Genomic DNA, 56,788 nt, shown 5'->3' with positions numbered 1-56,788 from the left:
TCGGGAATGACTTTTACCTATTCAAAAAAGTTCATGATTCATGGCTTCATTGACTTCTTTGGATATCCATTAACCAACAATCTTGATACTCCCCCTCATGAAGCTCATGACTTGGAAGCAGCTTCACTTTTCGAAAACCGCACTTTTCATAGCATCTTAAAGCCCGCTCATTTCTTACTTGAGGATCCATCACCACCCTATCTGCACATTTATTCTCAAGTAAATAATCAACCATAGACGTAACAAGCAAGAAGCCCATCCCCTTGTTCCAATACATTACTTCTCCAATAAATTGATCCATTCCATAAACGACCCGATCCACATACCCATATTGACCTTTCATTTTTTTATCTAACTCATAAAATTGGATATATCCTATTTTCATCCCTCTATATACGACAAGGCATTGTGTCTTTTCATCACCAAAGGAAATAAATTCATTCTCAATCTTACTCCGATTAAAAGGCTGATCTCTTCCTTCATAATATTCAAGTACTCTAGGGTCTGAAAGCCATTTGGATAGTACATCATGATCTTCTTTCACTACTTTCCTTACTAGTAAATCACCATTTTCAAACAGCATGACACCCTCCTTCTATTATGTTCTCCCTACCATGACCCATATTAAGTGTCCACCAGCCCGCGTGATTACGTTATGAGGGATCTTAGCCTACAGGAAAAATTCACTGTGGATCTACCATTTGTATCTTCTCGATCAACGCTACGATGTCCTCATTGGAAACTGCCTTAATCCTCACTTGCTTTGTGGTTTTCATTACATCTTCCGTGACTTTTTTTATCTCATCCTTATCCACTTCTCCATTCAGCTTTTCATTCCACCGGGCGGGTACATTGTAGACATTCACTGTGCCATCTCCGTTACCACTATAAGTGACGGCTCCATCGACTAAGCGTGTACCTTCTAACTGAATCACATCCTCAGGATAAACAGCACTCTCTTCATGGTTAGGATTAATTAGGCTGCCAGCGGAAATCTTTTTCACATACATTTTGTCGATCTGTTGGTTGGGAGCTAGTTGATACCAAACTCTTGCCCACTCTATTTCATTAGATGTGTAAGGGTTCAGATCTACCTTTTCACCATCTGGTTGTTGATTAGAATTCTCGTCATTTGAGGGGTTAGCGTTTGATTCATCTTCACCGGTTTCTTCTGAAGATGCGCTCTCCGGTTGGTTTTTCGAAGTACCTTTTTCTTCGCTGGAATCTGTTTGATCACTTTCCTTTTCCGTTGACCCCGTCTCTGTGTGATGGTTGACACCAGACTCGTCTTCACCTGTAGTTAAAGTTGTTTCTTTGCCCTTTATGTCTTGACATCCAGCAGTCATGAAAACAATGAAGATTATAATTACATGGGAATAAATACGCTTTTTAGAATTCTTCACTCTGTCATCCCTTTCTTTTATTACCCCAAAAAACTTGCCTATATTTCCTAAGATATCTAACCTATGTAGATACGCCGTTCATTTGGTCTTATAGAATAAATACATTGGGTTTCACCAAAACGAGAGAGGGTCTTCTCTAATTTCATCCCTGTTTTTTCTAAAAGCCTGCAAGAATACACATTGGCCATCTGCGTTTCGGCCGTAATTTTTTGGAGATTCATCTCATTAAAAGCATAGCCTACGACTTCTTCCACAATTTCAGAACCATACCCTTTCCCCCACCAACGAGGCAGGAATTGATATGAAATCTCGATATTCTCCCCATCATGATGAGGATCAAGTGAAACTAACCCAATAAAATGATTGGTTCCTTTTTCACGTACCACCAAATAGAGAAACTTTTCATCTGAGGTCTGCATTCCTTCAAAGAGCGCAGCCATACTATCCTCATCACGTGGACCTCCTAGGTATTTTCTGACCACTGGATTTAAGTAAAGTTCCTTTACCTCTTCAAGATCTATGTTTTGAATCTCTTTCATAACTGTCCGATCTGTCAATAACAAGTCCATCTCCCCTTTGCAATCTTGTTTATTTTACTTCTATTGAAAAAGCGTAATGGCCACCCCCTTCCTTCCACTGAGCCGTAATATAATAGACATACACTCCTTTTTCGATGGGAGCCATTACTTCACTTCTCTTAAAATCAATTTCCCTCACATAACCCTCTTCTACCCATTGTTCTATTTTCATTTCTTGCGCAGGGGCTTGATCAAAACGCACGCTGATTTTTTGATTAGGAGCTACTCCGGTCGGTTCATATTGTTTTCCCATATCTATGGGATCTGTGAAAACTTTATCTACACATTCAGCTGATCGAGGTCCTTTCCAACAATAGGAACCTTCTGTTACAGGGACACTCATTCCAGCTGTTGTGACATTCGGAATGGGATGTTCTGGAGGTGTTAAAAAATAATAAAACACCCCAATGGCCAACGGCATGCATAATAGAAGACCCGATACTACTAAAATTTTTCTAATCCCCCATCCCTCCCACTTTTATAAGACGACCATAATATGGAAAAGTTACATTTCAAAAGTAAAAAATCGAATATTTATCCTGAATGACTATATCTTCTCCAAGCATAAAAAAGAAGCTAAAGATTCAAAGGAATTTTTCAGCTTCATTAGAGAAGGGGCTTCTTTTCGTTTGGCATTATCTCTTACGCTCACAACTTAGATCTTGCTGCTCTTAACTATTTACTGAATAATGCTTTTCTTGTTTTTGGCCCGACAATACCATCAGCTACTAACCCTTTCGACGTTTGATACTTCTTAACAGCTCTTAAGGTCTGTGGACCAAACATTCCATCAGCTTTTATGTTGAGTTTTCTCTGCAGAATGGCCACTGAATCTCCTTTGCTGCCATACCTTAATGTTTCATTAAAAAATTCATTTCCTGCAACTGCTTTATTAGCCCCAACTCCATATTTTTGCGCTAATGCTGTGAAAGATGAGGAGGAACTTGTAATATAAACTGGAATATTCTTATCCGCTCGATCATACAACCATATGACATCTTTGTTATACATACGAATACATCCACTGGATACGTAAGTTCCGATGGAAGACGGCTGATTGGTTCCGTGCACTCCATACATATTCCCAGAAGTATGTCCCCAGTCCCCCGGAACTTTTATCCCAAGCCATCTCGCGCCCAATGGATTCCTTGGATCACCACCGGGGATGCCTTCTTTATACCACGGCCTGTTTTTCACTTTATTAACGAGAGAGAATTTCCCTTCCGGAGTCAAACTTCTCGTTCTTCCTGTTGCTACAGGAAAAACTTTCTGAAGTTTACCATTTTCATAAAAAGCTAGTTGATTATTGCTTTTGTTAATAATAATGGCTTCCTTCTCAGCGGCATCTGCCGGCTTTACCATCAAACATGAACTCAATAACAACAACCCCAGCGTAAACACAAGTTTTTTTAGCAGCATGCTCTTTCCTCCATTAATTCCTTCATTTATATGGAAACATTATACTCTGGCAAATGAGGGAATGATTGTCGAAAACGGCTGTCGAAATAAAGAAATTTTCAAGTTTACGAAGGGACAGCCACCAGTAGGATTAGCGCGTGTCCACATAAAGACCAACTAACAATTATTTGTAATTTTATGGTAATATGAGCATAAGTTTTATGTTTAGTTTTAATGGATTACTATTCGGTTTTATGAGGAGGAAAATTTGTGATAAGAAGATTATTTCATTTAAATACGTTGTATATCCTCATGGCCATCATCGTAATCGGCATCCTGCTGATCCCGCGCATCATTGAAGGCTTCCATCTACAATCCAAAGGGATCAGCTATGTAACTAGTAACATTGAGGGTTATTATCATAAGACCTTCCCTTTGGAAGAAAAATATACGGTAGAAATTAATTTAAGTGATCTTGAGAGTAACGAAGGAAAAGTGCTCTTTGAGGATAGTGAAAATAAAATTTTTGTAACGAAAGTAACGCGCAGTGGTTCTACGTACGAAGTAACATTCAGATCAAGTGGAAGTTATGATGCGGATGGGGCGACATTAGTTTCCGGATTAGAACATGCACGGAATACTAAAGGTTTTACTCGTCATTTTAAAGCAGAAGCCGAAGCTGTGTATAATGACGAAACTTATGAGTTAACTCCTTCTGGCTCATCTGGATTTCATTACCGGAATGGGGACAAATTTGGGTTTTATTTATTTCCTCCAAACCAAATGGAAAAGATTCAATTAAAGAAAGAACCGATCATAAAAGTGACGATTAGTCATTTACAAGTGAATTTATGGGTGAAGAAGCCGGAATAAATCATTTGAATATAAAAAAGAGATTAGCTCAATGAGCCAATCTCCTCAATATCTTCCTATAGTTCCGCTTGTAATACAACTTCTCCTTCAGGAAGCTGGTTATTCGGTTTTGGTTCTTTGGTGATGGCGATCGCATCCCATGATTTCTGATTTTCTTCATCAATCCGGAAAGTCACCGCACCGTTACCTTCACCATCTGTCGTAAAAGCACCTGCTGGTTCAGGATTTTCACCTTCGATCAGCCATACTTGATAGACCTGGTCCCCTTCAAGTTGAGTCAATTCTTCCACTTGGACAAGTAGTTCAGAACCGATGTTACGATCAACAAGGGTCGCGACTCCAGATCCGGCTTCACCTGTTGATGCAAGCTGCGTCCGCTCGGTCGGTGTCATCGTATCTCCATTCTCACTTTCACGATCTTCGAGTTTAGATAAAGCGACTTGAAGGTCAGAAAGATTCGACTCCAGATCTTCATTTTGTGAAGATAGTTGTTGAAGCTGCAGGCCAGCGAAGATATTACCACCTACGGAGAGGAGTAGACCTGCTGCAAGCGCACCAGCCCAAACCTTCCACTTGTTCGGCTTTTTAGGAGAGAGGACCGGCGCCTGTTTTTCTTCCGTTTCATTTTTGTGTTCATTTTCTTCATCCTTGAACACATCATTTAAGACACGTTCCCTCATACCAGCCGGAGGTGTCGCTTCTTTCATATATGCAGGGATGCCTCCCATCAGGTTCTCCAATTCCTGCACTTCTGCCTGACAGTCGGGACACTCCCGTAAATGTTGTTCGAACTCTTCTCTCTCTTTTTCTGTTAGCTGTTCATTCAAGTAATCAAGAACATTCTCGCATTGTTTCTCATTCATCGGTGGTCCCCCCTTTCTCATCCAAATGCTCGCGCAATTTTTTCAATGCGAGCCGGACCCGGCCTTTGACTGTACCAAGGGGAATCTCACATTTTTCAGCGATTTCCCGTTGCGATAATCCCTGGAAATAAAAAAGGCAGATCATGCGTTGCTGTTCATCGGGTAGCGTGTCGATCGCTTTTCGCAATTGGTCACGTTCTTCTTTATCTGTCACGACCTCTTCGACACCAGGCATTTCCTCATTCATGGAATCTCTTTGATCCCACTCCACTTCCTGGGCTTTCTTTTTTCTGATCAAGTCGATGGAAGCATTCCTTGTGATGGTCAACAGCCAACTTGAAAACTTGCCGCGTTCTTTCACGTATTGACCTGCTCCTTTGCCTCTCCACAACTTAATGAAGACATCCTGCATCACTTCTTCTGCGGCTTGCTGATCCTTCATCATTCGATGAGCAAATGAATATAATAATTTCTCATATCGGTTGTAGAGGGTTTCGAGAGCCGTTTTGTCTTTATTACGGATTTGTTCGTATAACTCATAGTCCGTCGGTTTGCTCATTCAAATTCCCCTTTTTATGCCATTGTCTTCCTAGTATATCTTTTTAAAGGAGATTCTTCACGTTTCACAAAGCATACGAAAGGGAATAAATTCTGGATCACTATTTCCCTGATAGTTTTTGTTGACCGTTAATAAAAAACATGCGATAAAAAAGATACCGTTGAATTATCTTGAAAGTGAGGGATTTTGAATGAGTTCTACCAATAAACCTGTTGAAATCGACAAAGACGGTTCCTTCAAACGTCAAACCAACCGCTTCACTGCTTCTTTCGGTGAAGAACTTCCCGTAGAAGCAGGAAAATACCGTCTCCTTTGGTCTCCCGCTTGTCCATGGGCTCACCGAGCAGTCATAGTCCGGAAAATCCTTGGACTTGATACTTCAATCAGTCTTGGAACCGCAAGCCCTCTTCGCCCGCAGATCGACCGTGTGGATTGGGAATTTTCTTTGGATGAAAATGGCAAAGACCCTGAACTAGGCATTCAATATGTAAGTGAAGTCTATCTCAATGCAGATAACAACTATTCCGGACGACCGACTGTACCAGTGATAGTTGATATTGATGAGAAAAAAGCTGTCAACAATGACTATTTTAACTTGACCACAGATTTTGAAACCGCCTGGGCTTCTTTTCACAAAGAAGGTGCTCCTGATCTGTATCCTAAAGAATTGCGAGAAGATATTGATTATTGGAGCGAGGTCATTTTCCACGACATCAATAATGGCGTCTACAAATGCGGCTTCGCTCAATCCCAGGAAGCTTATGAACACGCGTATGACCAGCTTTTTGCACGCCTCGATAAGCTCGAGCAACATCTATCTAAAAACCGCTTCCTCCTGGGTGACTACATAACGGAGGCAGACGTACGCTTTTATACCACCCTTGCACGTTTTGATGTTGCTTATTACAATGGATTCAACACAAATCGAAATCTGATTCGTGAATTCCCGAGCCTTTGGGGGTATGCCCGCGACCTGTATCAGACAGAAGGATTTGGTGATACCACAGATTTTCATGCCATAAAGCAGCATTATCATCTATCGATCACCATCAACCCGAATCTCGCAGAAAAGAAAATTCTACCTAAAGGTCCTGACCTGTCTGTATGGGAGTCCCCTCATCATCGTAAAAAATTAAGCCAGACGAGAGATAAGTTTCGGTTTTAAAGGAGAACGACATGAACATTACGATTCGAAATGCGAAAGAAGAAGAATTACTTGAGATCCGAAAACTGAGAATGGTTGCTTACGAAGACCATATCGGTTCGATTCCGGACGAACATTGGAATGCACTGAAGAAGGCTGTCTCTTCTGAAGCTGACCAACAGCCAGGTGTAGATCTCATCGTGGCAGAAGTGAATGGGAACATTCTAGGAAGTGTCGCCCTCTTCCCGGCAAAGACAGACGCATATGAAGGGTATGTGGATGTACTGGATTATCCTGAAATCCGTGTACTTGCTGTCATCCCACAAGCGCGTGGGAAAGGAATCGCTTCCAGTTTAATAGAAGAATGCATCTTAAGAGCCAAAGCGAAAGGGTATTCTGAAATCGGCCTGCATACCGGTGATTTTATGAAAGACGCCATCGCCTTGTATGAGCGCAACGGATTCGAGCGGTTGCCCGAGCACGACTTCGAACCTGCTAATGACGGAATCATCGTGAAAGCTTTCCGACGATCCATATAGAAAGAGGAAAAAGGTCAACTCCATCCGGAGTGACCTTTTTTTCATTCATATCCTAAATAATTATAATGTTCTGTTGGTACTTCTTTTACGATATTTCCATCCCGATCCTTATAAATCTCGTATTCCCGATAAGCTTCCACTTTCGTTCCATCCACCATCTTCATACCCTCATGTACAAGTTCCAACTCCATGATCAGCTTCGAATCATCTTTCACATCTGCAGCCACAGCTTCGGTTTCATTCTTTTCCGTACTGACAGGGTAATGCAATGAATCCTCAGGTTTCATCTGGGGGGATTCCATATAACCGATAAAAGCAAAAACACCTAAGAGCAGTAAGAAAGGATAAAACTTCTTCATGATATCGCCTCCCTATAATTCTCTGTACAAGCATCCTATGCATCCGCCCATAAAAAAAGGAACCCTCCCGCATGGAAAGTTCCTTTTTCATATCGATTTATTAATAAAATCCACCGTGACCGTGATGATACCCACCATACCACGGATTATACCCGCCATGCCCTTGATGGTATCCATGTCCTGGCGCGTATGAACTGTGCCCATGTTCATAGCCATAACCCGGAGAGTACGTCCCTTGCCCATGGTGATATCCGTAGCCGGGGATGTACGTCCCATGGCCATGATGGTATCCATACCCTGGGACATAGGTGCCGTGACCGTGATGATAGACTCGCTCCAAATCAATCACCCCTTCCCTTAACTCTCATTAGCCTATGTGTAGGGGAAGATGTCGGTCTGGGCAATTTCCCCCTAAAAAAATTGACACGCTCTTTTATGCAAAGAGCGTGTCTACCCCTTTATTTCACTTCAACTTTTACATTGTCGATATAAATGTCATGGGCATCTGCAAATTGACCCATCAAGAATTTCAAAGATGTAACATCATCTTTAACCATCTCAAACTGAAACTCATAATGTTCCATGTCTTCATTTAGAGAAACTGTTTCACTGAGGTAACGTGTATAATTCGTGTTCTCGAGAGTAACCTCGATGTCTCTGGATAGGGTTGATTTAGCATCAAAAGATAATGTGTAGGCAGCCCCTTTGCTAAGGGAAAGACCTGGCTGCTCTGCTAAAACACTCCATGTTTCATTTCCTGCATTCTCGATAGCTATTTTGAGTTCTTCATCAACAACGTCAACATCTGCACTCGCATCAAAGTGAATATAACTTCCCCATGGTTCCATTCCTTGTGAAAAATCACCATTTTGGAAATTGATTGGAGCAACAATTACGGACGTTTGAATCATACGAATGTTATCTAACGTCACATCCCCATCTTCTCCACCTAGAAGAAACCTCAGCTGGCCGACTTCACCAGATAGCTCCTCAGGCAATTGGAACGTCAATGTATAACCCGTCATCTCTTTCGTCAGCGAAACAGCTTCTTCACTGAAGTACTGGACAGAACCATCTTCGTTGACCACTTCAACTTGAAGGCTTCTTGCTTCTGATGCATTCGCATCGAATTTCAATTCATATTCCTGATTTTCTGCAAGCGGAATGCCGCCTTGGGAGAAAAGAATGTTTCCTGGCTGCTGCCCTTCTTCTGCAACGGTGATTTCAGCTTTTCGAGAAGATTCCGGTACGACTACACTCGCATCCGCACCATTTTGCGAGGACAGTTCCCAATAATTGAGACGTGTCATATCCCCCTGGTCGAAGGTACCGTTATAAATAAGGTTGCCATCGCCCAACGCAGGCTTCGATGAGTCCTCACCGACTTGATCCGTAATATCCTCTACACGGACGTTGCCAATCCATACAGGCGCTGTTCCATTACTACCCATATTGAATTCCAGACGCGCAGCTAAATCTGTATCCTGATTGAACTTAAATGTGTACTCATAGGATTGTAGGTTCTCCGTCAATCCCATCGTTTTTTCACCAGAGTAATTCGGATAACCTCTTTCGGCTCCACCGGATACTTTTGTCATGATGTTCCGGGTTGTATTGGACTTCGCATCAAACGATACCTTGTACGTGTGTCCTTTTAGAACCGGAAGCTTCTGGATTTGTTGCAAAGACCATAGGGCATTTCCTGGGTTAATAATCTCAGTCTTTGCAAAATTTTCTCCTCCTAGTTCATCAATTGTTAGATTTCCTTCACCTTGGAATTCCGGGAGTTTAAGGAAATTCCAATAGGTTGAGTCGAGTGTTTTTTCTGGAGAATCCACCACATTTATTCCTTTTTCATAGTTCTGATCATAAATAAAGTTTCCGTCTTCTAATGGCTGTTTCGCATCTTCCGGCAATGTCTCTTCTTCTACGACAGGTTCAACGGGCTCTTTGTATTCTCTTCCAGTTAATTCATACACACGCACATAGTCTACTTCCATTGTGCCTGGAAATTCTGTCGTTTCATCTGGATCCCCGCCGTACCAGCCACCGACGGCAAGGTTCAAGATCATGTAGAACTCTTGATCAAATGGAGCAGGATATGCATACTTATCTCCTTGATTTTCACCTTTGCTGAACCAATCATTCAATGTTTGATATAGTTCTCCATCAACGTACCAGCGAATCTCACCTGGTTCCCACTCGACTGAATACGTATGGTAACCTGTGTAATCCTCGCCTTCTGGGAAGTGATACTCTTTTCCTGTGTACGTATTGTTCGGCCATTCTTCTCCATAGTGGATCGTTCCACCGATTTTACTCGTGTCTTTTCCGGCCGCTTCCATAATGTCGATTTCTCCAGAAGTCGGCCACGGTCCATATACATCATCCTCTGGCATCATCCAGAATGCCGGCCAGAATCCTTGACCCTCAGGAAGTTTCATTTTTGCTTCAAATTTTCCATATTTCTTACTGAAGAGACCTTTTGTTTTCAACTTTGCTGAGGTATAGTCATAGGTTCCAAACTCATCTGAAATCGGTTCTTCTTCCTTTTTAGCTTTGATGACTAACTGACCATCTTCGGTATAGGAGTTTTCGCTGGAATCTGTGTAATATTCTTTCTCATTGTTCCCCCAACCAGCAGCGACGCCCTCTCCATTCTCATCGACAATCCAGTTTCCGATATCATAACTCCATTTACTAGAATCAATTTCGTCTGATAAAAATTCATCGTTCCAAACGAGCGACCAATCGGAAGCTTTTTCATCAGCATCATATACGAGAACACGATTCAAATCTGAATTCACAGTGGAAACTTCATTCTGAATCCCTTCATCGATATAAACCGTTCCGTTTACAGTGACTTCGTTTAAAAGGATGTCCTTCCCACTAGCAACAACTAAATCTCCACTAATGGTAGATTCAGAGATTGTAACGCCTGATGCATTGATCCATGCATTCCCTTTGATATCCTGCCCTTCGAATTCTCCCGCTTCGTTATAGTAGGCGTTAACGAAACCATCCACCACCTGTAGGAGGTCTTTACGCTTCAGCGGTTTGTCTGAATGCTCCCATTGATCAAGTGGTTCTTCCAACTGGTTAGGGAGAAATTCGGTAAGAATATTCTTCGCTGCCCCTTGTTTAATGGCAGAGCGTAGATTGACAGGATCATTGGTTGCTTCTTGTGTTTTTTTGATGACTTCTTTCTCATCTACGCCGAATAGATGACTTAATACAACGGCATATTCTTGATAGCTCATGGATGCGCTTTCATTTTTCTTGTTATTCAGCCCTTCAAATAGACCTTCTTCATACCACTGGGTTCCTTCTTCTTGTTTCCCATCGGACTTTTTAGCATGAACGGGAGTGAAACTTCCTAAAACGATAAAAAGTACAATCAAACAATAAAAAATTTTCTTCAATCTGCTTCCTCCTTTAATTTTTGTGCTGTATGTAGTCAATCTCAGAAGTGTTGGTTCATCTAAACAAAGTGATTTTGTTCCTTGATCACCATTTACAGAAGACATATATGTTAAAAAAGAAAGGGAAACGAGTATCTTCCTATAATGAATAGAACGAAACCGGTTTCCCTTCAGGTCAAAAAATTTTATCTTTCAAACTTGTGGTTCTCTACGGTGTCTTTGTACCAGTAGTAACTATCTTTTCTAGTACGCTCGAACGTCTCGAAATTCACATGAATGATTCCAAATCTCTTCTCATATCCTTCCGCCCATTCAAAGTTGTCAAGAAGGGACCAGACGATATACCCGACGATCGGCACGCCTGCTTCCATTGCACGGTTCAAAGCGGTCAAGTGTTGTTTGAGGTAATCTACGCGCTCTTTGTCGTGCACTTTTCCATCTTCCTCTACGCCATGGTTATAGCAGGCGCCGTTTTCTGTAATGTAAATCGGAACATCCCCGTACGTCTGATGAAGGTCCGTAAGGGTTTTATAAAAACCTTCCGAATAGATCGGCCAATCGATATCGGTGCGGCGTTCATCAAGAGCGATTTCCTCGACTTGGAACAACCCTTCGTCTTCTTTATAGCGGCCGAGACTTCCTGTATAATAGTTGATTCCCATCATATCGATTGGCTGGGAGATGATTTCAAGGTCTCCTTCTTCGATGTTCAAGGTCGCGTTATGCTCAGCGAAAAGTTTCACCAGGGTTTCTGGATATGTACCTTTGAACACAGGATCCATAAACCATTCTTTCTGCCACATCATCCCACGTTTACATGCATCGATATCTTCTTGATTCGGACTGTAAGGCTCAAGCCAACCGACATTTGGTGCGTACCCGATTTCTCCATCCGGTACAAGGTCGCGGAACGACTGCACCGCTTTTCCGTGAGCGAGCATCAAGTGATGGGAAACATCTACCGCTGCTTGCAAACTCGTTTTTCCTGGTGCGTGGATGCCTAGATAGTTAGATAAGAAGGATGCACACCATGGTTCATTAATCGTCAACCACTTTTTCACCTGGCCGCCGAACTCCTCGAACATTGCATTCGCATAGGACAAGAACGCCTCTGTTGTTTCGCGGTTCTCCCATCCGCCTTTTTCCTGCAGTACTTGAGGAAGATCCCAGTGATAGAGCGTAATCATCGGCTCAATTCCGTTATCAATCAGCTCCTGAATCAAGTTGCGGTAGTACTCAACGCCTTCTGGGTTCAATTCGCCTGTCCCATCAGGGATGACGCGGGACCATGAAATCGAGAAGCGATACAAGTCGACACCGAGATCCTTCAAGTGCTGCACATCTTCTTTATACATATGGTAACTGTTACACGCGTGATCGCCATGATCCCCGTTCTTTACATTGCCAGGGGTGTGGGAGAACACGTCCCAAATCGATGCGGTGCGTCCTCCTTCCTTTGCGGCTCCTTCAATCTGGTAGGAAGCAGTCGCTGCGCCCCATTTTAATTTGTCAGGAAATTGAATCGTTGTCATTGCCTTTACCTCCAGTTAATCTTTAGGAGTCTAGCGTTCTTTGGTAGATGCTCGTGGGACCAGCTCTGGGTCCACTTTGACATCCTGGATGTCGTGATCGTCCTTGATCAAGTCTTCAAGCATATACGCCGCTAGTTTTCCTAGTTTTTGTTTGTCTTGCTTTACAGTCGTCAGTGGTGGATCACTGTACCGGCAAGCTTCAATATCATCGCAGCCAATCAATTGGATATCTTCAGGAACAGACAATCCTTCTTCCTTCATGGCTTTTAATGCGCCAAGGGCCATCATATCGGAAGCTGCGAAAACCGCTTCTGGAAGCCGGTCTCCTTTCAGAATTTCCTTCATTCCTTCATATCCACTCTCTTCGAAAAAGTCGCCGTAATAGATCCAGTCTTTGTTGATCGTAAGTCCGAATTGGTTCATGGCATCAATAAAGCCGATATTCCGGATACTTGATACGAGGGAATCTTGCTTTCCTCCGATGTAGGCGATGTTGCGGACTTTGTTCAAATAAAGATACTCGACGACTTTCGCACCGATTTTTGCGTTGTCTGTCATAATGTAGCTGGATCTCGGACCTTCCAGCTTCAAGTCAATCCCGATACAAGGAATCTCGCTTTTCGCAATGTCATGGACAGCCTCTTCAATTTCATCACCGGCGATGACCAGGCATCCATCAACATGGAAATGCTTACACCTTTCCAAGTACTTGCTTTCCCCTTTATAAAATTTTTCATTTGAGAATAACAGCAAGTCGTAACCTAAAGCCCCTACTGCTCTCTTGAATGAATTGACGACCTCATTGAAAAAGGGGTGAGTGAAATCAACATTGATCTTACCGGCATAAATCAAGCCGATCAGATTCGATTTTTTCGTAGCCAGAGATTTGGCTGAAAACGTCGGTTGATATTTTGTATCTTCGATAATCTTATAGACTTTCTTTCGCGTCGATTCACTGATGCCTCCATAATTGTTGATGATTTTAGAAACAGTGGCTGGAGAAACACCTGCCATTTTTGCGATGTCACGTATTGTTAAATCCATATCTTGTTCTCTCCTTAAAAGCTAGCCGCTCTGTGATTACCATCTATTGTATCAACAATTACGAGTGGATGGCATAGATTTACTTGATCGACCCTTCTGTGATGCTTGAAATGAACCAGCGGTTGAAAATCAAGAAGATGATGATCAATGGAACAGTTGCCCAGAATACGCCGGAAAGCAGCATACCGAAGTCAACACGGAACGCGTTGTTCAATGATGCGAGCGCTACTTGCAATGTGTAGGATGCCGGGTCACGTAAAACGGTGAACTGCCATAAGAATTCTCCCCATACAAGGGTGAATACGATGATTCCTAATGTTGCAAAGGCAGGCTTGATGATCGGAAGCACAATGCTCCGGAAAATCCTGAAGTTCGAACAACCATCAAGCTTCGCTGCTTCCATCAGTTCGTCCGGTACAGATTCACTGATGTATTGGCGCATTAAGAAGATGCCCAATGGATTAAGCAGGAACAGCACTCCTGCCCCAAGTAACGTATCCAACCATCCTAATTGGGAAACGAGATAGAACTGTGGAATCAATCCCAGCTGAGGAGGGATGACCATAGTCAATAAAATCAGGATGAAGAAAAAGTTTTTACCTGGGAACTCGAACTTCGCAAATGCGAATCCAGCCAAAGAGCTGATCAATAATACAGCGAGGGTTACTGTGGTACATAAAAGGATCGTATTCCACATCGCCTGAAAGAATGGAATCGTATCCAGGACTTTCATGAAGTTATTTACAAGTTGATCACCCGGCAAGAGTGTCGGAGGGATCGAGTTGTAAGCGGCACTAGGCTGAGTCGCCATAACAAACATCCAATAGAATGGAAAAATCGATAAAATGGAAGCGATCCATAAGATGATGTAAACGGGAAGCGTCCCTTTTTTCAATCCTTTAGACTTTCTCATTTCGTAAACGCCCTCCTTTTCTGCTTACGACCGACTCCAGAAGTCAACCACGTATTCAATGCTGCGGCACCGACGATGATGATGAGCAATAATACAGCTGTCGCTGATGCTGTACCAAACGAACCTAAGTTGAAGGCGTCACGATAAAGATACATAACAACAGTCATTGCTTCATCACGGTTGAAGGCGGATGAACCTAAGAATACCGCTGGTTCCGCGAATAATTGCAAGGCACCTACGGTAGACATGAAAACCGTCAGGATGATGAATGGTTTCAGCATTGGAATGGTAATGTGAAGGAATTGCTGAACCTTGCCAGCACCGTCGATGGTTGCTGCTTCATACAAATCTTTCGGAATACTTTGCAAACCTGCTAGATAGATGATCGTGTTGTAACCGACCCATCGCCAGAAAACCATCAAGGAAATCGCGATTTTCGCACCCCATTCGGACGTTTTCCAGCTGACAGGATCCACCCCGAATAGACCGATTACATAGTTAGCCAAAGCCGTCTCACTACTACTGAAAAACACACCGAATACTAACGCGACGGCTACCATGGACGTGATGTACGGCATAAAGATCGTCACACGGAAAAAGTTCGTGAAACGGATGACGGCCATGTTCAGGAAGTAGGCCAAAATAATTCCGACGATCAATTGTGGTGCTGTCCCCATTAAGCCGATGATGACGGTGTTATACAGGGATTTCCAAAACAAAGGATCCTGAAGGACGACAACAAAGTTGTTCAACCCTACAAAGTCCATTTCTCCGAGGCCATTCCAATCCTGGAAGGCCAATACGATACTGAAAACAGCTGGATAAAGACCTATGATTCCAAAAATGATGAAAAAAGGTGCAATATATAAATATCCAGACAGCATATCTTTTTTCTTTTCAGACATTTGGGTAGTGGATTTCTTTACTTTTGAAGCATGCTGACGTTTTTGTACATTCTCCACTCTATTCCCTCCTTTATGTAGGAGGGCTGGATGGAATCCATCCAGCCCTTAAACCTTTAGCGACTCACTAAACCTTCAATACGTTCAACGGCTGCTTCCCATTCTTCTTGAGGATCTGCGCCTTCTTGAACATTTCTAAGAGCTGTCAACACTTCATTGTTTACGGTTACATATTTCGGTCCTTTGTACACTTCAGGGATTTCTTTTGCCGCTTCTGCAAAGTAAGCAGCTGTGTTCTGTCCGCCGAAATACTCATCAGAGTTGTTCACGAATTCTTCCATTTCGTACACTTCTGGAGCAGATGGGAACAAACCACTTTCTACGAAGGACTCTAATTGATTTTCAGGAGAAAGCATCCATTTAGCGAATTTGTACGCTTCTTCACTATGTTTCGTTTCAGAAGGAATCGCTACATAAGAACCTCCCCAGTTTCCGGCAAAGTCTGTTGGAAGTGTCGTCACTCTCCACTTACCTGCGCCTTCTGGTGCGTTTTCTGTCATGTAACCTTTCAACCAAGCAGGAGCCATCTCAACAGCAAACCCACCTTGGTTCAAGGCATTCGCCCATTCCGGTGTCCACATTTCGAATGATCCTACAACACCTTGTTCGTGGAGGTCTACAGCGTAATCATAAGCTTCTTTTACCCCGTTATCTGCTTCACCGATCAATAGTTCACCATCACGGTTGAAGTAGCTGACTTCAAGAGCATCCATGTTTGCACGGAACGCCATTTCCATACTGTCTACCATTGGTTTTCCTGTTTTATCTAAAACGGTTGTCGCTGCTTCTTTAAATTGTTCAGGAGTTGAAATCATTTCACTGACTTTATCAGGATCTGTCGGTAGTCCCGCTTCTTCGAATACTTCTGTGTGGAAGTACATCGCTTTCGGTCCTATGTCTGTCGGTAAACCGAACAAGAAATCTCCTTCTCCATTTTCAGCCATCTTCCATTTCCAATCTAAGTATTGATCTTGTATTTCTTCGGCACCTAAGTCATACAAGTTTACAAAACGATCTTGCGCTTCACGGTAACGGTCCAGCTGATCGACCTCGATCATCGTCAAGTCCGGAGCGCCTGTGCCCGCTGAAATGGACGTGAACAAACTATCGTGGTGGTCGCCCAATTCAGAGTTTTTAATATTAATGGTTACGTCTGGATTTTCTTTTTCATATTCCTCTGCTAACGCCTCATAGTTCGTCGCACCAAAAACCCAGAAATCCAAAGTGACTTTGCCTTCGCCTGAAGCCGATTCTTCATCGCCACTGCTACACGCATAAAGAAACATCGATAAGACCAACAACATAACGACAGATAAATTCTTTTTCACTTTCACCATTCCTTTCGTATTCCTGCCTAATTTCTCTTCCCCCCACATCAACGAAACCGGTTTCGTTGATGTTTAAAAAAAATCAATCGATTTATTAGGTTAGCTTGATTATATCGACAAATGTATCCGTTTTCAATGGTTTTTTTAAATTTTTTCACAATTAATCGTGTTTTTTAGTAAACCGGTTTCCTTAAATTTCTTATGAAGGATTTATTTCGTTTATTACATGGAGCAGTTCCTTAGACGGATTTCTTGTCATAAACAGCATGAAAGCGGCTAGAAGGGGAATAGGGTTACTGTAAGCCAAAAACATTGAGGAGGAACGAAACATGTTATGGCTCTTACTATTGATTCCGATTGTATTGATTGGCCTATCCATCTACTTCGCCCGAAAAAGAAAAGCTCAGCCTCATGTCAATATGGCAAATGAAAACAAAGAAGCCTTTGAAGAAATGTATTACGACCAAGGAGCTGCCCAGAAATCAGCAGACCCTAAACATACGAAACCTTTTTAAAATCACAAAAAACGGAAGCCCTTCAGCTTCCGTTTTTTTAATGCTCATGAGAAGAATGTTGACCGTCACCGAGCAAAAAGCTTTCCAAGTCCTCAATATGGGCCGTGCGGAAAACAATCTCCTCCGTATCTAAAACGATAAATTGCGGTAACTCCTCGATATTCAATAGTTTCTTGTAATCATAGGGTTCATCTGGCACTCTTTTTAGGATGTTGAAGGAATAGAGCCTGTTCTCCCATACTTCAGGATCACTGAACCTCTGGTTGATTTCGTTTTGGAACGCTTCTCCAGAATCCTTTTCACTCTTAAAAGCGAGAACACTATAACGCCCTTCCACTTCTGAGGTTATCTCATCCATCAGCTTCTCTTTTTCAGAACTGCATCCTGCAAGAAGGACAAACATCCCAAACATAAAAATGAGAAACTTCCTCAACTTCTCTCCCCCTTATGACCTGAACGCTGTCGATCATCCTAAAATGATGAGACTCCTGATCTTCCGTAAGACCCTTTATTCTTGTGAAAATTCCGGGGAATAATGGACGGTTCCTGAAACCTTTTCTAACGCCCCTCTTTTCAACTCCAAGGCCATGAAAGCTTCATCAGGAACTTCGAAAGGGGCTGTTATTCCGTACTGGGAGGCTGGTTGAAAACCGAATTTGGAATAATATCCTGGATGTCCAAGGACAATGACAGATTCATAACCCAACTCCCTCGCTTTTTCCAAAGAGTGCTCCGTTAACGACTTGCCTATCCCTTGATTTTGATAAGAAGGAAGAACAGAAACTGGGGCGAGTGCCAAGGATTTCACAGACTCTTCTTCACCTATGCTTATCTTCGTTAACATGATGTGACCTAAGATTTCATACTTTTCCTCTGCCACAAGAGAAAGTTCAGGGATATAGGCATCAGAATCTCTCAACCGGCCAACGAGTTGATGTTCGGTTTGGTCACTCATTTCCGCGTTCTCAAATGCTTTTAAAATGACCAGTTCAATGGTTGGGAAGTCTTCTTTCTGTTCTGCTCTGATTTGCATGCTTTCACTCCTTCATTTCTTCACTCCATTGTTGATTCAATAGATGGTTGATCCCTACCGTCCGTTCGACATCCAGCACAAAGGCAATCCCTCTGCCCGGCTCATCGAGTCTTGCTCCTCGTTCAATCGCACGCAGGACTCCATCACACTTTTCTTTCACGATCAATGTCAGCACCACTTCTTTTTCGGGTTCAATTAATATATTAAAAAGTTTCGCTTTTTCATGTATACCTGTACCTCGTCCTGTGATGATGGTACCGCCCTCTGCCCCTGCCTCTTTAGAGGCGTCTACGACTTTTTCCGCATCCCCTTTATTGACGATTGTCACAATCAGATCATAGGATAATTTCTGCTTCTGCTTTTCCATCTGCATCACATCCTCACTTGCGTTTTGTTCTGGTTCAAGTCCCAGTCCGATCATATGATTGATGCCGCTGATATTTTTCGTATCGAGGACAAATCCTATGCCGTGCCTCGGTCGGTTCAATTTTGCTGCTTGGATGATAGCTTCCATGACCGATTCATAAATGGAATTGGAAACGAGGGTTAAGATAACTTCCCGCTCCCTTTCTACTGGTATGCCGAGAAAACGCTTCTTTTCATCCATTCTGAAACCTTTACCAAAAAAGGTCGTTCCCCCCTGGGCACCTGCAAGAGTCGATGCATGGACGACTTTTTTTGCTTTCTCTTTTTTAACGATCGTTACTATGAGCTTTTGTCCGGAGTTGTTCTTTGTCATACTGCTCCTGCTCCTTTCTCCTGTAGATCACGCCTAGGGTTAGGACGGAAATAATCGGGGCCAAAGCAACGAGAGCCACCATTCCAAAGCCGTCCAAAAGCGGATCACGTCCTTCTGTGACAGAGGCAATGCCTACGAATAGACTCAGTATAAAAGTAGCGGTCATCGGGCCTGTGGCTACTCCACCAGAGTCAAATGCGACCGAAGTGAATGTTTTATTTGAGAACCGAACGATAATCAAGGCGAACAGATAACCAGGGACAACAAAATACCATATCGGTATACCGATCAAAATGCGTACCATGGAAAGAGCGATCGAAAGACCGACGCCAAACGAAAGTGTATAGAGCAATAATTTCTGTGGGATATAGCCACCGGAGACTTTCTCAACCTGGTGTGTAAGCACACTGACCGCGGGCTCTGCATAAATGGCGACAAAGCCCAGGACAAAACCGATGGGTACAAGCAGCCAAGTGTTTTCAATGGTTCCCAGTTTCTCACCCATCATGCTGCCAACAGGTAAGAAGCCGATATGGACCCCCTGCAAAAATAGAGCGAGACCTGCATAAGTCAAAATGAAGCCAACCAGGATGTCCTGTAACTTTTCCCATGGCAGCTTAAGAAAAACAAGTTGAAAGAGAAGGAATAAGAAGAATAATGGAATGAGCGCTGTCGCAACATCAAACAGGACGTGCCAGAAGCCTTCGAAAATTTTGATGTTCACCCATAAATCACCCCTAAAAGGAGAACAGATAAAATCGGACCTATCGAAGCTAAGGCGACAAGACCAAACCCATCACCGGATGAGGATTTCCCACGCATGACAGCGGCCACACCGACACCGAGTGAAAGGATAAACGGCACCGTCAACGGGCCTGTGGTCACTCCGCCGGCATCAAAGGATATCGGGACGAAAACACTCGGTGTAAAGGCCGCCAGGAGAAAGACAATAGCATAACCCCCTGCAAGCAAGTAAACAATGTTGATACTGAAGATAATCCGGAACATGGCGAGGGCGACAAACACCCCTACCCCGATCGCAACGGAAAGGATAAGAATGTCCATAGGGATCTGTCCACCAGAGACCTGATCCACCTGAGAGGAAAGCACACGGACATCAGGTTCCGCTATGGTCACTACAAGACCTAAAAGAAATCCGAAAAAAACGATCAGCCAGATTCTCTTCGTTTTAGACAACGCAGAGCCGATCATTTCTCCAATCGGTAACAACCCGATATTGACTCCGAGCAAAAACAACACCAAGCCGGCCCCGACCATCCCTACGCCGATGAGAAATTGGAAGAACATGTCCAACGGAAGCCAGACTAAAGTGAATTGAAGGATGGTAATGACAATCGTGATGGGGAGTATGGAGAGGACGACTTCAAGAAACGTCTCTTTAATATTGTCCATCTAAAGCCTCCTAGGAAAGAGTTGAGGAGCTTGTATAAAGATGTTCCGTTTCTAAAAAGTTTTTCTGTATTCATTATATCATCAAAAGCCTGTAATCATGATCAAGATCATAGACTTACCTTTTTCTCACGACCCTCCGTTCAGCATAAGGGATACATGACCTGCAAACGAACACCGTTTCTCCTTCATCATCATCATACGACTTAGGGTCCACAGGCTTCTTCTTACAGATCACACAAGACTTTCGTGTAAACAAGGACTTCAAATGTTTGAGCAAAGTCATCCTCCTTCGCGGCGTTCATCCAAACTACATGGCAGGTGCACATAATCACGTCCCACTACGTTGAAAAAGATAGACAGCCCCACCGATGAAGATGATAAAGCACACAAATAGCAATGTTCCAATGACGAGATCGTTCCGCTCCACCGGTTTTCCTTTTTCAAGAAAAGAATCCGCTCCTGCTTCCCCTTCACTCACGTAGGTATAGGGAGCTTCCCGTTCCGCTCTTCTAAATACGCCCTCTCGTTCCTCAACGGCAATTACTTGTGTGGCAGGATGGTCGACGATTTTATAATAGGCCGTCCCTTTTTCAAAAACATTCGAAAAATTCCCTTCATACTGGTGCATATCCGAATAAGCGGTCACTTCTCCAATCTTCTCTTCCACTTGCACTTCTACCGTCTCTTCTTCAACAACATAAATGAAACCGTCATAGACGACAAAAGGGTAGGCCCATGAAGTGGCTGTAACCGTTGTAGATAAATAGAAAAACGGGAAAAGTAAACAACAGAGAGTAATCAACATTTGCCGCATCGTCTCCCTCCTTTCGAAAATAGACGTCTGAACATGGAATAAGTTTCAAACAGATTATTTTGAGACACGAAATATAGCTGATATGATAAGTGATGTCATACGAAGGAAAGGGTTATATTGCCCACTTATTATAAAGTGAAATAGAAAAGAGGTTATCCTATGTCTGTACAAGGTTTAGCAAATACAAAATTCTCGGTCCTCGACCTTGCCCCTGTAATTGAGGGAGGAACACCGGCGGATTCTTTCCGAAATACGGTGGATCTTGCTCAACATGTTGAAAAGTGGGGATTCACAAGGTACTGGATGGCTGAACACCATAACATGCCTTTTATCGCGAGTTCCGCAACATCCGTCGCCATCAGTCATGTGCTGCACAATACGAACTCCATCCGTGTCGGTTCAGGCGGAGTGATGCTTCCGAATCACGCTCCACTCATTGTCGCAGAACAATTCGGCACCCTTGAAACTCTGTTTCCCGGACGTGTGGATTTAGGCCTTGGACGTGCCCCAGGAACAGACGGAATGACAGCTCGGGCTTTACGGAGAAACTTAGACTCTGATCCCAATGAGTTTCCCGCGATGTTAGATGAATTACGGGGCTATTTTGCCGGAGATCATCATATTCGCGCGATTCCAGGAGAAGGCCTGGACATTCCGGTTTGGCTGCTCGGCTCTAGTGGATTCAGCGCACAACTTGCAGGCCAACTCGGACTGCCGTTTTCTTTTGCCAGCCACTTTTCACCGAACAACACGCGCGGCGCCTTGAACTTGTATCGTTCTAGTTTCCAGCCTTCTGAAGTACTTGATGAACCTTACGTCATGGTAGGCGTCAATGTCATTGCCGCAGATACGGATGAAGAAGCAGAAAGATTGGCTACGTCCCTGCAGCAACAATTCTTGAATCTTGTAAGAAATACGAATCATCTGCTCCAGCCACCGGTTGATAACATGGATGAAGTGTGGACAGCACAAGAAAAGGCTGCACTAAGACAACAACTTGGCGCATCGATTATAGGAAGTAAAGAGACAGTGAGAGAACAATTAAAGAAATTCCAGGCAGAAACCGAAGCTGACGAAATGATGGTCATTTCACAAATCTACGACCACAGCGCGCGTTTGCGCTCCTATGAAATTATTTCTGAGATAATAAATGAATGATTGAGAAAGCATTCATTATAGAAAAGAAGTCCCTCTGCGAGCCAGAGGGACTTCCCTTTTATATGACATATGTATAAAAAAGATAGATAAAGACGCCTGTAGCGGTAAGAAAATGAAGAATCGAATAGGCTCCTTTACGCTTTTGGATTTCAACCATTCCTGTAACAAACATCAAAAAACCTAACATCAATAACATGACCGGCAAAACCCGAAAATCCTCTGTCCATAAACCATAGCCGCTCAAACTTAATACAAGCAATCCAAAAATAAATCGTATGATTGTTAACTTACGCAGACGTGACCGAGTATCATCCCACCTCCCCTTTTCACTTCAACCTCCCATAAACCCTACAAGAAACAGAGCGAGCACGGCACTCAACAATATTGAAACAGCCCAATCCCACCTTCTCGTAGTCTTGAACAAAATATTGAAGACAGAACTAATCGTTAAACAAACGAAAAATGTAAAGAGCACCATAGAAATGCTGTACATCATATCCCCCCTATTTTATAAGCGATTGAAAATAATATTCCGCGTCATTCAACGCATGACTCAATTCAATGGAAATTGTAAACAATATGTAAATCGGAACACACAAAGCTGCGATGATGACCGGTAAAGATTCCTTAACCACATGACTGCGCTTATTGAATAGGTAAAGGGTGAGAGTTGAGACGATGATAAAAAACACGCCCGTAATCCAGAGAGTAGACAAATGACTGTTTGCATTTTCTACACCTGTCCGGAATGATTGAAGACGATCTTCATTTTCTTCTGTTTCTATCACGGTCTGTATATTGTCTTTTCCTTCAATCAACCATGTGTATGTATTTTCCGCTTTGGTAACTTGATAATAATAACCGACTGCCCCTTCCTCGCTTGTAACAAACGGACTGGAAGCTTGAACCGTTACACTTAAAAAAAGAAGCACGAAAAAGAATATGAGGATGTCCCTATTCATTCAGCACCTCTGTTAACAAGCGAATGCCTTCCAAAACTTTTGTATGATCCCATTCGTTTTTATTTTTCCTCGCATGAAGTAAAACGGGTCGAACCGATTCCACCGAGCGTCCGAATTCATACATCCAGTCGTAACGGGGCACCATCCATAAATGGAAGTGGTGGGTCGTGTCTTCGTTATAGAAATAATACACATTCTCAATCCCTAAAACTTTCCTTTGCGCTTTTCTTATCTTCGTTATGAACGTGATATAATCCCGTTGTTCTTGTTCCGTCAACTCATCAAGGCCTTTGATATGCCGTTTAGATGCTACGATGACTAACCCTCTGATTGGATAAGCCACATCCTGGTGTGCGTGGAAATGCTCTGTTTCCGCAATGACTCCCCCTTCAGGTTCGACTTCTCCACTGGTTAAGGCACAACTGAGACAGTCCACTTCCACCGTGTCACCATTCGATAATATTATCGTACGCATGTCATTCCCCCTTTTCACTTTTCCGTTTATATTATATAAGCTCCCTATTCTTGAAGACTCCGTTTCGAGGCTTTTGTTGAGTGGATGGGGGCTGCGGGGATAGCTCACTTTCCGCGGGAGCGCAAGGAGCACATACCGCTCATCCTTAAAGGAAGTCTTGACTAGTTGAAATCATAAAAGAGAATTCCTGGCCATGGATACGGGGTCAGGGAAACGACGATTTGCGGTGTTTTGAATCCGTTTGTAAAAAAACACACACGTTCGTTTCTCCATTCGCTTTTCATGCGGACGTTTCCCAGACCCTGTTCCTACGCCTTATTCGTGCAGGATCTATGGTTAAAAAGACTCTATAACGGCGTGAGTGGGCTAGGCTTCCTTACAGAACTCGGCAGGTTACTATTAGAGGGATTTCAAGAACCTCATAGGGTAAAGGGGCGGAGGGAAACGGTGAGACTCCTGTGGGAAGTGCGTGGTAGATGAGACCCCGCAGAGCGTTAGCTCGAGGAGGCTCATCACTCGCCCACGGAAAGCGAACCTTTTCCCGGAGCCCCTAAACTCTCACAAAAGTCTCGAAATCAAGTCTTCAACAATCCTGCCATATCCAATATTAATTGAAATCGGAAATAAGACCGATCAACCTTCCGAGCCCTTTCAATAACCAGACGACCATTCGGATGGGGAAAATGATCAGCTCAGGTAACCAAAGCAATAGTTCAAACAAAAAATCAAAAATACTGGATTTATCAGCATTTTGTCTGCGTCGTTTCAATACTTCTCTCTTGCTTTTCAACCATTGTCTCAAACGGGTCACCTCCCCATTATCCCTACGATTCTTATTAATGGAAGGTTTCATGAAAGAAAAAATTTCCTCGTTTTACCTCTCTTCATTATATACAAACTATGCCCATAAGAGGAGGTAGATGTTGATGGGAAAACGAACGTCACAAATGAACGCAGCGAAAACGAACAATAAAACACCGAAAGAAAGCCTGCCGATTGAAGAAGAAGTCGGCCACCGCACCAATAAGAATCGTCCCAAGCAAGGACCTGGAGCGAATGAATAAAACAGTAAAATCCTGAGGAGTATTCCTCAGGATTTTATTTGATCTATTATGAATACCATTTATGCCACATATGGTCATTCGCACCGCGGACGAAACAGTCAATCCGGTTTCTTCCCCATGATACAGCAGCTGGCGAAGAGCGCACGCCCCCTCTTGGGGCACCAAGGTTCTCCCAGTTTCTCCATTGTCTACCGTCCCACCATTTATGCCATAGCTGATTATTGTCCCCACGCACAAAACAATCCAGACGATTTTGTGCCCAGGAGGAAACACCAGGAGCACCATCAAATCCACCTCTTGGTGACCCCAAATCTTCCCACTCACTCCAGCGTGTTCCGTTCCACCACTTGTGCCACATGACATCATTTCTTCCCCGGACAAAACAATCAATTCGATTCGGCCCCCAGGATACAGCTGTCGGAGAACTCCGGACGCCTCCTCTTGGCGCACCGAGGTTTTCCCATTGTCTCCACCTGGAACCATCCCACCATTTATGCCACAGGTTGTTATCGTCTCCCTGAACGAAACAGTCAAGGCGATTCCTCTCCCAGGAGGATACAGCTGGTGATCCATCAAATCCAGGAGGTGGCGAACCGAGATCTTCCCATTCTCTCCATCTTGAACCGTCCCACCATTTGTGCCACATCCGTTCATTCGTACCTCTTACAAAACAATCAATTCGATTCGGCCCCCAGGATACAGCCCCGGGCGAGCTTCTTACTCCTCCACGAGGGGCACCTAAGTCTTCCCACTCCTGCCATCTTGAGCCATTCCACCATTTATGCCACAGACGGTTATCACTGCCTCTGACAAAGCAATCCAACCGATTTGCCTGCCATGATGAAACAGTCGGCGACCCTCTAAAACCTCTTAGAGGTGATCCGAGGTCTTCCCACCTCTTCCAACTGTCCCTCTGAGGATTGAATGACCTATTTACCTGATAAGGATAAGCTTGGTAAGCCGGCTGCCCATAATAGCCCTGTTGATAAGGAGTGTATGGATACAGGGCATTACCTTCCATAGGGTAACCCCTATATCCATAAGAATCCGGCGGCCCCCCATAACCATAATAATAAGGTCCGTATGGATACATGATGCTGTCATCCCCCCTTCATGCTGTCCTATCAATTTTATGCTGAAAAAAGAAAAACATGAAAAGGTTTAGACGCTCATTCCATCGTGGCGATCCTTGCATAGATCTCGCTCAAATTCGTAAACCCTTCTTTCTTTAATTCTTTTATGCAAAACATCCATAATTCAGCGGTCGCCAAACTATCATAAAGCGCATGGTGACGTCTCTTTATATCAATCCCATAATGCTCGCAACATTCATCTAGCGTCGTCAGCCCTTGCTGTTTATGAAGAATCTTCGTCAAAAAGGCTGTATCGACGATTCTATGCTGGAACCTTTTTCTCAAGGCGATCCATGTGGCATGATTCATGAATTGCTTTTCATGATTGGCATGGTGAGCGACAAGCAAGTCCGCCTTCACATAATTATAAAAGCTCTTCAAAGCATCGCGAAGGGGAGGTGCGTCTTCGATCATTTCCCTTGTAATTCCAGTCAAGGATGCAATCTCTTGAGATGGCGTAGCATCTGTACCGACCAAAGTATAAAAGGTGTGGCTATCGACAATTTGTTCTCCTTTCACTTTCACAGCCCCTATGGATAAAATCTGGTCGCCGTTGTATGGGTAAAAGCCGGTCGTTTCCAAATCGAAAACCGTAATACTCAAATCATCAAAAGGAAGGTCAAGAGTATTCTCGTTCTTCATCTCTCTCTCCAGGTTCCTTAAGTACGCCATATTGGATGGATCATTTTGATTCAATGAAGAAAGCCCACCACCGATTTTCCCGGACAGATCTTTAACAAATTGTACAAAAGGGTTCATGTTCGACCCTCTTTAATGATGTTTTTCGCCATTTGATATAGTTTTTGAGCGCTTTTGACCTGCTTTTTCAATTGCTGTTTTTCTTCTTTTGATAACTGTTCCACTTTGATTACGTGGACCTGCTGATAATTTTCAGCTTCTTTTTTCAGCTTCAACCTTTGCTGAAGGAATTGTCGAAAACCATTTTCATATTCAGAAAGAGAGGGATATAGGGAACGCAGCGCTTCAAATCTTGATAACGTTGAAGAATTGGTGACATGTTGAAAAAGGGACAGGATCCTCAAAGCATTAATATATGGAAAATAGACTGTCTGTTTTAGATTGAAATGACCTTTTTTCTCTCCACTGTAATCCGGCAGCAGCTGCCCGAAAACTCCCACACCCTTTTTTACGTAATTGACATTATCCATCAACCTTGTCAAAAGCCCTGGTTCTTCATCAATCACCGCAAAAGAAGTCTCTTTGACTTTTAGCAACAGTTCTGACTCCCCTACCAACACTCTAGAATCAAAGAAAATAAGAAAATGCCGGAGGGACTGCCAGTCTGCTTCCCTCAACCATTCGGAGATCTGCAGGACGAATACGTCTACGGGTTGGCACCATAGAGGATTCGAAGCCATCACATTCCCCTCACACCGTTCATAACCGACGATGGCCATTCCTTCTCTGATTTCTTCTCCCAGCGATAAATAATAATCCTGATGTTTCTCGTCCCCATCAAACAGAATCCCATGATCTTGATCACTCCATAGCGACTGCTCATATCTTCCTGCACTCCCCATCAGAAAAAATGCAAAAGGAGCAGGAGGCTCCCCCTGCTCACGTTCAACTTTTTCTTTTGCCAGATGGAAAGTATGGTGGATCAATTGATCGTGAAAAGCATTCAACTGCAAATGATCATCACATACAGATTCAATCATCTCTTCTCGCCATACTCTGATTTCTTCATATGTTTTAAACATCCATTCCATCCTTTATGATTACGTCTTTACGCTCCTGATTTTGTCTTTTGTGGAGGCGTCAAATTTTCAGGGTATCCATAACCGCCGTGTTCACTTAAGTCAAGACCCATGATTTCTTCCTCTTCTGATACACGAAGACCACCCATTGCTTTATCCATAATTTTCAGAATGATGAATGAAACGATGAACGCATACAACCCACTACTTACAACTCCGAGCGTCTGCACCCATAGCTGCTCAAATCCACCACCGTAAAACAGGCCGGGACGACCCACAGAGGCAAGCTCTGGGGTTGCGAACAACCCATTGGACAACGTTCCCCATACACCCACGACACCGTGGACGGAGAGAGCAAAAATCGGATCATCAATTTTCCTTTTATCAAAGAAACGCATGCTGAAGAATACAATTCCACCACCGATCAGGCCAATCAAAACGGCTGCCCAAGGTTCAACGAAAGCGCAAGAAGCTGTAATCGCAACAAGACCGGCAAGGGCACCATTCAACGTTGTCGGTACATCTGCTTTTCCAGTCACTGCCCAAACCATCAGCATCGCACCGATGGCACCAGCACCTGCTGCCAATTGGGTGTTAAGGGCTACATAACCAAAGAACGCATCCGCTACCCCGAACGTACTTCCTGCATTAAATCCGAACCAGCCGACCCATAAGAGGAGGACACCTAATGCTGTAAACACCTGGTTATGGCCGGCAATTTCATTAGAAGAACCATCTTTGTTGTATTTTCCAATCCGAGGTTTCAAAATGATCGTTGCCGCTAAAGCCGCCATGGCACCCGTCAAGTGGACAACCGTTGAACCGGCAAAGTCCTGTTTTCCATGTTCACCTAACCAGCCGCCGCCCCAGATCCAGTGAGCAATAACAGGATAAACGAGTACAGAGAATAAAATAGCGAAAATAACGTAGGCGACCAGTTTTGCCCTCTCAGCAAAACCACCAAAAGCAATCGTCATCGCAATGGCTGCAAACGCCAACTGAAAAAGGAAATCTGTGGAACCAGCTAAGCCTTCCCCCATCGTTGTTGCATCCCCGAAAAAGAAATTAGAAAAGCCAATAAATCCATTTCCTTCACCATAAATCAGTCCGTATCCTAATGCCCAGAATACCACAGAAACAATGCCTACAGTAAAAACCGTCTTTCCTGCAATATGGCCGGCGTTTTTCATACGTGTCGACCCTGCTTCAAGCAGTATAAAGCCCCCTTGCATCAATAGAACCAGGATTGTACAGACGATGATCCAAAGATTGTTCATCAAAAAAGTAGCATCCATTCTCTTAACTCCCCTTATGTTAGATTTTATAACATCTTATGTTATTAAGAATTGTATCAAAGTCACAATATTTACACAACTATAAATGTCAGGTTTCTTAACATAAGGTATGATCAAAGATTCTTAAGTTGCTAAAAACCCCTTCACCTTAGTCTTTTTAAAGACAAAAAAAGATCCCAAAAGTTTGGGATCAGGGATCAATCTACACCGTTGACTCCATGCAGAAGGTTGTATTTCGTATGTTTTTGAAGCAATTCCGAGACAGTTACGAATTGATAGCCTTCTTCTTTCAGTTTAGGGAGAATCTGCTTTAATGCTTCAACCGTCTGTGAACGATCGCCTCCAAAATCGTGAAAAAGGACAATATCCCCATTCCTCGTATTGTTCAATACGGTTTTTACAATATTATGGACGCCGGGGCTTTTCCAGTCTCTCGTATCTTGATGCCAGGACCACATGACCACCATATACCCTTCTTCATTAGCCGTATTGACAATAATGTCGTTATAGACGCCTCCAGGTGGACGAAACAGCCTCGGCGGGGCACCTGTCAAACTTTCAAGAACTTCTGATGTGTTGTCCATTTCATGGATCAGCTCTTCTTTTGTTATTCCTGTAAAGTCCGGGTGATGAAAACTGTGGTTGGCAAGCTCGTGACCACTTTTCACCATCGACTTGATGATCGACGGATTCTCCTGAGCCCTTGATCCAACTACAAAAAAGGTAGCTTTCGCGTTATGCTCCTGTAAAATGTCCAAAATTTCCGGCGTGTACTCTGAACTTGGACCATCATCAAAAGTGATGGCTATATACTTTGATGAAATGGGTACATCCCAAATCGCCGTCCCTTGTTCTTCATAATAATTCCGAGGGTGGTTCTTAGCGTAAACGCTTACAATATTCATATGGAAAATACATAGACCAATCAAAAGATATAGGGTGAATGTTTTCAAATGAAACACCCCTTTCCTTTTTTCATTAGTTTGCGGGTAAAAAGCTCTCTTATCCCAGCTAAAAAACGGAAAGTGCCTCCACACAATACAAAAACCAGTCCCCTGTAGGAACTGGTTTTAGATTTCATTATTTTTCCGGTTTCAATATCGTCCGTTGCAATGGAACTCCACCAATGGGTACATTCCTTTCAAAGAAGACGTACGGTTTTTCGTCCACGATAAAAGTGTGATTACCTTCATAACGAACAGTGTGTCCTCTTTCACTCAATTCTTTTTCAATTGCCTGGACATATTCCTGATGATCGATATACCTCTCATCAAAATCAATTTGTATATGGCCTTTCCGGTAACCCATCAACCAATTAAACAGAACGAACAATCCAATACCGGCAGCTCCAATAAATATATATACCCATAACATATCATCACCCCTGTCACCTACAAGTACGAGCAGGCTTCAAGGTAAGTTTCAGAAAAATAAAAAAGACCAGTTCCACTGATCTTTTTTCGTGAGGGAATGTTGTTCACCCCCAAGCGCTCATGCCACCTTTAACGTTGGTGATTTTATCAAACCCTTGCTTTTTCAATACTTTCGCTGCGTTCATACTTCTCATCCCGCTTTGACATATTAAAACGATCTCTTTATTGCGGTCCAATTCGCCAGATCGCTTCGCAATATCAGAGAGAGGTACATTTTTAAATGGCTTTTTATGATTCGCTCGATATTCACCAGGCGTACGGACATCAATCCATTGCACATTTTTCTCTTTCAGACGCTTCTGTGTTTCCTGGACGGTTATATTTTGAACACCTTTTACTGGTAAAAGCTTTTTAATTATGAACCAACCGAGTAACAATCCGATTCCCCATGGGAGGATAGCTTCCATTTGTTTCACCCCTTATTTTTCAATCATACATGGCATCGCCCGACATTCCTGGTGTTTAGCCGGGATGGTATAACCAATTACTTCATACCCTTTTCTCTTCAGCAGTCTCGCTGCCAAATTCTTTTCAACTTCATCTGAACAAACCAAAACAATCGGACGCTGTGGTATATCTTGATGATGTCTTTCTAAATAAGCCAGTGGCAGACAAACAGCATGTTCCATTTTATCATGAGATGATGTTTGATAATCCCTCGTATCAACGGGAACGACCATGCCATCATTTTTTGCAGTTATTTCGGACATGTTCATTTTTTTCACGTGAGAGACCGGGAGATATCGGTGAAGAAGAAAAAGCCCCGCTCCTACGACTAACGTTACAATCATTACAAATGACATGATGTTCCTCCTTTATGTCTTGAACTAAAAACATTTTATACCCTATGAGGTATTTATGTCAACAATTAAACTTCTGGTTTCCAATGAACATTTAAGCAGAATTTGAGTCTTTTTTCCAGAATAAGGGCTTATCCGTAAGTGTCCAGCTGTTGGATCCGAATGTGGCACCACATCCCAATTTTCCTCACACGTTTATGCAGCTAGGAGCATTTTATTAATTCCAAAACAAAAAAGCCTAAAGCGTCGGCTTTAGGCTAATTGAACCTTCTTTAATTGACCATTCGATTCTGGTCTTTCCAAAACTTCTTCCGAATGACGACTTTCTGAATCTTTCCAGACGCTGTCTTCGGTAATTCTTCGATAAAAGTAACGCTTTTTGGTGCTTTGAAGTGAGCCAGTTTCTCACGGCAAAACAGGATCACTTCTTCTTCTGAGAGAGTTTCTCCTTCTTTCACTACCACTACCGCATGGGGTACCTCTCCCCACTTTTCATCTGGAACAGCAACGACAGCCGCTTCAAGTATGGATGGGTGTTCATATAAGGTCGCTTCCACTTCAATGGAAGATATGTTTTCTCCTCCGCTGATGATTACATCTTTCTTGCGGTCGACAATTTCAATATTCCCTCCGTCATCAACCACTGCCATATCTCCCGTATAAAGCCATCCATCTCTTATAGCTTCATGGGTCGCTTCGACATTTTTATAATACCCTTCCATCACATTGTTTGATTTTGTTACGATTTCCCCAATAGATGTTCCATCGCTCGGAACTTCTTCTCCCAACTCATCCACGACCTTCACCTGGCTGCCGATCATGCTGTAACCAGCTTTCGCTTTCAAGCGATAACGCTCTTCCGCTGGTCGATCCACATCCATCGACCGAAGTTCCGATGTAGTAATCAGTGGTGAGATTTCTGTCATGCCGTACACCTGGACGAATTTCCATTTCAAGTCTTCTTCCACTTTACGGACAAATGCCGGCGGAGGGGCTGAACCTGCAATCACGACTCTTACCTCATGGTCAATGGATGGCTGCTTCTCTTCGTACGCCCCAATGACCATGTTTAACACGGTCGGCGCCATATGTAGCACGGACACTTTGTGTTTTTCTACTTTTTCTACGATTAATTGTGGATCTGTTTTGCGAAGCATCACTTGTGTAGCACCGTTCGCCGTATAATAAAAAGGAGATCCCCATCCGTTCACATGAAACATTGGCAGGACATGGAGGAGAGTATCCTGATCCGAAACCCTTAAGTGATGCATGGATGATAAAGCATGGAGGTAATTGGACCGATGACTTAACAATACCCCTTTAGGATTTCCCGTCGTTCCGCTCGTATAAAGTAAAGAAGCAATATCTGTCTCCTCTATCGCCACCCGTTCAAAACGATCGGGTGAAAACTGGGACAGCCATGACTCATACCCTTCCTTGGATGGATCTCCATGGACAATCACTTTCTCTATAGAAGGAAGGTCCTGCACAACCTCTTGCACTAACGGCAGGAGAGTATGATCGACGAGAAGCACTTTACTTTCACTGTGCTCTAAAATGAAACGGTAGTCCGCCGGCTTCAACCTAGTATTCAACGGGGTCATTACAGCCCCCAACTGAAAGACACCGTAGAATCCTTCAAGCATTTCCGTCGAATTCGGAGCAAGATAAGCCACCTTGTCCCCTTTCTTCACACCTAAAGATTCAAGCCCTCTTGATAACTGGTTAACCCGAGCGTTCAACTCGCGGTAAGTCAGTGTCCAATCCTCATCAATGATCGCCGGTTTCTCTCCATACAACTGTACCGCCCTGTCCAGAAACTCTGTCAAAATCAATGGAACATGCATCGGATACCCTCTCCCTTTATAAAAATTATTAAGCGCTTACATATTATTCTAATTGCAAACCTGTACTATATCAATAGAAGCCTGGATATTGTGTACACAAACAGATGATTTTTATCGCAAAAGAAAAAACTGCCGTTCAGCAGTTTTTCACATCATCACCTTATCTTCATTAACAACATCAATTTCAAATCCAAGATCCTCGATCATTCGATGGTCTTCCGTACTCTCCTGACCATCCGTCGTCAAGTAATCACCGATGAAAATAGAATTTGCAGGATACAAGCTTAATGGCTGAAGGCTTCTTAAATTCACTTCACGACCTCCGGAGACACGTATTTCTTTCGTTGGGTTGATGAAACGGAACAAGCAAAGGACTTTCAAGCAATAGGAAGGTGAGAGTTCATCCGTCCCCTCTAAAGCTGTTCCATCAATGGCATGTAAAAAGTTCACCGGAATGGAGTCTGCATCAAGAGTTTTCAAAGCACGTGCCATATCGATCACGTCCCGCTTCGTCTCTTTCATCCCTACGATGACTCCGGAGCAAGGCGAAATGCCAGCCTCTTTCGCATGATTCACTGTCCCTACCCGGTCATGATATGTATGACTTGTAGTTATTTCATCATGATGATTTTCTGAAGTATTGATATTATGATTGTAGCGGTCCACACCCGCGTCTTTCAATTGCTCCGCCTGTTCAGCTTTCAATAAACCCAGACACGCACAAACTCTCATATCATAGGCTTCTTTGATTTCTTTTACTGCAGATGTGACGATATCAAGTTCACGTTTTGATGGACCTCGACCACTTGCCACGATACAGTAAGTCCCCGACCCCATTTTAGAGGCTTTTTCAGCTCCTTTTACGATGGTGTCCTTGTCCATCATCCGGTATTTTTGAATGGGGGCACTCGAATCTCTGGACTGCGAACAATACCCACAGTTCTCCGGGCAGAAGCCGGACTTCGTATTGACGATCATATTCAGTTTCACTTTGTTGCCATAATGTGCCTTTCTTACTTGGTAAGCTTGGTGTAATAAGTTTAGAAGTTCATCGTCTGGACAATTCAACACTTCAAACGCTTCCTGATCTGTAATTTCTTCTCCATTCAACGATTTTTCCACTAGATGACTCCACATACAGATTCCCCTTTCTGATGTCTCACTTAGTTAACCTATAAAATAAATGGTTAACATTTAGATTCAGAATACCATAACCCATCAGAAAAATCACGATTCAATTTTGCTATAAATGTTCCATATAAGCTCCCTATTCTTTAAGACTCAGTTTCGAGGTGTTTCGGGGTTCGTTGTTGGGATTGAGCGTCAGGGGCGGCTGGGAAGCTACTCGCTTTCCTGTGGGGGAGTGGCGAGCTTCCTCAGGCTATCGCCTTGCGGGATCTCGCCTATCTCCTTTCTCCCCCGGGAGTCTCGCAGCTTCCCAACCACCCCATCCCGTGCAGGAGAGAAACGAACCCCTATACCAAAATGGGCCGTCTTCCATACACACTAAGAAACAGGCGAAAAGCGCTATATATCAAGACTTCACGCTCGTAATGACCGCTAGGGGGGAGTTTTATGTGACCAATTCTTTTGAACATACAAGCAGAGTTTCCGAGAAGTGGTTTCGAGACACTCACATGATAAAGGGGCGGAGGGGAATGGTGAGTCTCCTACTTTAAGTGTGCAGGCGCCTCGATCAGCGGCGTATGGACTGGACTGAGCTGGCGGAGATAAAGGAAACACGAAGAACGGAGTGATTCGATGTTGACTTATCGTACAGAAGCGAGGGAAGTCTCACTAGCCGCTAGGCGCCGGAACTGGATATCTAAGAGGCAAAAAAGTGCTTGGTGAGACCCCACAGGACGCAGTCCGAGGAGGCTCACCGCGCTCCCACGGAAAGCGAGTCATTCCCCGCAGCCCCATCCACTTACACAAAAGTCTCGAAACTGAGTCTTACACAATCCTGCCAGATAGTTGAATAACACTTTACAGGGACGTATGTAAAGAGCTGTCATGCAGCTCTTATGATTCCTCAAACCGTGCAAGGCCACGACGGAAGGCTGCGAGGTGGTTCAATGATGCATTCCTTAACTGTGTAAAAACAGTTCTCACATCCTCTGGCAAATCATACAATAAAAACTTTTCATACATGGATATGTTTTCAATTTCCCCCTGAACACCAGCTGCATACGCCGCTTTTACACTGTCAGGAGTGCTTACATACTGACTCGCGTCATCGGATGGTATAGGGATTTGATATCTTGTGAAAAGTGTATTCAGGGCAGAAATGTGGCGTTTCTCCGCTTCCTGAATTCGGACGAATGTCTGGATATCGCCAAATTCCCGCCTAATATCTTCATAACGGGCTTGGGCAAGATATTCATCCTGGATGGCATACGTCAACATATCTGCGAAGGTTAATGAAGAAGCGCTCAAGGCACCTGCCGCCCCATAATCCTGTTGCCTTACCTGAAAATGATCCCTTTGAGGGAATGAAAGAAAATACAGAAACCAAACGGCATGGTTCTGTTCATCAGCCCCCGCCTGGCGAAACGTTTCTTTGATGGAAAGATCCTGTGCTTTCCGCTCGATTTCATAATAAAAGTCTGTTGTCTTTTGTTCATCGACAAACGCTGCTTCTATCCCATCCATGTATTGATCGGGGCACGGTTCAGTGATTTTCGGGGATGGTTGTTTTCCTGTCAGTTGCTTATAAATATTGCTGAAGGCCTCATAGTGACGGATTTCATCCTGACGAACCTCATAAATCTGCTGTCTTGCCTGCTGTGTAGGGGCTAAATCGGCCAATTTATTGTAGCAGGCAATCGCACTGTACTCGCCGTTAATCGCTTTTTCCACATCTTTTACTAGTGATTGGTCATTTTGGATGCGAAAGTAACCATCATATCCATAAGGGTTGAATGTATATCCATACTGATTCCGATACAATGAATCCAACCTCCTTTTAGAAGTCATCAACCTATCCTATGAAAAATGGGCGGTTTTGTGTGCAAATCGAATGTTTTGTATCTTTTATCGATCTTGATTTATAATTACTTCAATACTTGAGGTTCAATACTTTAGAACTAACCAGAGGTTCACATATGAGTATTTATGATTATTAGCCAGCAAAAAAAGCGTGATGAAGACTTTCTCTTCATCACGCTTCTGCGGTAGATCCTATGCCATGGAGAGTCAAAATAATTTGCTGATCAGCTTTTAATAAAATCCTTCTGACGAAGATGGAGCATTAGCTAGAAGAGGCTGTGGTTGTTTCCCTACATTCCGGTCTCCTGTTGTCAACAGGGCTTTGCGTTCAAAGGCACCAGGATACTCGACGACCCAGCCTTCAGCATCAATGACTAGTGCGGTCTCATAATCCCTGCAGCGGTATTGAAAGATCCTATAACCGTCGTTATCTCCCAAATACGTGTACACTTGAAGCAGTGGAAATACTTCTTTCCTTAATACATCGACAAAAACCATTTTGAACGTCCGTCGTTCTCCTATATGCCAGGTCACACGATTGATCGGCAAGGTGTTGGAAAAAGGCGTGATGGTCAAATCGACGTTCGTCGCCCCATCCAGATTCTCATCGTACCTCCCATTGACCCACCACTTATCCTGTTTTTCCGCCTGGACGACAAAGGGCTCGGTCTCTTGTTCTTGATAAATCTTCACTTTTTTAGTCTTCCAATCAAGTCCGAGCTTCAAATCATAAGTAAGATGATGTGGCACTCCCTGATCCACAAGCAATACCGTCCCTCGTACCTCCATATGATTGGTTAACTTTTTCAACGTTAAATGTTCCGCTCCAGCGGACTCCAGATGATCCCAAATCACACGTTGCTCCATATGCTTCCCTCCTAAATGGATTTTGTGACAGACCCTTTCATCCGAATAACTTTCCCATCAAGATCAGGACCGATTGTTTTCATCCCTGCCTTCTCATAAAATTGGCGTGCTCGATGGTTATCAGGTGCAACACGCAAATGAAATTCCTCAAGGTTACGTTTTTTAAAAAAATCGATCGCGTAGTTGTGAAGTGCTTTCCCCATTCCTTTCCCACGCTCTGAAGGGATCAGGTAAAACAAGTGAATGTATCCGATTTTCCGTCCCTTATACTTTTTCACCGATAACTCCAGCTGACCAATGACTCCTCCGTCTACCTGTGCCATAACGAAACCATCAGGGTATTGCTCTACTTTTTCAAGCACATAGAACAAGTATGCATTTGCGTCAAAGCCTGAGGTGTTACCGAAGCTCACCATAAACGAATCTTTACGGAAATCAATGATACACTGCCGGTCTTTTTTTAAGTCAATCGTTCGGAACTGAACCATCTTGCACCCTCCATTTCTTCACTCGAGCATCGTAGAAGTATGGCGGGATGAATGAACGTAATATCACGGAATGATCTCGCTACAACGTTCCCAATTTCCTCCTCTCCTTATGGAAAAGACCACCGGCTCAAAACCTTTTCAACGGCAGCATTTCTCGTTGTTTGTTCAAGTGCTTGTGGAAGCTGTTTGGCGTTCTGTTATAGCTGCGATTTGTATAGGTTGCTCTTATCATTGGTTATCTTTTTCTTCAAAGGGAAATCCATCTCGCTCCTCCTTCTCTTAAAATTCGCTACCTGAATTGAAATTCCTTCCTTTTTTTACATAGAGAAGGATGGCAGACAAATACTAAGTTAATCATGTTGCATTCGTTTCGGAAATATATTCGTAGTAGGAGGTGAAAAGGATATGTTTTCATCCAAATGGCGCCTGCTGAAAAAAGACTTGAAGGCCGCGTTGAAAGCAACCCCAGCCCCGTTGACGACGCAGGAAGAAACGCTCGTGAAGGAAATAAGGAGGATCACTCAGGAGAAAAATCGAAACAATGTCACACGTACGATGGCGTATCTTCACTTTTTTGAAAAGCATCCTGAAATTCATTGGGCACTGCTTGCCCACCTCGTCTCTAGAAACGCGGGCTGGAACATGACTGATCTGAAGGGTGAATATCTACCAAAGTTGTTGACAGGAAAAGAAGGGAGAGACTTTTTCGTTTTCTTAGAACGAGGAAATTGGCTCATCTTTCAGGATGCTTACCCCCAGCTATTGCTATATGATGCCAGTTTGAAGCATGGCCGGCCTCTCTATCACCTATTAGATGCGTTGAACGTATCCAAATTCATGAAGCCTTTTTGGGAACGTTTTTGGAAAAGCGGAAATAGTGAAGAACTGACGAAAGCGCTGATCGTCAATGAACAGCATTATATCGAAAATCGTGTGGTAAGAAACCACCTTTACATGGCGACTGTTATGGACAAAGTGATGTTCAAACTTCAAGATATGCTTTCAATGAATCATATCCTCTTCCCTTATATGACTCCGATCCAGCAGAAGATCAAACTCGTCGGTGGAACCGTTCACCACTTTTCTGCCGTAGATGAACGCATTCTCCTCGGAAGATCTCTTTACGAGCTTCTTTATGGTGTGCGGTCACGCTTGGATCAAATCGTCCAATGGTGCTCAGCTAATAAACACACAGGCTCGCGTAAGGATTACTGGCCGCAACTATTTAATGATGTCAATGAAACACCACCGGGTCATGTCCATGAAATGACTATGAGCCCATGCAAACGAAAGCAGAACGGGCCCAAAATTTACAGTCCCAGACTGGAGATTGTGTGGGAGGACTGGGTCCATGCAGAAGCGGAGACAGGGGATTGGTTCAAGAGTGTAAACATATTGGACTTGATGAAGAAGAATGCAAAGGAATTCAGCGGAGACATTGAACCTGTGTATTGCCGGACGTTGGAAGAAATCGAGTTCGCCTCTCAAACAAAGCATACATTTTTTCACAAAACAGAAGGACGATCCGCAGACCGTCCTTAACTATGTAACTGGTTTCTTTGATCTCATTGAACGGCTCCATCCATAGTTTCCACGGTCATAGGTGATGATTTCTGCATGCCGGGCAAGCTCTGGCTGGACATAAAGCCAGTCCAGGGAAATAGAACTGAACCCTGCTTCTAAAACGACAGTCACCGGCCCTTCTCCCTCGGAAATGACATGTGTATCACTGGTTTCCGTATGGACCATCATTCCTGGAGGGGACACTTTGCTTTTTCATTCATAACCACATTCCAAAACCGGCAATGGAAACACTAAGACTGCAATCAAACCACGAATTCCTTTTTTCATCCGATCTCCTATTGTCTTGGCGCAAATAACATGACACAAACACCGATCATACAGATCCCTGCACCAATCCAGTCATATAGATCGGGCGTTTTCCGATCCACACCCCATCCCCACATCACGGATAAAATGATGAACACACCACCATAGGCGGCGTATACACGGCCAAAAGATGGGAAGCTTTGAAACGTAGCAATCACCCCGTATAAGGCAAGCGCGAATCCTCCCGCGATTCCCCAGGAAAGCGGCTTACCTTCACGGATGGCGAGCCAGATCAAATACCCTCCTCCGATTTCAGCCACTCCTGCAAATAGAAATAATATGAATGCTTGAATCATTACAATCACTCCTGTAAAAAAACTATATCTATAATTTACAGGAGAAACATCTATCTGTCACAAACTACTAAATCGACATCAAACTCTATAAGCAGGACTTAACTCGCTCCAGACATCCAATCGGTTTCCGTTTACATCCTCAAATACAAAATTCAAACCAGGGTGGCCCCTGTTTTCGATTTCACCCACCTCAACCCCTTTATCTTTTAACTTTTTATGTAAAGCCCTCAACGCCTCTTTTCCATACACTTCAAATGTGATGGCAAAACGCTCGCTTCCGTCCTCATCTAAAAAGTTTGATGTTTGTTCCGGCGATGATTTTACTAAGAAAATACTGATGCCTGCTAAGTCTACGATGGCTTTCTGGTTATCTTGATAATTGATGTCAGCTCCAAGCTTTTCTTCATACCAGACTGCGGATTTATCCACTTCTTGGACAGGTAAATAAATCGTCCCTACTCGGATTAATGAATGGTTCATGCTACGTCCTCCTATCGAATATATGTATTCAACCAAACCTTTGAAACTCCTTCCTTCACAATAAGTTTCTTGTGATATAAATGCTCCCTATTGTGGAAGACTCAGTTTCGAGACTTTTGTTGAGTCGATGGGGCTGCGGGGAATAGCTCGCTTTCCGCGGGAGCGCGGTGAGCCTCCTCGGACTGCGTCCTGCGGGGTCTCACCAAGCACTTTTTCACCGCAGGAGTCTCGCCATTCCCCTCCGCCCCTTTGCCATACTAGTGTCTCGAAACTACTTCCATAATAAGATGCTTTCATGCACATGGAAATTGGAAGGGGGATCAACGACCGAGGTAGCTATTCTGCATACGGAAAGCTTGTTATAGAGCGTTTTCTGCCTATACCAACAGGATAGTGAAAGACAGCCCCTCTCGGTAAAAGGGTTCGTTTCTCACATGTATCGAATGGGGTGGTTGGGAAGCTGCGAGACTCCCGTGGGAGAAAGGAGATAGATGAGATCCCGCAGGACGTAGTCCGAGGAAGCTCACCACTCCCCCACAGGAAAGCGAGTGGCTTCCCAACCACCCCTTACGCTCATCCCAAGCAACGAACCCCGGAACATCTCGAAACTGAGTCTTCAAGAATCCTGCATATTCTTTAATAACTCAAGAATAAAAAACAGGGCATGCGTTTAGTCATAACGCTGACCCGTTCTGTCATTTTCCTCTTGCTCTTCCTTGTCTTCTTCATGAAAAGGAGTTTCTGTTTGCCCGCTCACATAATCGAACGGTGTATAGGAATTATCGGGGTACTGTTTTTTTCAAACATCCGGTAGGCGGTGCGCAAAACCACGAAGATGATCAAGAAGGAAAACAACACCGTAATAATTGTTGAAACCATAAACCGCTCCTTATAGCTTTAATTTAACGGCTCTTGTGGCAATCATTGTTTTAATATGGTGGTCGATGGTTCTTTCACCACCGAAATCATCTTCATAGATTCCTGCAATGACAAAGCCAGCATCCGTCTGGCCTTGCAGTTGGTCTTCCAGTGTGTGGCCGAACTCGAGCGTTTCGCCTTCAATCACTTCTTCCTCTTCAAGCGCAGAGTAAGGAATCGTATGAGCCACTTCCAACTTACCTTCGTCCTCTTTTTCTGCATCAAACAAGTAAAGAACAGGATTCATAAAGCCTGAAATGAGCGTTCCTTTATTTTTCAAAACACGTGCCGCTTCCTTCCAGACCGGGCGTACATTTTCGATGAATACGTTAGCGACAGGGTGGACGATGAGATCGAACGTTTCATCTGCGAATACGGATAAGTCAGTCATCTCACCTTTAACGGTTTTCAAATCGAGTCCTTCTTGGTCAGCTACCCTTTCGTCTTGTTGAAGCTGTTTTTCCGATAAATCAAAAACGGTGACCTCGGCACCTGTGGCAGCGAGGACAGGTCCTTGTTGACCACCTCCAGATGCAAGGCAGAGAACCTTCACTCCTTTTAACGATTCAGGAAACCAGTTTCTCGGCACCTGGCGATCGGCGGTCACACCGATCGTCCACTCGCCGCTACGAGCTTTTTCGATAGTTTCATGCGTGATGCTTTGGGTGTAACGTACCCCGTCTTCCACTTTTTTGTCCCATGCTTTACTGTTATGTTCGGTCGTTTGGCTCATCTTTTTCTTCCTCTCTTCTTTTAAACAATAAGGTTTTTCCATCTTTGAATAACGGTCGATCAAGCTGGATGATTCTTGGTGTGCATGCGGTTTCCATATTGGTGCTTCAGCTCGTCTAAAAGAGATGCTGCATCCTCATCGGATAAGTTTTCTAAGTAAATGTTCTCTTCCTCACCTTTGTCTGATTTTATGGATATGACATCATCCATTTGCTGGATACGCTTTATTTCTTCATCTGCCAGACGAGCATTCGGATCAGCGATTCCAATCCGGATGTCGAGGATATCATCCTCCACGCGCACATAGTCACGCTCAGGCATTTTGTAATAATGAAGCATTTGACACAAACCTATTAAAAAAACCACACCTGATCCGAAAACGATAAACGGCTCGATCCGGCCGTGCAAATAAAGAGAAAGTACTGCCGGTAATAAACTTACAATTATGTTAAACAAGGAACCTCTCGCTTTTTTCCTCCATAATTCCGTGTTGCTATATTTATAATTCAAGACATCACCCTCTTAAACCTCTGGCTGCGAGACTGATCTGTCGTATGCAGCGTTGAAATGATTGCTTTAAGGTTAGAAACCGACCTTTCTCCTCGTATTCTTCCAACATGACCCGGATGAGCGGAAAACCATAGATTTTTCGGTTCCTTCGTTCATCAGATATTTTCAACCCCATTCTTTTATGCTTCTGGATTTTGCTGAACTCTTTTGAATAGCACTTTATCTTCTCTGTTTTTTGTCCCTTGAGAAGAAAAAACAAATCTTTCAACAAACCCTCACTCCTTATGCAAGACTTCCTCATCAGCTAAGTGGATCACCAACGGTTGGACAAATAGGACGATCACTAAAAGAAAGACAGCGAAAAACAAGGCAGACGTCAGCCGCATTTGGAACGTTTCTATTAAAAACATAAACACAAAAAATGCCGTAAGCGCTAATATCCCTGAACGATGATAGGCTCGTTTCGTAGAATAATGTTCCGCTCCGCAATGTGGACATTGTTTCTTACCGGTGACTTTCATCGATGAAAGCAGTGCTTTTCCAAATGTCCAACTGCGTCCGCATGTCTTACACCTCACTCTCTTCACTCTCCTTTAATGCTTCCACTTCTTTTTCCAAACGCCGAATCCGCTCCGTTTCACCTGTGGATCGAATGTTACGGACGAGCGCAAGAACACAACCGGTTACAGCGAGCGCTATCCCTAAGGTTCCAATGAAGAATACTAGGAAAAAATCGATCATTTTGTTCCCTCCTGCCTTTCTATACGGTCAATGTGGTGCGAATGTTTCAATTTTTCCGAAAAATATCATTATATAGATCCCTAACCAAAAGGAATAACGCCCGATGTGGAACGAATACTGACCGAACGAGTGCAATAGTGCTCTAACGAGAGGGTGCAACGCCCTAACTCTAATCCATAACGACTTTACTCAATAAATTCTCATAAAAAATAAGCACCCTGTAGCGGGGTGCTTATTTTTTGAAGGATTTCCAGTCGAGCTCACTTTCATTCAGCAGTTCCTCAAAGCTTTTGTTCGCTTCTGCTCGCTTGCGCTCTTCGATTCGGCGCTGCTTTTCCTGTTCTTCACGTTCAACGGCCTGCTGCTTCAGCTCCGTCTTTTTGGATTTCAGCTTTGATAAAACATCAGCATTCAGCTGGTCTCCGAGAGATCCGGGTTGCGTCTTTTTCTTACTCATACGGTCGCTCCTTCTTTCACGTCTTTGATCGGGATGATCGGATTCAGGATGCCGTCCGGGCTGGAAAGGCGGAACGTGCCTCTCATAAAGTCGAGCTTCATATCCTTTTTGAAAAAGGTCGCCTGCTGATCATCAATAATGACGGCATAATCATCATTTTCTACTTTTCGATCGGTAGAGCGCTCTTCTTTCTCCAGACGAATGGTTGGCAGTCCATTCACGCCGCAGCCACATCCTTCTGTGTCATAAAAAAGTCGGATGAGCGGACGCTCAGGATCCTGGATTTGTTCTAGCTGCTGCTTCGCTTCTTCGGTGATGCGTAGTTTCATCGTTCATCCCTCCTGTTTCTTCTATTGTAAAAAAACCACGCTTCCGAGGCAACGGTTCTGTTTTATTCTGCGTAGTGTCCGCCGACAAGACGACTACGGTGGCGGGCGGTCCCTGCATTTGTCCAGGATACTGCGCGAAGAAGCATATCCTGCCCGTAGCGCTCACGAATCTCATCCATCACATAGCCGAGGTCTCTTTTTTTATCGCGGCCGTCATCAAACAAGTCGAGTTGGACATTGGCATCTTCCGTAATGTTTCCGAGGGTGACGGAGATGCGGCGGACGACTCCGCCGTTAAAAAAGCGGTGGAACAGGGTGAGGCAGGCATGGTAAATGTCCATCGTAATGCTCGTCGGATGCTCAATGGATACAGAGCGGTGAAATCCACCCGCCCCTTCGCTTTTACTGTAGCCGATCCCGAGGGAAATCGTTCTTCCTGCATGGCCTTTTTTCCGGGCACGCCGGGCGACTTCTTCACACATTTCGAGGATGACGTACTTCACCTCTTCCGGATCTTGGTAATCACGAAGGAGAATCTGACTTTTCCCATAGCTCACCTGACCGTGAATGATCGGAGCACCGGGATCGGACAAATCGATGCCGTTCGCATGGTAGTACAGCTGGTTTCCCATCACGCCGAACGTTTTTTCAAGGCGATCGAGCGGGAATTTCGCCAGTTGCCCGACAGACCAGATGCCCATGCGATTCAGACGGTGTTCAAGCCTTGGGCCAATCCCCCACATTTCCGACAAGGGTGCGACCGGCCACAACTTCTCTTGAAAGTCATCATACGTCCAGCGAGCGATGCCTTTCTTTTTTGCCTCAAGGTCGAGGCATAGTTTGGAAAGCAGCATGTTCGGCCCGATGCCGATCGCCGCATCCAGATGGAATGTTTCTTTTAATTCATCGACAATCATTTGTGCCGTTTCTTCCGGCACACCGAACTTCCCTTTGTTATCTCCCACTTCTAAGAAGCTTTCATCGACGCTGTACGTATGGATCTTTTCTTTCGGGACGAATTTGTGAAAAAGGTTCGTCACTTGAGTGGACACCTCTAAGTACTTCCTCATTTGCGCGGAGACGATGACGATTTCCGGCGCGGAAGGGATTTCGAACAGGCGGCTTCCTGTACGGATGCCGTATTTCTTTTTCATCGCCGGAGTCGCAGCCAATACGACACTCCCTTTCCGGTTCATATCCGCAACGACGGCAAGCGGGACCGTGAGCGGATCAAGTCCGCGGTCAATCGCCGCACAACTCGCATAGAAACTTTTCATATCCACACACAAAATCCCCCTGTCCGGATACCTTCCATAATCAATGCTCGGATGCCCCATGTCGTCTCCACCTCCTTTACCTAGTATATCCTCATTATGCGAATATATGTTCGCTTTTGCAAGTACCAATTCCTGCTACCATTTCCTGTCTGACCAGGTCTTACAAATATTGGTGTACCAAGTCATACATATTTTTCCATCCAACCCCATACAAAAACCTCTCCCTTGAAAGGAAGAGGTTTTTGTATGGGGTGAATCATTTTTTGTTGAATTGTCTTTGCATGAGTTTTTCCATCGCGACTGGTGCGAGAGAGTAGACTTTGCTTCCGGAGTCCATCCATGAAGGCATATTGATCTCACGCTGTTTCGTAAATAAATGGTGGACGACCGTCCTTGCTACACGGTTTGGATCAAGCATGATCTTATCGACCGACTTCTCATACTTCCCGCTCGGGTCCGCCTGTTGAAAGAAATTCGTCCTCACAGGTCCGAGATTGACGGAAGTGACATAGATGCCTAAAGGCTCTACTTCCATCCTTAACGCATTCGTGAAACCTATAACCGCATGCTTAGTTGCTGCATAAACGGCAGATTTCGGTGTGGCGATTTTGCCTGCCTGTGATGCTATGTTGATGATATGGCCTTCTCCATGCTGCACCAAATGTGGCAGCAACTGATGCGTGGCGCGAAACAGTGACTTCACGTTCACAGACAGCATACGCTCGATATCCTGCCAATTCGATTCGGCCACAGGATCGAACACGGCGATTCCTGCATTGTTAATCAGCCCGTCGATGGATCCATGTTCATAACAAATCCGGTCAATCGTATCTTTCCACTCTGCATCATTCGATAAATCCGCAGGGTACCATGGACTTTTGACGCCAAAGGCTCCTTCAATCTTTTCTGCAATGATTTCCAATTTGTGTGCGGTCCGCGCCACAAGGATCGGGGTCCCGCCTTCCTGCGCGACGTGGATCGCGAGAAATTCGCCAATTCCACTCGAGGCTCCTGTGATAAGTACTTTTTTTCCTTTTACTCGTTCATTCATTCGATCACCTATTTGCTTGATAGAATTTCTCTCCGTCTACGTAAGAAACCTTAAGCTTTCCAACGCTTTCTAAGTAGTCCAGCTGTCCGATTGTTTCAGACATCGTCAAACCGAATTGATTCTCGATGTGTTTCGGAAAGAGACGCTTGCATACGTCATATGCACGTAATGGCCCCTCGCTAAACATTCGAAATACCTTTTCCGCTCGCTGTTCCTGCTTTTTTAACCGTTCCTGAATCAGTTCGTGCGCACGATCGAAGATGTCTCCATGCCCCGGGTAGACGTTACCAATCTCCCACTTTAACAACTTTTCCATAGAATCTCGGTAGTCAAGCAAAGGTCTTGGACGAACCTCTCCCTTTGTGTGAGGCGGCTCAAGTAAAGGGTTCGAAGAAATATGGGAGAGCAGGTGATCTCCACCAATCAACGCCCCGTCCCCTTCTCTATAAAAAGATAAATGGCTTTGGGCATGGCCGGGTGTTTCGATTGTCACCCATTCTTCATGACCCGGTAACCGGTCACCTTCTGTCAATTCGTGGGTAAGCTTTCCTTCCGACGTCCATTTCAATGTCTTCCTCAATCCCTTTAACAATGGAAAAAAGCGCTCAGGCACTCCAGATTCCTTGTACATGCCTTTGAAAAATTCTTCATAATGAGAGAAGTATTCTTCTTCCCGCTCAAGCCAAGGCTTCAAATTCGGGTGGCCGGCGATGGTATTCACGTTCGGCAGTCGTTCAACAAGCCCCATATGATCCGGATGGTGATGGGTCAAAATCACCTGTTCAATATCTTCCGGCTGGTATCCCGCTTCCTTTAACTGTTCAACTAACGCTTTCCAACACTCTTCTGTCTTCACGCCTGCATCGATCAGGGACAACCGGTCACCTTTTATCAAATAAACATGAACATCCCCGACCGCATAAGGGGTAGGCAATGTGAATTGTGTAATGGTATCCTTCAATGTTTTCATACACTTCCTCCATACTGAATGATCATTCACTTTTCTATATTGTAGCATGATTGCCATAGATTTTCCTCCTATGCGACAAAGATTACGGACGTCACATTATTCATAATTGTTTTTCTAGTGGGACTTTTTCCAAAAGACTTCAAATAAAAATTACTTTTCATTATACTTTAACGCGTCATTGTAAATTTAAAAGAAATGTAAAGGTCAATAAGGAGGAAGATCATGGAACAACAAGAAAAGAAAGGGTTGACAATGCGCATTCTCGACTGGATTGAGCGCGTCGGGAACAAATTGCCTCACCCTGTCACATTGTTCGCAATATTTGCACTCATGGTTGTCGTCGCTTCCTGGATCTTCTCCACGATGAATGTGGAAGTCGAAGACCCAGCGACCGGCGAAACGTTACAAGTCGTCAACTTGCTTTCCAGTGACGGCATTCAATACATGTTTGAAAGCATGGTAGAAAACTTCGTAGGCTTCGCGCCGCTCGGTACGGTTCTTGTTACGATGCTTGGTATCGGAATTGCCGAACGCTCAGGACTGATCAGTGCGATGCTTCGTGGACTTGTTACATCCGTACCGCGTTCACTGATGACAGCAGCGCTCGTGTTCGGTGGTATTATGTCCAGTATGGCTGCTGATGCCGGTTACGTTGTTTTGACACCACTTGGAGCGGTCCTATTTGCCGGTCTTGGGCGTCACCCACTTGCAGGTCTTGCTGCGGCATTCGCGGGTGTCTCCGCTGGTTTCAGTGCTAACTTGCTCCTCACATCGTTGGATCCATTGCTTGGTGACTTGACCATTCAAGCGGCAGCGACCATTGATCCTGCCTATGCGGATACGATTCTTTATACGATGAACTATTACTTCATGATTGTATCTGTTTTCGTCCTTACGATTGTCGGTACACTCGTAACAGACAAAATCGTCGAGCCGCGTCTTGGAGATTACAAAGGTGGCGTGAAAGAAGAAGTCAACTACCTTTCTCCACTTGAGAAAAAAGGGATGATTGGTGCTCTGATCGCGTTTATCGTGACCATCGGGCTGCTATCCCTGCTCGTTGTACCATCCTGGGGACCATTGCGTAACCCTGATGATTTCTTAGCATCTCCATTTTTCCATAGCTTAGTGCCTGTCATTCTGATTATGTTCTTTGTCCCTGGTTATGTTTACGGGAAGATCACGAACGAAATTAAGAATGATAAAGACGTAGCCAATCAAATGTCCGACACGATGGCAAGCATGGGAATTTACATTGTTCTTGCCTTCACGGCTGGTCAATTCGTTGCCTACTTCAACCATACGAATCTTGGAAAAGTCATTGCTGTCAGCGGTGCAGAATTCCTAGATTCCATCGGTTTCACAGGCATCGGACTTATTATTGCTTTTATGTTCGTAGCTGGTATCATCAACCTGTTCATCGGAAGCTCGTCAGCGAAATGGGCGATTATGGCTCCCGTATTCGTACCGTTGATGATGCAGCTCGGTTACTCTCCTGAGCTTACAACGCTCGCTTACCGGATTGCCGACTCTACAACGAACATCATTTCACCATTAATGCCATACTTTGCGATCGTCATTGCGTTTGCACAAAAGTATGATAAGAAGGTCGGTATTGGTACATTGATTTCTACCATGCTTCCTTATTCCATTGCATTCTTTGTCATTTGGACATTGATGCTGTTGATTTGGATGCTGACCGGCTTGCCAATCGGTCCTGGAGCAGGATTCGAATACAATGGTTAATCCATCCTAAACAAAAGCGTCCGGAATTGATTTCCGGACGCTTTTTTATACCTAAATCCTGACCTGATGCGACAGGATCATTAAACTTTTCAAACGATCGGCCGTTTGAGAGATGCCCACCTTTGATGTATCGATCACCACATCTGCATTTGCTCGCAGTTTTGGAAGCACATAATTAAAACTTTCTATAATTGCCTTCCTCTCATCTGTATGCTTTCCGTAAGGATTTGTCTCTCTTTTATTCACACGATCAAGCATAACATCCAAAGGTGCTTCAAGGAGGACGACAGCATCGAAGGATTCATAAAAATTCCCTTGATTCGAATAACACCCTGAGAGGATTAAATGAGGGTGCTTTTTTCGCTCGATAAGATGCGAGATTTTTTCTTCATCCCACACGATTTCATCCCCTTCTCCTGTAGCGATTTTCTTTGTGTACCCATGATCATCGGTATCCACCACATCGTATCCTTCATTCCCCAATCTTTGCAGTACACTTGTTTTACCGACACCAGATAATCCAGTAATAAAAATAACGCCCATCCTACCACCGACCTTTTAGAGAAGTTTGCTCAAAAACCCTTTTATCCCATGTCCTTCTTAAAGAACTCATGAATAACCCGCGTCAAAATCTGAGGCAGTTTTTCAAAACTGTAGGTTAATTCCAGGCGTTCCGTCCACTGGTGCGGATCTCTTCCTAATGGTCCAATGTTGATGATCGGCATTGTGATCGATTCCATCACTTCTGTCGGCCACTCAAAACCATTCCCGTGAATCGGCATCTGCTTCGTCAAATCAGATAGAGAAGACGTGGAAGATGTCGGACCGATAAAACTCAAGTCGCTTAACCCTGTGAAATACTCCACCACTTCAAGCTCTTCTCCGAACTTCTCCCTGGCATAATCGATGGCCGTTTTGGCCCCATGCTGGATGAAAGGATCGTCATTAGACGATACCGCCGGATAAAAAGGTGGACTATAAAAAAGGACGATCATCGGGCTGATATCTTTGCATATGGATGCAAGACTTTGGACAAGTGTTGTAGAGAAATCACGATCGCCCTGGTCTCTCAAATTGACTAACCGGTTCTGCCGGCGATCGACTTCCATTTTCCCGTACCGTGCGACCGCTTCCTTGTATAATTGATCATAGGTCAGTATCGTGATGTCCGGATGAAAAGCGGATGTCTGCGTGCCTTCCAAATAAAAAGACGCCTGATGGTAGTAATGATTGATGATTTTCGCTTTTGCCCTCTGCGCCGCCTGTAATAGTTTTTCATTCAGTTCTGTAATGGACTGCTTCATATAGAGGACATTGTACATCGCGACCGCTGCCTGAGGGGTCTGCACCGAATACTCAAATTTTAAGTCGCGCTGCATCAGACTGAGCGGAGGCGGTGTCCGCTCTCCTCCGACCTTTTCAATAAAGGCTTCGTTCAGTTCCATTTCCTGTGCTAAGTAGCTGACCATCAGGTTGGCATTCAACCCTCCGAACGGTTCACCGGCGTGCGTTTCTTTTCCGTAACATAAAAAGCCCGGCAGCGTCTTTCCAATGGAACCTGTGTACAAATAATAAGCAGGATCGCCGGGATATTTGCTGAACATCGGTTCGCCATTCAGAGCCGCTTTATATTCAAGGTCCTCCTTATCCCGAATCTCGGCAAGGGCTGGAAGAGCAGCCAGCATTCCTTCCGAGTTCACTTCTTCATCAGGGACAGCGACTAAAAGTAAATTCCCGTCAAATTCCCCTGCCATCGCCTTTTCCAATAGGGATAAGTGGACGGTAAGACCTGCTTTCATATCCATCGTTCCTCGACCGAAGAGCCAGTTCCCTGACTCCAGGTCTCGGGCTGCTTCTTTCGGCAGATCTTCTACATTCTTATGTAGCTCTTGAGTGAGCTCACGCGGATAGAAAGCAAGATTCTGATAGGAACCGTAATCTTCAATCCCCACGACATCGACGTGGGAAATCAATACGAGCGTCTCCTTGGCCTCGTCTTTTTTTACTAAAGCTGTCAGTAATTGACGCCCATCGTCCAGCGGATGCAAGTTGAGGTGGCTGGGCCGTTTTTTATAATAATCGCGATCTTCCAAAATATAATATAAGTATTCGATGATTGCGATTTCTTCATTACTGTTCGTTATGCTGGGATATTCTACCAAAGAACATAAGAGATCGGTCAACTGCTCTTTCGTCTGCCAAACTGTCATGGGGTCACACTCCTTATTGACTTTTGCTGAATTATCAAACACAATCAAACTCATAAGCTACTTGGAAGAGGTGAACGTCACGATGAAAACCCTTATTTACGCTCATCGAGGAGCGAGTAAGCTCGCTCCGGAAAATACGATGCCTGCTTTTGAACTGGCGCGTGCAGCCGGAGCTGACGGAATCGAGACCGATGTGCAGCTAACCAAAGACCAAATCCCCGTCCTCATCCATGATGAAAACCTGAGACGCACCACCAATGGAACAGGGTTCGTACAAGACTATACATATGCTCAGCTGCGCCTGCTTGATGCAGGAAGCTGGTTTTCTCCTAAATTTTCTGACACTTATATTGTAACACTGGACGAGTTTCTTCGCTGGTTTCGAGACCAGCCTATGTTTTTAAATGTCGAACTGAAAACGAACGTCATTGCCTATAAAAACATCGAGCGGATTGTCTATGAATCTTTAAAACGGTATCACGTTCTGGAGCGGACCGTTATTTCCAGTTTCAATGCCGATTCCCTCACACGCATGAAAGAAATCAATCCATCGATTCAGACGGCATTTTTGACATCGACGAAAATGCGGAACCTTCCTCAATACGCGAAATCCGAAGGGTGTGATGCCTTGCATGTCAAACACCGCCTTCTGGATAAAAAGCTCGTGAAACGCTGCCACAAAGAAAACCTAGAACTCCGCATCTATACGGTCAACCGCCCTTCCATGATGAAAAAGTGTTACAGCCTGGGTGTGAACGGAATTTTCACAGATGTTCCTCATCAGGCCATCGAGTATCGTGATCTTTTTCGAAAACGGAAAAATCGATAATATGTTTTGGGTATTTGTTGGACTCATACTTGTATGGACCATCCTGCTCACGGACTTCCTTTTGGGGATTAGAAAAATTCCAAAGCTCGAACATACCGTTCCTTCTCAAACGTCCGAGCTCATCTCTGTGATCATCGCAGCTAAAGACGAAGAAGACTCTATTCACGAAACGTTGCACACCCTTGCGAACCAAAAAAACGTGGAAATTGAAATCATCGCTGTGAACGACCGCTCCAATGATCGAACGGGTGAAATCATCGATGAAGCAGCTGCCCTGCACTCTTCCATTCGAGCCGTTCATATCGATCACCTGCCAAAAGGGTGGCTTGGGAAAAATCATGCTCTGAAAAAAGGCGCCGAGCTTGCCGCTGGCGCTTATTTGCTTTTTACAGACGCAGATATTCAATTCGAAGAACAGACCCTCACTAAAGCGACGACAGCCATGAAAGCTGAAAAGCTCGATCACCTCACAGCAGCACCAGATCTAACGGCCCGTTCTTTTGCGTTACGTGGCTTGATCTCCTACTTTTTGTTCGGTTTCGGTTATTTAAAACGACCATGGACGGCGAACCAGGAGAAACCTAGAGGTGGGATGGGGATTGGAGCTTTCCAAATGATGACGAAATCCTGTTATCAAAAGATCGGGGGCCATGAGGCGGTGCGCTTTCGCCCTGATGATGATCTTGCCCTCGGGCAGAAGATTAAGGCGGCTGGATTCAGACAAAAACTCGTAACAGCCAAGCAGCTTCTTTCTGTCGAATGGTATCCAGACTTCAAATCCGCTCTTCAGGGTTTTGAAAAAAATGCCTTTGCTGGATTGAATTACTCTGTTTCCCTCTCCTTGTTTGCTGTTTTCGGCGTCCTTATTTCGCAAGTGCTTCCGTTCTTTCTGTTCATTTTCGGTGATCCTCCCGTTCAAATTATTAGCGCGATTAACATCCTTTTGTTATTTTGTTTATATGGTTTAACTACCCGTTCTTTTACAAACTATCCATGGTGGATGATTTTCGGTCTGCCGATTTTCGCATTTTTGTTTGTTTTCATGCTTGCTAGAGCGCTTATCCTGACATGGATACGTGGAGGAATTGAATGGCGTGGCAACCAGTATTCGATCAAAGAATTGAAACAATTTTTCCGTAACTCGGAGGAGGATCATCGTTGAAACATAAATTATTTGAACCTTATACAGTAAAAGACGTCACGTTAAAAAACCGTATCGTCATGTCTCCGATGTGTATGTATTCATCGGACAATCAGGACGGCTATGCTCAGCCCTTTCACCTTACCCATTACGAAAGCCGCGCGGCTGGACAAGTCGGACTGATCATTACAGAAGCGACCGCTGTGTTACCTGAAGGCCGTATTTCACATGAAGACCTCGGTATCTGGAACGACGAACACATTGAAGGATTACAAAAAATCAATGAAGGCATACACCGTCACGGGGCTAAAGCTGGCATTCAACTGGCCCATGCCGGACGTAAAGCCAACTTACGGGATGAAATTTTCGCCCCGAGTGCTGAAGCTTTCAGTGCATCCATGAAGGTCCCGACAGAAATGGCGAAAGAAGACATCCAACGTACAGTGGAAGCTTTCCGCGAGGGGGCTCGCCGATCTAAAGAAGCCGGTTTTGATGTGATTGAACTTCACGCAGCCCACGGGTATTTGATCAACCAATTCCTCTCCCCTCTTACGAACAAGCGGGACGATGAATATGGAGGCACCCGTGAAAACCGTTACCGCTTCCTGCGTGAAGCGATCGAGGCCGTTAAGCATGAATGGAATGGACCATTGTTCGTCAGAATCTCCGGAGAAGAATATCATAAAGATGGAAACACGATGGACGACTTTATCTATTTTGCCCGTGAGATGAAGACTCAGGGTGTAGATCTCATTGACGTCAGCTCAGGTGGTGTCGTACCTGCTGCGATCGATCCTTACCCCGGTTACCAGGTTACGTACGCTGAACAAATCAAACAAGGCGCCGGTATCGACACGGGGGCTGTCGGTTTGATCACAAGTGGAAATCAAGCGGAAGAAATTTTGCAAAATGAACGGGCCGACTTGATTTTCCTGGCCCGGGCTCTCTTGAGAAATCCTTACTGGCCAAAAGAAGCAGCTGATGAACTCGGCTACTCATTAGAAGGGCCAAGACAATACACTCGTGCTTGGTAAACATCTGCGAACTGCCGGAAACGCATCCGGCAGTTTTTTTTATGGCTTTTCAAGTGTGTTCTCCCCCTTCTGGTGGTATCATGATAAGTGTAGGAGAGTGTTGGCAATGGAACTATTTTTTTTAGGTACGGGATCTGGTGTCCCATCAAAAGAAAGAAATGTCTCCTCCCTTGTCCTCCGCCTTCTTGAAGAGCGTGGAACGACATGGGTCTTTGACTGTGGAGAAGGCACACAACAGCAAATATTAAATACAAACATACGCCCGCGACGAATTGAAGTGATTTTTATCACCCACCTTCACGGGGATCACATTTATGGACTGCCCGGATTATTGAGCAGCCGTTCTTTCCAAGGTGGAGAAACTCCTGTAACCGTTTACGGGCCGCGCGGTTTAAAAGATTACATTGATATCAGTCTCGAATTGAGCGGAACGCACCTTCGCTACCCCCTTTACATTGAAGAAGTGGAAGAAGGTGAGCTTTTCGAAGACGAACAGTTCATCGTTGAAGCCGTTAAACTTGAACATGGACTTGAAAGCTATGGATATATCCTTAAGGAAAAAGATCAACTTGGCGAGCTTCAGCCAGAAAAGCTAAAGGCGTTGGGAATCAAACCTGGACCTGTCTATCAAAAGATCAAAAATCAACCTCGGACGGTCCTTGAGGATGGAAGAGTCATTAACCGCGAAGACGTGATTGGACCGCCTAAAAAGGGTCGTAAAATCGCCATTTTGGGAGACACACGTTACCTTCCACATCTCGAAGAGGTCTTGAAAGACAGCGACGTCCTCGTTCATGAGGCGACTTTTGCTGGGGATGAAGAAAAGATGGCTTATGATTATTTTCATTCCACCGTCAAACAAGCCGCCACCCTTGCAGAGAAAGCAAATGTTGGAGAATTGATTCTTAATCATGTTTCTTCCAGGTACCAGGGTGATTCGGTGGAGGAGCTCCTGGACGAAGCACAGGGCATATTCCCAAACACCACCATCGCATACGATTTTTATCAACATCCCATTAAACGGACTTAACAAAGGAGGAGCTGTATGCACCCAACGGTGAAGCTACAAAAATCATGGTTCAAAGAGGGACATACGAAGAGCTATGCTTTCCGTAAAGAACAGCTGTTAAAAATGAAAAAGATGCTCGCGACCTTTGAAAAACCGATTCTCAATGCTTTGAAATTCGATATGAATAAATCGGAATATGAAGCGTACGCATCAGAAATCGCTTTTTTGAAAAGTGAAATCGATCACCATGTGAAACAGTTAAAAACATGGATGCAGCCGACTAAAGTGAAGACACCACTCACCCATACAGGCTCAAAAAACTTCATTCGAAAAGAGCCCTATGGCACTGTATTGGTCATCGCTCCGTGGAACTACCCCGTCCAGCTCGCCCTCGCCCCGGTGATCGGTGCGATTGCAGCCGGAAATACGGTCATCATCAAACCATCTGAGCTGACACCAACTGTTTCGTGGGTGTTGAAAAAGATGATTGAACAATACTTCCCTCCTCACTTTATTGCCGTCGTTGAAGGCGATAAAGAGGTGACCCAGGAGCTGCTTGAACAACCGCTTGATTATATTTTCTTCACCGGGAGCGTTCCCGTCGGAAAAATCATTATGGAGAAAGCGAGCAAACAGCTCATCCCTGTGACGCTGGAACTTGGAGGAAAAAGCCCGACGATCGTTCACAAAGATGCAAACATCGACCTTGCCGCCAAACGCATCGTCTGGGGCAAATTCACCAATGCAGGACAAACGTGTATTGCACCTGATTACCTTTATGTCCACCATGAAGTAAAAGCGGATTTGATCCGTGCCATGAAAAAGTACATTCAGCAGTTTTACGGTGAGAATCCTTTGGACAATGAAGAGTACACCAAAATCGTAAACCAAACGCACTTTGAACGAGTATCTTCTTACCTCGATTCCGGAACGGTCGTCGTCGGTGGTTCTTTGGATGAATCCAAACACAAAATCGCGCCTACCATTATCGATCAGGTGTCCTGGGAAGATCAAGTCATGAAAGATGAAATCTTCGGGCCTGTGCTGCCAGTCTTGACTTACCATGCACTCGATGAAGCCATTGATAAAATCAACAGCCGGCCAAAGCCGCTTGCCCTGTATTACTTCGGCGAAAACGAAGTCGAACAGCAGCGCATCCTCAACTCGATCTCTTTCGGCGGCGGATGCATCAACGATACCCTTTACCACATCATCAATCCACACCTTCCATTTGGAGGCGTCGGCGAGAGTGGTATGGGCAGCTACCATGGCAAGCGAAGCTTTGATACCTTTACGCATGAGAAAAGCATAACAAAACAAACGACCCGGTTCGATCAGAACTTCCGCTATCCCGGATCCCAGCTCGGCATGGCCGTGCTGAAGAAATTCTTCGGATAGTAAAAAGCGAGCATTGCGCTCGCTTTTTTTGTGCGTTCCGGCTTTCTTGCGAGCGTTCCAGACTTCTTGCGAGCGTTCCAGACTTCTTGCGAGCGTTCCAGACTTCTTGCG

Annotated in this window: 65 protein-coding genes; 13 read left to right on the top strand and 52 right to left on the bottom strand. The window is 44.3% G+C overall.

Annotated elements, in window-relative coordinates; genetic code table 11:
• Positions 1-46: 46 nt before the first annotated feature.
• From BLS23_RS07190 to BLS23_RS07170, 5 genes are all read right to left on the bottom strand, one after another.
• Complete coding sequence (locus BLS23_RS07190) at positions 47-583, bottom strand: GNAT family N-acetyltransferase (RefSeq protein ID WP_089651859.1); 537 nt, start codon at positions 581-583, stop codon at positions 47-49.
• Between the two features lie 100 nt (positions 584-683).
• Positions 684-1,403, bottom strand: coding sequence for a hypothetical protein (locus tag BLS23_RS07185; RefSeq protein ID WP_089651858.1), 720 nt, complete (start codon positions 1,401-1,403; stop codon positions 684-686).
• A 56-nt stretch (positions 1,404-1,459) separates the two neighbouring features.
• Positions 1,460-1,972, bottom strand: a complete 513-nt coding sequence (locus BLS23_RS07180) for a GNAT family N-acetyltransferase (RefSeq protein ID WP_208599166.1) — start codon at positions 1,970-1,972, stop codon at positions 1,460-1,462.
• 19 nt (positions 1,973-1,991) lie between these two features.
• Positions 1,992-2,402, bottom strand: coding sequence for a hypothetical protein (locus BLS23_RS07175; protein ID WP_089651857.1), 411 nt, complete (start codon positions 2,400-2,402; stop codon positions 1,992-1,994).
• Between the two features lie 254 nt (positions 2,403-2,656).
• The gene (locus BLS23_RS07170) at positions 2,657-3,400 is read right to left on the bottom strand and encodes a L,D-transpeptidase family protein (RefSeq protein ID WP_167356030.1); all 744 of its coding nucleotides are present in this window, start codon (positions 3,398-3,400) and stop codon (positions 2,657-2,659) included.
• A 249-nt stretch (positions 3,401-3,649) separates the two neighbouring features.
• Between BLS23_RS07170 and BLS23_RS07165 the strand changes: the two genes are divergently transcribed.
• Positions 3,650-4,252 carry a hypothetical protein gene (locus tag BLS23_RS07165; RefSeq protein ID WP_089651856.1) on the top strand — a complete coding sequence of 201 codons (603 nt, stop codon included), beginning with the start codon at positions 3,650-3,652 and terminating at the stop codon, positions 4,250-4,252.
• 56 nt (positions 4,253-4,308) lie between these two features.
• Here BLS23_RS07165 and BLS23_RS07160 read toward each other — a convergent pair whose 3' ends face one another.
• Both BLS23_RS07160 and BLS23_RS07155 read right to left on the bottom strand, forming a co-directional pair.
• Positions 4,309-5,115, bottom strand: a complete 807-nt coding sequence (locus tag BLS23_RS07160; protein WP_167356034.1) for an anti-sigma factor — start codon at positions 5,113-5,115, stop codon at positions 4,309-4,311.
• Positions 5,108-5,674, bottom strand: coding sequence for an RNA polymerase sigma factor (locus tag BLS23_RS07155; RefSeq protein WP_089651854.1), 567 nt, complete (start codon positions 5,672-5,674; stop codon positions 5,108-5,110). The genes BLS23_RS07160 and BLS23_RS07155 overlap by 8 nt, the downstream gene beginning before the upstream one ends.
• Before the next feature lie 190 nt (positions 5,675-5,864).
• On the opposite strand from BLS23_RS07155, the gene BLS23_RS07150 reads away from it, so the two are divergent.
• Together BLS23_RS07150 and BLS23_RS07145 are read left to right on the top strand one after the other, a co-directional pair.
• A complete protein-coding gene (locus tag BLS23_RS07150) occupies positions 5,865-6,839 on the top strand; it encodes a glutathione S-transferase family protein (RefSeq protein ID WP_089651853.1) in 975 nt (324 codons plus the stop codon).
• A gap of 11 nt (positions 6,840-6,850) precedes the next feature.
• Positions 6,851-7,357 (top strand): GNAT family N-acetyltransferase, encoded by a 507-nt coding sequence (locus tag BLS23_RS07145; RefSeq protein ID WP_089651852.1) that lies wholly within the window; start codon positions 6,851-6,853, stop codon positions 7,355-7,357.
• 41 nt (positions 7,358-7,398) lie between these two features.
• Here BLS23_RS07145 and BLS23_RS07140 read toward each other — a convergent pair whose 3' ends face one another.
• From BLS23_RS07140 to BLS23_RS07105, 8 genes are all read right to left on the bottom strand, one after another.
• Positions 7,399-7,716 (bottom strand): hypothetical protein, encoded by a 318-nt coding sequence (locus BLS23_RS07140; protein WP_089651851.1) that lies wholly within the window; start codon positions 7,714-7,716, stop codon positions 7,399-7,401.
• A 100-nt stretch (positions 7,717-7,816) separates the two neighbouring features.
• On the bottom strand, positions 7,817-8,056 hold the full coding sequence (locus BLS23_RS07135) for a hypothetical protein (protein WP_425250615.1): 240 nt from the start codon (positions 8,054-8,056) through the stop codon (positions 7,817-7,819).
• Between the two features lie 118 nt (positions 8,057-8,174).
• Positions 8,175-11,138, bottom strand: a complete 2,964-nt coding sequence (locus BLS23_RS07130) for a carbohydrate binding domain-containing protein (protein ID WP_244157112.1) — start codon at positions 11,136-11,138, stop codon at positions 8,175-8,177.
• Between the two features lie 185 nt (positions 11,139-11,323).
• Positions 11,324-12,670 carry a GH1 family beta-glucosidase gene (locus BLS23_RS07125; RefSeq protein WP_089651848.1) on the bottom strand — a complete coding sequence of 449 codons (1,347 nt, stop codon included), beginning with the start codon at positions 12,668-12,670 and terminating at the stop codon, positions 11,324-11,326.
• Between the two features lie 30 nt (positions 12,671-12,700).
• Positions 12,701-13,714, bottom strand: a complete 1,014-nt coding sequence (locus BLS23_RS07120) for a LacI family DNA-binding transcriptional regulator (RefSeq protein WP_089651847.1) — start codon at positions 13,712-13,714, stop codon at positions 12,701-12,703.
• Positions 13,715-13,793: 79 nt separating this feature from the next.
• A complete protein-coding gene (locus BLS23_RS07115; RefSeq protein ID WP_089651846.1) occupies positions 13,794-14,627 on the bottom strand; it encodes a carbohydrate ABC transporter permease in 834 nt (277 codons plus the stop codon).
• Positions 14,624-15,532 carry a carbohydrate ABC transporter permease gene (locus BLS23_RS07110; RefSeq protein ID WP_089651894.1) on the bottom strand — a complete coding sequence of 303 codons (909 nt, stop codon included), beginning with the start codon at positions 15,530-15,532 and terminating at the stop codon, positions 14,624-14,626. Before BLS23_RS07110 ends, BLS23_RS07115 begins: the two co-directional genes overlap by 4 nt.
• Before the next feature lie 113 nt (positions 15,533-15,645).
• On the bottom strand, positions 15,646-16,926 hold the full coding sequence (locus tag BLS23_RS07105; protein ID WP_089651845.1) for an ABC transporter substrate-binding protein: 1,281 nt from the start codon (positions 16,924-16,926) through the stop codon (positions 15,646-15,648).
• A 320-nt stretch (positions 16,927-17,246) separates the two neighbouring features.
• Between BLS23_RS07105 and BLS23_RS07100 the strand changes: the two genes are divergently transcribed.
• Positions 17,247-17,432: a hypothetical protein gene (locus BLS23_RS07100; RefSeq protein ID WP_089651844.1), complete on the top strand. Its 186-nt coding sequence runs from the start codon at positions 17,247-17,249 to the stop codon at positions 17,430-17,432.
• Between the two features lie 37 nt (positions 17,433-17,469).
• Here BLS23_RS07100 and BLS23_RS07095 read toward each other — a convergent pair whose 3' ends face one another.
• The 6 genes from BLS23_RS07095 to BLS23_RS07070 all read right to left on the bottom strand — a co-directional run bounded on the left by BLS23_RS07095 (position 17,470) and on the right by BLS23_RS07070 (position 21,431).
• Positions 17,470-17,865, bottom strand: coding sequence for a hypothetical protein (locus BLS23_RS07095; protein ID WP_089651843.1), 396 nt, complete (start codon positions 17,863-17,865; stop codon positions 17,470-17,472).
• Positions 17,866-17,940: 75 nt separating this feature from the next.
• Complete coding sequence (locus BLS23_RS07090) at positions 17,941-18,465, bottom strand: GNAT family N-acetyltransferase (protein ID WP_089651842.1); 525 nt, start codon at positions 18,463-18,465, stop codon at positions 17,941-17,943.
• Between the two features lie 4 nt (positions 18,466-18,469).
• A complete protein-coding gene (locus tag BLS23_RS07085; RefSeq protein ID WP_089651841.1) occupies positions 18,470-19,204 on the bottom strand; it encodes a P-II family nitrogen regulator in 735 nt (244 codons plus the stop codon).
• Positions 19,158-19,928, bottom strand: coding sequence for a DUF1538 domain-containing protein (locus BLS23_RS07080; RefSeq protein WP_089651840.1), 771 nt, complete (start codon positions 19,926-19,928; stop codon positions 19,158-19,160). Before BLS23_RS07080 ends, BLS23_RS07085 begins: the two co-directional genes overlap by 47 nt.
• The gene (locus BLS23_RS07075) at positions 19,925-20,617 is read right to left on the bottom strand and encodes a DUF1538 domain-containing protein (RefSeq protein ID WP_089651839.1); all 693 of its coding nucleotides are present in this window, start codon (positions 20,615-20,617) and stop codon (positions 19,925-19,927) included. The genes BLS23_RS07080 and BLS23_RS07075 overlap by 4 nt, the downstream gene beginning before the upstream one ends.
• A gap of 328 nt (positions 20,618-20,945) precedes the next feature.
• The gene (locus BLS23_RS07070; RefSeq protein WP_089651838.1) at positions 20,946-21,431 is read right to left on the bottom strand and encodes a hypothetical protein; all 486 of its coding nucleotides are present in this window, start codon (positions 21,429-21,431) and stop codon (positions 20,946-20,948) included.
• 159 nt (positions 21,432-21,590) lie between these two features.
• Between BLS23_RS07070 and BLS23_RS07065 the strand changes: the two genes are divergently transcribed.
• Positions 21,591-22,589: an LLM class flavin-dependent oxidoreductase gene (locus BLS23_RS07065; protein WP_089651837.1), complete on the top strand. Its 999-nt coding sequence runs from the start codon at positions 21,591-21,593 to the stop codon at positions 22,587-22,589.
• 58 nt (positions 22,590-22,647) lie between these two features.
• On the opposite strand, the gene BLS23_RS07060 is transcribed toward BLS23_RS07065, so the two are convergent.
• From BLS23_RS07060 to BLS23_RS07045, 4 genes are all read right to left on the bottom strand, one after another.
• Positions 22,648-22,785 carry a DUF3953 domain-containing protein gene (locus BLS23_RS07060; RefSeq protein WP_244157115.1) on the bottom strand — a complete coding sequence of 46 codons (138 nt, stop codon included), beginning with the start codon at positions 22,783-22,785 and terminating at the stop codon, positions 22,648-22,650.
• Positions 22,786-23,092: 307 nt separating this feature from the next.
• Entirely contained in the window at positions 23,093-23,551 is a 459-nt protein-coding gene (locus BLS23_RS07055; RefSeq protein WP_089651835.1) for a hypothetical protein, read from the bottom strand.
• Complete coding sequence (locus BLS23_RS07050; RefSeq protein WP_089651834.1) at positions 23,544-24,026, bottom strand: HIT family protein; 483 nt, start codon at positions 24,024-24,026, stop codon at positions 23,544-23,546. Before BLS23_RS07050 ends, BLS23_RS07055 begins: the two co-directional genes overlap by 8 nt.
• Before the next feature lie 607 nt (positions 24,027-24,633).
• Positions 24,634-24,828, bottom strand: coding sequence for a hypothetical protein (locus BLS23_RS07045; RefSeq protein ID WP_089651833.1), 195 nt, complete (start codon positions 24,826-24,828; stop codon positions 24,634-24,636).
• 124 nt (positions 24,829-24,952) lie between these two features.
• On the opposite strand from BLS23_RS07045, the gene BLS23_RS21720 reads away from it, so the two are divergent.
• Positions 24,953-25,090, top strand: a complete 138-nt coding sequence (locus BLS23_RS21720; RefSeq protein ID WP_167356029.1) for a hypothetical protein — start codon at positions 24,953-24,955, stop codon at positions 25,088-25,090.
• A gap of 46 nt (positions 25,091-25,136) precedes the next feature.
• Here the strand turns inward: BLS23_RS21720 and BLS23_RS07040 are convergent, their stop codons facing one another.
• From BLS23_RS07040 to BLS23_RS06975, 13 genes are all read right to left on the bottom strand, one after another.
• Entirely contained in the window at positions 25,137-26,183 is a 1,047-nt protein-coding gene (locus BLS23_RS07040) for a PLL family lectin (RefSeq protein ID WP_089651832.1), read from the bottom strand.
• Positions 26,184-26,259: 76 nt separating this feature from the next.
• Positions 26,260-26,982, bottom strand: a complete 723-nt coding sequence (locus BLS23_RS07035) for an exonuclease domain-containing protein (RefSeq protein WP_089651831.1) — start codon at positions 26,980-26,982, stop codon at positions 26,260-26,262.
• Complete coding sequence (locus BLS23_RS07030) at positions 26,979-27,944, bottom strand: DUF294 nucleotidyltransferase-like domain-containing protein (protein WP_089651830.1); 966 nt, start codon at positions 27,942-27,944, stop codon at positions 26,979-26,981. The genes BLS23_RS07035 and BLS23_RS07030 overlap by 4 nt, the downstream gene beginning before the upstream one ends.
• A 26-nt stretch (positions 27,945-27,970) precedes the next feature.
• Entirely contained in the window at positions 27,971-29,236 is a 1,266-nt protein-coding gene (locus tag BLS23_RS07025; RefSeq protein WP_089651829.1) for an ammonium transporter, read from the bottom strand.
• Positions 29,237-29,433: 197 nt separating this feature from the next.
• Positions 29,434-30,189, bottom strand: coding sequence for a polysaccharide deacetylase family protein (locus tag BLS23_RS07020; protein ID WP_244157111.1), 756 nt, complete (start codon positions 30,187-30,189; stop codon positions 29,434-29,436).
• A gap of 127 nt (positions 30,190-30,316) precedes the next feature.
• Positions 30,317-30,610 (bottom strand): hypothetical protein, encoded by a 294-nt coding sequence (locus BLS23_RS07015; RefSeq protein WP_089651828.1) that lies wholly within the window; start codon positions 30,608-30,610, stop codon positions 30,317-30,319.
• A gap of 103 nt (positions 30,611-30,713) precedes the next feature.
• Positions 30,714-31,076, bottom strand: coding sequence for a rhodanese-like domain-containing protein (locus BLS23_RS07010; RefSeq protein ID WP_089651827.1), 363 nt, complete (start codon positions 31,074-31,076; stop codon positions 30,714-30,716).
• A 12-nt stretch (positions 31,077-31,088) separates the two neighbouring features.
• On the bottom strand, positions 31,089-31,472 hold the full coding sequence (locus BLS23_RS07005) for a rhodanese-like domain-containing protein (protein WP_089651826.1): 384 nt from the start codon (positions 31,470-31,472) through the stop codon (positions 31,089-31,091).
• 269 nt (positions 31,473-31,741) lie between these two features.
• Complete coding sequence (locus tag BLS23_RS07000) at positions 31,742-33,316, bottom strand: long-chain-fatty-acid--CoA ligase (RefSeq protein ID WP_089651825.1); 1,575 nt, start codon at positions 33,314-33,316, stop codon at positions 31,742-31,744.
• 147 nt (positions 33,317-33,463) lie between these two features.
• Positions 33,464-34,459, bottom strand: coding sequence for a biotin synthase BioB (bioB, locus tag BLS23_RS06995; RefSeq protein ID WP_406946301.1), 996 nt, complete (start codon positions 34,457-34,459; stop codon positions 33,464-33,466).
• An 879-nt stretch (positions 34,460-35,338) separates the two neighbouring features.
• Complete coding sequence (locus BLS23_RS06985; protein WP_244157110.1) at positions 35,339-36,265, bottom strand: ferritin family protein; 927 nt, start codon at positions 36,263-36,265, stop codon at positions 35,339-35,341.
• 270 nt (positions 36,266-36,535) lie between these two features.
• Positions 36,536-37,171, bottom strand: coding sequence for a putative glycolipid-binding domain-containing protein (locus tag BLS23_RS06980; protein ID WP_089651822.1), 636 nt, complete (start codon positions 37,169-37,171; stop codon positions 36,536-36,538).
• 11 nt (positions 37,172-37,182) lie between these two features.
• The gene (locus BLS23_RS06975; RefSeq protein ID WP_089651821.1) at positions 37,183-37,659 is read right to left on the bottom strand and encodes a GNAT family N-acetyltransferase; all 477 of its coding nucleotides are present in this window, start codon (positions 37,657-37,659) and stop codon (positions 37,183-37,185) included.
• Positions 37,660-38,064: 405 nt separating this feature from the next.
• Here BLS23_RS06975 and BLS23_RS06970 point away from each other — a divergent pair, with 405 nt between their 5' ends.
• Positions 38,065-39,201, top strand: coding sequence for a DUF2515 family protein (locus BLS23_RS06970; RefSeq protein ID WP_089651820.1), 1,137 nt, complete (start codon positions 38,065-38,067; stop codon positions 39,199-39,201).
• Here the strand turns inward: BLS23_RS06970 and BLS23_RS21715 are convergent, their stop codons facing one another.
• From BLS23_RS21715 to BLS23_RS06910, 12 genes are all read right to left on the bottom strand, one after another.
• Complete coding sequence (locus tag BLS23_RS21715; RefSeq protein WP_167356028.1) at positions 39,202-39,354, bottom strand: hypothetical protein; 153 nt, start codon at positions 39,352-39,354, stop codon at positions 39,202-39,204.
• 164 nt (positions 39,355-39,518) lie between these two features.
• Positions 39,519-39,845 (bottom strand): YnfA family protein, encoded by a 327-nt coding sequence (locus tag BLS23_RS06960; protein WP_089651818.1) that lies wholly within the window; start codon positions 39,843-39,845, stop codon positions 39,519-39,521.
• Between the two features lie 78 nt (positions 39,846-39,923).
• On the bottom strand, positions 39,924-40,325 hold the full coding sequence (locus BLS23_RS06955) for a VOC family protein (RefSeq protein WP_089651817.1): 402 nt from the start codon (positions 40,323-40,325) through the stop codon (positions 39,924-39,926).
• Positions 40,326-41,214: 889 nt separating this feature from the next.
• Positions 41,215-41,976 (bottom strand): class I SAM-dependent methyltransferase, encoded by a 762-nt coding sequence (locus tag BLS23_RS06950; protein ID WP_089651891.1) that lies wholly within the window; start codon positions 41,974-41,976, stop codon positions 41,215-41,217.
• Positions 41,977-42,035: 59 nt separating this feature from the next.
• Positions 42,036-42,485, bottom strand: a complete 450-nt coding sequence (locus BLS23_RS06945; protein WP_089651816.1) for a hypothetical protein — start codon at positions 42,483-42,485, stop codon at positions 42,036-42,038.
• A gap of 275 nt (positions 42,486-42,760) precedes the next feature.
• Positions 42,761-43,063 carry a TIGR04104 family putative zinc finger protein gene (locus BLS23_RS06935; protein ID WP_167356027.1) on the bottom strand — a complete coding sequence of 101 codons (303 nt, stop codon included), beginning with the start codon at positions 43,061-43,063 and terminating at the stop codon, positions 42,761-42,763.
• Entirely contained in the window at positions 43,053-43,226 is a 174-nt protein-coding gene (locus BLS23_RS21710) for a hypothetical protein (RefSeq protein WP_167356026.1), read from the bottom strand. Before BLS23_RS21710 ends, BLS23_RS06935 begins: the two co-directional genes overlap by 11 nt.
• A 232-nt stretch (positions 43,227-43,458) precedes the next feature.
• Positions 43,459-43,683, bottom strand: a complete 225-nt coding sequence (locus tag BLS23_RS06930) for a YqkE family protein (protein WP_089651813.1) — start codon at positions 43,681-43,683, stop codon at positions 43,459-43,461.
• Positions 43,680-44,012 carry an iron-sulfur cluster biosynthesis family protein gene (locus BLS23_RS06925; protein ID WP_089651812.1) on the bottom strand — a complete coding sequence of 111 codons (333 nt, stop codon included), beginning with the start codon at positions 44,010-44,012 and terminating at the stop codon, positions 43,680-43,682. Before BLS23_RS06925 ends, BLS23_RS06930 begins: the two co-directional genes overlap by 4 nt.
• Positions 44,013-44,074: 62 nt before the next feature.
• Complete coding sequence (locus BLS23_RS06920) at positions 44,075-45,349, bottom strand: Y-family DNA polymerase (RefSeq protein WP_089651811.1); 1,275 nt, start codon at positions 45,347-45,349, stop codon at positions 44,075-44,077.
• A 196-nt stretch (positions 45,350-45,545) separates the two neighbouring features.
• A complete protein-coding gene (locus BLS23_RS06915; RefSeq protein ID WP_089651810.1) occupies positions 45,546-46,340 on the bottom strand; it encodes an SDR family NAD(P)-dependent oxidoreductase in 795 nt (264 codons plus the stop codon).
• Positions 46,341-46,344: 4 nt separating this feature from the next.
• Positions 46,345-47,367, bottom strand: a complete 1,023-nt coding sequence (locus BLS23_RS06910) for an MBL fold metallo-hydrolase (RefSeq protein ID WP_425250614.1) — start codon at positions 47,365-47,367, stop codon at positions 46,345-46,347.
• 165 nt (positions 47,368-47,532) lie between these two features.
• On the opposite strand from BLS23_RS06910, the gene BLS23_RS06905 reads away from it, so the two are divergent.
• Positions 47,533-49,056, top strand: a complete 1,524-nt coding sequence (locus BLS23_RS06905; RefSeq protein ID WP_089651809.1) for an AbgT family transporter — start codon at positions 47,533-47,535, stop codon at positions 49,054-49,056.
• Between the two features lie 51 nt (positions 49,057-49,107).
• Here the strand turns inward: BLS23_RS06905 and BLS23_RS06900 are convergent, their stop codons facing one another.
• On the bottom strand, positions 49,108-49,599 hold the full coding sequence (locus BLS23_RS06900) for an AAA family ATPase (RefSeq protein WP_089651808.1): 492 nt from the start codon (positions 49,597-49,599) through the stop codon (positions 49,108-49,110).
• Positions 49,600-49,640: 41 nt separating this feature from the next.
• Positions 49,641-51,266: a M20/M25/M40 family metallo-hydrolase gene (locus BLS23_RS06895; protein ID WP_089651807.1), complete on the bottom strand. Its 1,626-nt coding sequence runs from the start codon at positions 51,264-51,266 to the stop codon at positions 49,641-49,643.
• An 82-nt stretch (positions 51,267-51,348) separates the two neighbouring features.
• Between BLS23_RS06895 and BLS23_RS06890 the strand changes: the two genes are divergently transcribed.
• The 5 genes from BLS23_RS06890 (at position 51,349) to BLS23_RS06870 (ending at position 56,677) form a co-directional block, all read left to right on the top strand.
• Positions 51,349-52,095, top strand: coding sequence for a glycerophosphodiester phosphodiesterase (locus BLS23_RS06890; RefSeq protein WP_089651889.1), 747 nt, complete (start codon positions 51,349-51,351; stop codon positions 52,093-52,095).
• Between the two features lies 1 nt (position 52,096).
• Complete coding sequence (locus BLS23_RS06885; protein WP_167356025.1) at positions 52,097-53,257, top strand: glycosyltransferase family 2 protein; 1,161 nt, start codon at positions 52,097-52,099, stop codon at positions 53,255-53,257.
• Positions 53,254-54,270: an NADPH dehydrogenase NamA gene (gene namA / locus BLS23_RS06880; protein ID WP_089651805.1), complete on the top strand. Its 1,017-nt coding sequence runs from the start codon at positions 53,254-53,256 to the stop codon at positions 54,268-54,270. The genes BLS23_RS06885 and namA overlap by 4 nt, the downstream gene beginning before the upstream one ends.
• 106 nt (positions 54,271-54,376) lie before the next feature.
• On the top strand, positions 54,377-55,300 hold the full coding sequence (gene rnz / locus BLS23_RS06875; RefSeq protein ID WP_089651804.1) for a ribonuclease Z: 924 nt from the start codon (positions 54,377-54,379) through the stop codon (positions 55,298-55,300).
• A 15-nt stretch (positions 55,301-55,315) separates the two neighbouring features.
• Positions 55,316-56,677 (top strand): aldehyde dehydrogenase, encoded by a 1,362-nt coding sequence (locus BLS23_RS06870; RefSeq protein WP_089651803.1) that lies wholly within the window; start codon positions 55,316-55,318, stop codon positions 56,675-56,677.
• Positions 56,678-56,788 lie beyond the last annotated feature (111 nt).

Source organism: Halobacillus aidingensis, from assembly GCF_900104185.1.
In the GTDB taxonomy this organism is placed as follows: domain Bacteria; phylum Bacillota; class Bacilli; order Bacillales; family Halobacillaceae; genus Halobacillus; species Halobacillus aidingensis.
This window is presented reverse-complemented; position numbering and strand designations above follow the sequence as displayed.

What these genes read in the sequence shown, in the direction of transcription:
- BLS23_RS07010 (WP_089651827.1), bottom strand. Translation starts at nt 31,076, where the DNA reads ATGGAAGCTATCCTCCCATGGGGAATCGGATTGTTACTCGGTTGGTTC.
- BLS23_RS07125 (WP_089651848.1), bottom strand. Translation starts at nt 12,670, where the DNA reads ATGACAACGATTCAATTTCCTGACAAATTAAAATGGGGCGCAGCGACT.
- BLS23_RS07140 (WP_089651851.1), bottom strand. Translation starts at nt 7,716, where the DNA reads ATGAAGAAGTTTTATCCTTTCTTACTGCTCTTAGGTGTTTTTGCTTTT.
- BLS23_RS07155 (WP_089651854.1), bottom strand. Translation starts at nt 5,674, where the DNA reads ATGAGCAAACCGACGGACTATGAGTTATACGAACAAATCCGTAATAAA.
- BLS23_RS07015 (WP_089651828.1), bottom strand. Translation starts at nt 30,610, where the DNA reads ATGTTATGGGTATATATATTTATTGGAGCTGCCGGTATTGGATTGTTC.
- BLS23_RS07055 (WP_089651835.1), bottom strand. Translation starts at nt 23,551, where the DNA reads ATGAATAGGGACATCCTCATATTCTTTTTCGTGCTTCTTTTTTTAAGT.
- BLS23_RS07120 (WP_089651847.1), bottom strand. Translation starts at nt 13,714, where the DNA reads ATGGATTTAACAATACGTGACATCGCAAAAATGGCAGGTGTTTCTCCA.
- BLS23_RS21710 (WP_167356026.1), bottom strand. Translation starts at nt 43,226, where the DNA reads ATGATCGATTTTTTCCTAGTATTCTTCATTGGAACCTTAGGGATAGCG.
- BLS23_RS07160 (WP_167356034.1), bottom strand. Translation starts at nt 5,115, where the DNA reads ATGAATGAGAAACAATGCGAGAATGTTCTTGATTACTTGAATGAACAG.
- BLS23_RS07075 (WP_089651839.1), bottom strand. Translation starts at nt 20,617, where the DNA reads ATGGACAATATTAAAGAGACGTTTCTTGAAGTCGTCCTCTCCATACTC.
- BLS23_RS07110 (WP_089651894.1), bottom strand. Translation starts at nt 15,532, where the DNA reads ATGTCTGAAAAGAAAAAAGATATGCTGTCTGGATATTTATATATTGCA.
- BLS23_RS06950 (WP_089651891.1), bottom strand. Translation starts at nt 41,976, where the DNA reads ATGAGCCAAACGACCGAACATAACAGTAAAGCATGGGACAAAAAAGTG.
- BLS23_RS07190 (WP_089651859.1), bottom strand. Translation starts at nt 583, where the DNA reads ATGCTGTTTGAAAATGGTGATTTACTAGTAAGGAAAGTAGTGAAAGAA.
- BLS23_RS06970 (WP_089651820.1), top strand. Translation starts at nt 38,065, where the DNA reads ATGTTTTCATCCAAATGGCGCCTGCTGAAAAAAGACTTGAAGGCCGCG.
- BLS23_RS07180 (WP_208599166.1), bottom strand. Translation starts at nt 1,972, where the DNA reads ATGGACTTGTTATTGACAGATCGGACAGTTATGAAAGAGATTCAAAAC.
- BLS23_RS07150 (WP_089651853.1), top strand. Translation starts at nt 5,865, where the DNA reads ATGAGTTCTACCAATAAACCTGTTGAAATCGACAAAGACGGTTCCTTC.
- BLS23_RS07025 (WP_089651829.1), bottom strand. Translation starts at nt 29,236, where the DNA reads ATGGATGCTACTTTTTTGATGAACAATCTTTGGATCATCGTCTGTACA.
- BLS23_RS07090 (WP_089651842.1), bottom strand. Translation starts at nt 18,465, where the DNA reads ATGCAAATCAGAGCAGAACAGAAAGAAGACTTCCCAACCATTGAACTG.
- BLS23_RS06890 (WP_089651889.1), top strand. Translation starts at nt 51,349, where the DNA reads ATGAAAACCCTTATTTACGCTCATCGAGGAGCGAGTAAGCTCGCTCCG.
- BLS23_RS06920 (WP_089651811.1), bottom strand. Translation starts at nt 45,349, where the DNA reads ATGGGGCATCCGAGCATTGATTATGGAAGGTATCCGGACAGGGGGATT.
- BLS23_RS06955 (WP_089651817.1), bottom strand. Translation starts at nt 40,325, where the DNA reads ATGAACCATTCATTAATCCGAGTAGGGACGATTTATTTACCTGTCCAA.
- BLS23_RS06905 (WP_089651809.1), top strand. Translation starts at nt 47,533, where the DNA reads ATGGAACAACAAGAAAAGAAAGGGTTGACAATGCGCATTCTCGACTGG.
- BLS23_RS06975 (WP_089651821.1), bottom strand. Translation starts at nt 37,659, where the DNA reads ATGGTTCAGTTCCGAACGATTGACTTAAAAAAAGACCGGCAGTGTATC.
- BLS23_RS07030 (WP_089651830.1), bottom strand. Translation starts at nt 27,944, where the DNA reads ATGTTTAAAACATATGAAGAAATCAGAGTATGGCGAGAAGAGATGATT.
- BLS23_RS06895 (WP_089651807.1), bottom strand. Translation starts at nt 51,266, where the DNA reads ATGACAGTTTGGCAGACGAAAGAGCAGTTGACCGATCTCTTATGTTCT.
- BLS23_RS06870 (WP_089651803.1), top strand. Translation starts at nt 55,316, where the DNA reads ATGCACCCAACGGTGAAGCTACAAAAATCATGGTTCAAAGAGGGACAT.
- BLS23_RS06930 (WP_089651813.1), bottom strand. Translation starts at nt 43,683, where the DNA reads ATGAGTAAGAAAAAGACGCAACCCGGATCTCTCGGAGACCAGCTGAAT.
- rnz (WP_089651804.1), top strand. Translation starts at nt 54,377, where the DNA reads ATGGAACTATTTTTTTTAGGTACGGGATCTGGTGTCCCATCAAAAGAA.
- BLS23_RS07060 (WP_244157115.1), bottom strand. Translation starts at nt 22,785, where the DNA reads ATGTTATTGATGTTAGGTTTTTTGATGTTTGTTACAGGAATGGTTGAA.
- BLS23_RS07170 (WP_167356030.1), bottom strand. Translation starts at nt 3,400, where the DNA reads ATGCTGCTAAAAAAACTTGTGTTTACGCTGGGGTTGTTGTTATTGAGT.
- BLS23_RS07065 (WP_089651837.1), top strand. Translation starts at nt 21,591, where the DNA reads ATGTCTGTACAAGGTTTAGCAAATACAAAATTCTCGGTCCTCGACCTT.
- BLS23_RS06960 (WP_089651818.1), bottom strand. Translation starts at nt 39,845, where the DNA reads ATGATTCAAGCATTCATATTATTTCTATTTGCAGGAGTGGCTGAAATC.
- BLS23_RS07085 (WP_089651841.1), bottom strand. Translation starts at nt 19,204, where the DNA reads ATGACAAAGAACAACTCCGGACAAAAGCTCATAGTAACGATCGTTAAA.
- BLS23_RS07145 (WP_089651852.1), top strand. Translation starts at nt 6,851, where the DNA reads ATGAACATTACGATTCGAAATGCGAAAGAAGAAGAATTACTTGAGATC.
- BLS23_RS07175 (WP_089651857.1), bottom strand. Translation starts at nt 2,402, where the DNA reads ATGCCGTTGGCCATTGGGGTGTTTTATTATTTTTTAACACCTCCAGAA.
- BLS23_RS06885 (WP_167356025.1), top strand. Translation starts at nt 52,097, where the DNA reads ATGTTTTGGGTATTTGTTGGACTCATACTTGTATGGACCATCCTGCTC.
- BLS23_RS06915 (WP_089651810.1), bottom strand. Translation starts at nt 46,340, where the DNA reads ATGAATGAACGAGTAAAAGGAAAAAAAGTACTTATCACAGGAGCCTCG.
- BLS23_RS06980 (WP_089651822.1), bottom strand. Translation starts at nt 37,171, where the DNA reads ATGGAGCAACGTGTGATTTGGGATCATCTGGAGTCCGCTGGAGCGGAA.
- BLS23_RS07105 (WP_089651845.1), bottom strand. Translation starts at nt 16,926, where the DNA reads ATGGTGAAAGTGAAAAAGAATTTATCTGTCGTTATGTTGTTGGTCTTA.
- BLS23_RS06900 (WP_089651808.1), bottom strand. Translation starts at nt 49,599, where the DNA reads ATGGGCGTTATTTTTATTACTGGATTATCTGGTGTCGGTAAAACAAGT.
- BLS23_RS07035 (WP_089651831.1), bottom strand. Translation starts at nt 26,982, where the DNA reads ATGAACCCTTTTGTACAATTTGTTAAAGATCTGTCCGGGAAAATCGGT.
- BLS23_RS07040 (WP_089651832.1), bottom strand. Translation starts at nt 26,183, where the DNA reads ATGTATCCATACGGACCTTATTATTATGGTTATGGGGGGCCGCCGGAT.
- BLS23_RS07005 (WP_089651826.1), bottom strand. Translation starts at nt 31,472, where the DNA reads ATGTCATTTGTAATGATTGTAACGTTAGTCGTAGGAGCGGGGCTTTTT.
- BLS23_RS07115 (WP_089651846.1), bottom strand. Translation starts at nt 14,627, where the DNA reads ATGAGAAAGTCTAAAGGATTGAAAAAAGGGACGCTTCCCGTTTACATC.
- BLS23_RS07050 (WP_089651834.1), bottom strand. Translation starts at nt 24,026, where the DNA reads ATGCGTACGATAATATTATCGAATGGTGACACGGTGGAAGTGGACTGT.
- BLS23_RS06925 (WP_089651812.1), bottom strand. Translation starts at nt 44,012, where the DNA reads ATGAAACTACGCATCACCGAAGAAGCGAAGCAGCAGCTAGAACAAATC.
- BLS23_RS07070 (WP_089651838.1), bottom strand. Translation starts at nt 21,431, where the DNA reads ATGCGGCAAATGTTGATTACTCTCTGTTGTTTACTTTTCCCGTTTTTC.
- BLS23_RS07100 (WP_089651844.1), top strand. Translation starts at nt 17,247, where the DNA reads ATGTTATGGCTCTTACTATTGATTCCGATTGTATTGATTGGCCTATCC.
- BLS23_RS21720 (WP_167356029.1), top strand. Translation starts at nt 24,953, where the DNA reads ATGGGAAAACGAACGTCACAAATGAACGCAGCGAAAACGAACAATAAA.
- BLS23_RS06910 (WP_425250614.1), bottom strand. Translation starts at nt 47,367, where the DNA reads ATGGCAATCATGCTACAATATAGAAAAGTGAATGATCATTCAGTATGG.
- BLS23_RS07000 (WP_089651825.1), bottom strand. Translation starts at nt 33,316, where the DNA reads ATGCATGTTCCATTGATTTTGACAGAGTTTCTGGACAGGGCGGTACAG.